The organism is Streptomyces sp. NPDC059989, assembly GCF_042736975.1.
In the GTDB taxonomy this organism is placed as follows: Bacteria; Actinomycetota; Actinomycetes; order Streptomycetales; family Streptomycetaceae; genus Streptomyces.
This window is the reverse complement of sequence record NZ_JBHWUO010000010.1, coordinates 1-57,671: the sequence shown is the minus strand read 5'-3', so window position 1 is coordinate 57,671 and position 57,671 is coordinate 1. Positions and strand designations below refer to the sequence as shown.

Sequence of the window (57,671 nt, the reverse complement as noted above, 5' to 3'; positions counted from 1 at the left end):
GGTCCAGGGCCGCGAAACCGCTGAGGCCGACCACCCCCCACTTGCTGTGGTCGGCCACGACGGCGACCCGCCGTGCCGAGGCGACCAGGGCCCGGTTGGTCTGGGCCTCCATGAGGTTCGGGGTGGTCAGCCCGGCCTCCTCCGCCACTCCGTGCGCGCCGAGGACGAGCAGGTCCACGTGGAGGGAACCGATCACCAGGTCGGCGAGCGGGCCGACCAGCGCGGCCGAGGGGGTGGGGGAGCCGCCGGTGAGCAGCAGGGTGGGGGCCCCGTCCCCGCCGTCGCGGCCGGCGGCCCGCACCAGCTCCGCCACCGGAAGGGAGTTGGTGACGATCGTGAGCCGCGGGACGCCGAGCAGCCGGGCGGCGACCGCGTGCGCGGTGGTGCCGCCCGAGATCGCGACCACGCTGCCCGGTTCCACCAGGGTGGCGGCCGTGTCCGCGATGGCGGCCTTGGCGTCCCCCTCCAGATCGGCCTTGGCGTCGAATCCGGGCTCGTGCCCGCTGGCCCCGGCCGGGGCCACGGCCCCGCCGTAGACCTTCTCCACGACGCCGCGCCGGGCGAGGGCATCCAGGTCCCGCCGGACGGTCATGTCCGAGACGCCGAGCTGATCGACCAGGTCGGCCACCCGTACCGCGCCGTCGCGCCGGACCGCGTCCAGGATGAGTGCGCGTCGCTGGTGGGCCAGTTGGGCAGCCTGCTCGGCCACGGGACACTCCCGGGGATCGGCGAATCCGGTCAGAAGGTCGCAACATAGCACGGCAGTATTGTTGAAGTCTGGGGGAAATCCCGCACGACTCTGGTGGATTATGTTTGAAGATGTTTACTCTTGGCGGGTGAAGAAGACCCTGGCGAAACTCGCGGACGGCCGCGAACTGATCTACTTCGACTCCGACGAAGGCGCCGTACGCGACACGCCGCCGGACCTGCGCCCGCTCGACCGCGTGAGCAGCCACCCGGATCTGCGGCGGGACGAGGCGACCGGCGACTGGATCACGATCGCCTCCCACCGGCAGGGCCGCACCTACCACCCGCCCGCCGGCGCATGCCCGCTCTGCCCCTCCCGGGACGGCCGGCTCAGTGAGATCCCGGCCGCCGACTACGAGGTGGCCGTCTTCGAGAACCGTTTCCCCTCCCTCGCGGGCGAAGCCGGACGCTGCGAGGTCGTGTGCTTCACCCCGGAGCACGAGGCCCGGTTCGCCGACCTCACCCAGGACGCCGCCCGCCTGGTCCTGGACGCGTGGACCGACCGCACCGCCGAGCTGTCCGCGCTCCCGGGCGTGGAGCAGGTGTACTGCTTCGAGAACCGGGGGGTCGAGATCGGCGTGACGCTCTCCCACCCGCACGGCCAGATCTACGCCTTCCCCTTCGTCACGCCGCGCGCCGCCAAGATGACCGCCGCCGCGGCCGCCCACCGCGCCGCCACCGGACGCAACCTCTTCGAGGACCTCCTGTCCGGCGCCCGCGCCGCCACCGAGCGGGTGGTGACGGCCGGGGAGCACTGGACCGCCTTCGTGCCCTACGCCGCCCGCTGGCCGTACGAGGTCCACCTCTACCCACACCGCCGCGTCCCCGACCTGACCCGCCTCACCGAGGCGGAGCGGGCCGAGTTCCCGGGCATCTACCTGGACCTGCTGCGCCGGTTCGACCGGCTCTTCCCCCTGCCGGGGCAGCCGGACCGGGCGGCTCCCGCTCCGTACGTCTCGGCCTGGCACCAGGCGCCCCGCACCCAGGGCGCGGAACTGGCCCTGCACCTGGAACTGTTCACGGTCCGCCGGACCCCGGACAAGCTCAAGTTCCTCGCCGGGACGGAGTCCGGTACGGAAGCATTCATCAACGACGTGGCCCCCGAGGCGGCCGCGCGGCGACTTCGGGAGGCCCTGGCGTGAGCCGGACCGTTCAGCGGGACGACGACAGCCGGGCCCACCGGGTCGCGGACACCTTCCGGCAGCTCTTCGGCGGCGCCCCCGACGGGGTGTGGGCGGCGCCCGGCCGGGTCAACCTGATCGGCGAACACACCGACTACAACGACGGTTTCGCCCTCCCGATGGCCCTGCCGCAGACCACCCTGCTCGCCGCCCGCACCCGCACGGACGGGCGGCTGCGACTGCACAGCGCGCACGGCGGCGGCGGGACCACCGAGCTGGCGGTCGCCGAACTGGCCCCCGGCGCCGTGCCGGGCTGGGCCGGCTACCCGGCCGGCGTGGTCTGGGCACTCGCCGAGGCGGGACACCCGGTCGGGGGTGCGGACCTCCACTTCGACAGCACGGTGCCCTCCGGCGCCGGCCTCTCCTCCTCCGCCGCGCTGGAGTGCGCGGTCGCCGTCGCCTACGACGAGCTGTACGGGCTGCGGCTGCCCGGACCCGAACTGGCCCGGATCGCCCAGCGCGCGGAGAACGCCTTCGTCGGCGTCCCCTGCGGGATCATGGACCAGATGGCCTCCGTCTGCTGCACCGCCGAGGCCGCCCTCCACCTCGACGCCCGTACCCCGGAAGACCACCGGCAGGTGCCCTTCGGCCTGGAGGGCCGGGGGCTGCGCCTGCTGGTGATCGACACCCGGGTCACCCACGACCTCGGCGACGGCGCGTACGCCGCCCTGCGCGCGGGCTGCGAACGCGCGGCCGCGCTGCTCGGCCTGCCCGCCCTGCGCGACCTGCCCGCCGCGGAACTCCCGAAGGCGCTGCCCGCCCTGCCGGGGGATCTCGTGCCGCTGGTCCGCCATGTGGTGACCGAGAACGCCCGGGTCGAGGAAGCCGTAGCCCGGCTGCGGGAGGGCGACGTCGCGGCCCTCGGCCCGATCCTCACCGCCGGCCACGCCTCGCTCCGCGACGACTACCGCGTCTCCTGCCCGGAGACCGACCTCGCCGTGACCGCCGCGCTGGACGCCGGGGCACTCGGCGCCCGGATGACGGGAGGCGGCTTCGGAGGCTCGGTCATCGCACTGGTGGAGGCCGGGCGGGAGAGCGCGGTGGGCGGGGCCGTCACGGCCGCCTTCGCCGCCGCCGGCCACCGCCCCCCGCACCTCCTGGAGGTCACCCCCGCCGCGGGCGCCCGCCGCCTCGGGCCGCCGGCCGGGACGCGGTAGCCGGGGGCTGCCGGCGCGGGGGAGCCGCGGCCCCTCCCCGCCGGCACTTCTGCCCCTCCAGCCCGGTCCTCCGCGACCGGGCCGTCCGCCTGGTGGAAGCCGGCGCCACGCATTACCGTCACCGCTCCACCGCTCCACCGCTCCACCGCCCCACCGCCCCACCGATCGAGACATCGACCCTCGGAGGACTCTGTGAGAAGACCCCTGCTGCCGGCATTACTCGCCGCGGCGCTACTGCTCGGAGCGCTGGGCGCCGCCCCGGCCGCCGCGTCCACGGCCGCGTCCACGACGTCCAGGACCCCGGTGACGGCCGGCGCGCCGGCCGACCTGTCCGACTCCTGGCGCCCGCCCCTCAGCACCCGGGGCCGCTACGTCGTCGATGCCGACGGCAACCGCTTCAAGCTCAAGTCCGCGAACTGGCACGGGGCCCAGGGATCGTGGAACGGCTCCGGCGACATCGGCAACCCGGCCAACCACCACGACGGCGAGAAGGCCGACCAGATGCCGCTCGGCCTGGACCGCGCGCCGATCGCGCAGATCCTCGCCGGATTCCACGACCTCGGCATCAACAGCATCCGGCTGCCGTTCTCGAACGAGATGCTGCACGACCAGCGCCCGGTTCCCGACGCCTCGGTCGCCGCCAACCCGCACCTGCGCGGCAAGACCCCGCTCCAGGTCTTCGACGCCGTCATCGCCGCCACCACCGCCGAGGGCTTCGCGGTGATCCTCAACAACCACACCAACACCTCGCGCTTCTGCTGCGGCCTGGACGGCAACGAACGCTGGAACACCAGCCAGACCACCGCACAGTGGGAGGCCGACTGGATCGGCCTCGCCCGCCGCTACAAGGACAACAAGCGCGTCGTCGGCGCCGACCTCTACAACGAGGTCCGCCGCACCGTCACCGACGACGCCAACTGGAACTGGGGCAACGACCACGACTGGTGGGCCGCCTCCCAGCGGCTCGGCGACCGCCTCCTCACCGAGGCCAACCCCGACCTGCTGGTCATCGTCGAAGGGATCAACTGGCAAGGCATCCCGGCCGACGGGCTGCCCCACGGGCGCCCCACGCTCGAACCGGTACGCACCCTCTCGCACACCCTCGTCGCCTCCAACAAGCTGGTGTACGCGGCGCACTTCTACGGCTACACCGGGCCGAACCACACCGGCGCGACCGGCATGGGCGAGACCCACGACCCGCGCTACCAGGAACTCTCCCGCGAAGAGCTGTTCGCGACCCTGCAGCGCCAGGCGTTCTACGTCACCTCCGAAACCGGCCGCCACTTCACGGCGCCCCTGTGGATCAGCGAGTTCGGCATCGGCAGCGACGAGACCAACCCGCAGGCACGCACCTGGTTCGGCAACCTCGTGGACCACCTGATCGCCAACGACACCGACTTCGCCTACTGGCCCCTGGTCGGCTGGGCCGGACACGGCACCTGGTCGATCCTCAACTTCGACGCGACGGGCCGCCGTTCCGGCATCCTGGACGGCGGCGACTGGCGCGCCGGCGACTGGAACCGGCTCGTCACCGCGCCGCAGAAGAGCGGGCAGGTCGCCGTGTCCGACACCTGGAACATGCTCAGCCTCGACCACGCCGACGCGGTCCAGTCGGCACGCGCACGCACCCTCGGGGACTGGGACGCGGGAGCCCGCAAGGCGGCGTGCCCCGACGGGCAGCGCCTCGCCGGCGTGGCCCACCGCGACGGGCGGGGGCTGTGCACCGATGCCGGGGCCCCAGGTCTGGCAGCCGCCGGCCAGGTGCCGGTGGTGGTCAACGACGAACGCCACGTACAGCAGGGCGACTGGGCGGGCGGCTACACCAAGTACCAGTGCGGGCCCGACCAGTTCATGACCGGCTACAGCGTGCGGGGCCAGGCGGTCTCCGCGGTCCTGTGCGCCAGGGCGGGCAGGACGCTCGGGACGGCCGGCCGCACCCTCTGGTTCGACCGCGGCGACAACCGGCCGGCCGGCGGCCCGGGAGGAGAGTTCGCGTACGGCGCCTACAAGGGGCAGTGCGGAACGGACGAGTACGCCGCGGGCATCGCCTTCACCGGAGCGTGGGCCAAGGGGAAGACCCCGGACGCCCTGCTCTGCCGCAAGCTGTGACGGCCGGCGCCCGGCGACGGCGGACCGGGCCGGTCCCCGGCGCGGGGCGCCCGACCCGTCGGCGATGATGGAGGAGTCAGCAGTCCTCACCACCTGAGGGGAGCGGTCCCGCAGATGCCCACTTCCGATTCCGGCCCGCGGCCGACGACGATCGCCGATGTCGCGCGGGTCGCCGGGGTGTCGCGAACGACGGTCTCGCACGCCCTCAACGGGATCGGCAAGGTCGACCCGCGGACCCGGGAGCGCATCAAGCAGGTCGCCGCCGAGCTCGGCTACCGGCCCAACCTGCGGGCCCAGCGGCTGCGGCGCGGGCAGGCCAAGGCCATCGCGCTCGCCTCGTCCATGCCGTTCGCGGTGGCCGGAGGGCCCTCCCGGCTGGGCTTCTACATGGAGGTCGCCGCCGCGGCCGCCGAGAGCGCCCTCGTCCACGACTACGCGCTGGTCCTCGTGCCGCCCGTGATGTCCGGATCGGCCCTGTACTCCGTGGACATCGACGGGGCCATCGTCGTGGAGCCCGACGTGGAGGACGCGGCCGTGGCCGCGCTGAAGGAACGGGGCCTGCCGTACGTGGCACTCGGCAGGCCCGTGTCGCCGGACGAGGACGCCTCGTACGTCGATCTGCGCGCCGGGCTCGTAGCCGAGCTGCTGCTCGCCCACCTCCACGAGCAGGGCGTCCGGCGGCCGGCCCTGTTCATCGGCTCCGGTTCCCGGCACTCCTCGGTCGACGCGCGTGCGGCCTTCGAGCGCGTCGCCGAGGCGCACGGCTGGGAGCCGATCGTCGCGACCGCCCCCGAGTCGGGCGGCGAACAGGCAGGCTACGAGGGGTGCGCCGCCGTGCTCGCCGAGCACCCGGAGATCGACGCGGTCTGCGCGCTGGTGGACGCCTTCGCGGTGGGCGCCGTACGGGCGATCCGGGACAGCGGGCGCTCCGTCCCGGACGACGTCATGGTCGTCACCCGCTACGACGGCCTGCGCGCCCGTACCTGCGAGCCGCCGCTGACCGCCGTCGACCTGCGCCTGGACCGGGCGGCGGCCGACGCGGTGGACCTGCTGCTGGGCCGGTTGCGCGGCGACTTCACCGACACCAGGGTGGTGACGGCTCCCGAGCCGCGGGTCATCGCCCGCGCCTCCTCGCTGCGGCGCGCCGCGACGCCGTGAACCCCGCCGCCGGGTCACGGGTCCGGCGGCGGGGCGGTACGGCAGGGACGCAGCCCCTGTTCGTACGGGTCAGAGCCCGATCATGAGGACCAGCCCGGAGACCAGGGCGAAGACCAGCACGCACAGGCGCATCCGCCGCGCGTCCAGCCGGTGGTGCACCAGGCGGCTCAGCCACGCCCCCACCGCGATCGCGGGCACCAGCGCGAGCGCCCACCCGAGGTCCGCGGGATTCCCCTTCCCCGTCGCGAACAGCAGCAGCAGCGAGGCGACTTCACCGACGAGGAAACACGCGGCAACGGTGGACCGCAGCTCGGCCGGCGGCCGGTGCTGGTAGACCAGCGCCAGCGGTGGTCCGCCCACCCCCGTCGCGGTCTCCGTCAGGCCGGTCACCACGCCCGCGCCCACGAAGGCGGCGCGGCCGGGCGTGAACGCGGGCGCGGCCAGGCTCGCGACGGCCGCCAGCACGGTGGCCAGGCCCACGAACAGGCCGAGGCGCTGGTCGGGGATCAGCCAGAGCAGCGCCAGACCGGCAGGCGTGGCGGCGAGCCGCGCCGCGGTGATCCAGCCCGCGCCGCGCACGTCGAGCGAGGCCCTCTCGCGCCAGGCGACGTACACGTTGAGCGGGACCATCGCCGCCAGGACGAACACCGGGAGCAGGCCGGGATCGAGGATGCCCGCCACCGGCGCGACGATCAGGGCGAAGCCGAGTCCGCTGCTGCCCTGCACGAACGCGGCGGCGGTCACCGTGACGGCGAGCACCACGAGTGTCAGCGTGCTCACCGTGCGGCGCTCCGTTCCCGTGCCCGGGTGGAGGTGGGGTGTACGCGCGTGATGTCGGCCCGCCCCACGGTGGCGCGGGCCAGGCCGGCCGCCTGCCGTACGAGAGCGGGGCCGTCCCAGTCGACCGGCCGTCCGCACCACAGGCGCATGCGCCCCTCGACGAACACGGCGGTGATCTGGTCGCGGTTGCCGCGCCGCACCAGCTCCCAGGGCAGGTCCCAGGACAGCGCGAGCTCCGGGTTGGTGACGTCGACGAGGAGGAAGTCGGCGGCCAGGCCCTCGGCGACCGTGCCGGTCCGCGCACCGAGGCCGACGGCGTCGGCGCCGCCCCGCGCTGCGTGCTCCAGCCAGGTCCAGCCGCCGCCGCAGGACGAGTCGCCGGTGGCCAGCCCGTACGCGATCCGCTGGGCGAACTCGGCCGCCTCGGCGAGCCGGAACCCGTCGCCCCTGGTGCCGTCCGTGCCGAGACCGAAGCGGACGCCGCGTTCGGCCATGGCGGTGGCGGGCGCGACGGCATTGCCCTTCCAGGCACTGGCGACGGGGTTGTAGGCGACCGCGGTCCCGGTGTCGGCGAGCAGGGTGAGCTCGCGCGGTGTGAGGAGGGTGGCGTGCGCGGCGAGCAGCTGGGGGCCGAGCGCGCCGATCGAGTGCAGGTGCTCCAGGGGGCGCAGCCCGTGGCGTACGAGGGAGCGTTCGACGCCGGCCAGGTGCTCGTTGACGTGGATCTGGACGACGGCTCCGGCCTCGGCGGCGAGGCGGGCCGTGCCCCGTAGCGTCTCCTCGGTGGCCGCCTCGGGGACGGAGACGGCGAGCGAGGGGTGGACCAGCGGGTCGCCCGCGTAGCGCGCGAGGTGCTTCTCGGCGTCGTCCAGGACGCCGGGATCGCCGTTCTCGACGTCGTTGCAGACCAGCCCCAGCACGCACCGGATTCCGGCGTCGCGCGTGGCGGACGCGACCACGTCGATGTCGACGCCGGCGCGGGTTCCGGCGTCGGCGACGGTGGTGAAACCGCCGCGCAGGGCTTCGAAGGCGGCCAACTTGGCGGCCACGTAGGCCGATTCCTCGTCCAGCGCGCCCTCCAGCGGCACCCATACCCTGCGGAAGATCTCCGAGGGCTCCCCGAAGGCGAGCGCGGAGCCGAAGCTCTGCGTGAGGTGGTGGTGGGAGTCGACGAAGCCGGGCATCAGCAGGTGGCCGGGCAGTCGTACGGGTTCGAGGTGCGGATGCGCGCGCACCAGCTCCGCGGCGGGTCCCACCGCGCGGAAGGAGCCGTCGGCGACGACGGCCGCGTGGCCGTCGGCGGGGCCTTCGGGCAGCAGGACGGCATCCGGCAGGAGGAGGAACGGCCCCGGGCCGTCGAGGAGTTCGCGGGTGAGCTGGTTCATCGGTCGCTTTCCGTACGGGCGGTGGCCGGGCGGGCCATGGTCAGGCGGGCGGCGATGCCCGGCCTGACGTGGTGGAAGAGGATGTTGAGCACCGCGGCCACGGTCGCGCCGACGGCGACGCCGCTTTCGAGGAGGATGCGGACGTTCGGCGGGAAGCCGCCGTACACGCCGGGAACGAGGATCGGCAGCAGGCCGAGCGCGAGGGCGACCGCGCAGATGAAGGTGCTCGTGTGCTTGTCCAGGTCGGACCGGCCCAGCATCTGCACGCCGAGCACGGTGATCACCGCGAAGACGACCATCGCGGTGCCGCCGACCACGGCGGAGGGGATGACGCTGATCGCCCGGGTCACGGGCGCGAGGAACCCTATGGCGACCAGGACGAGGCCGGCCGCGGCGGTCACGAAGCGGCTGCGCACGCCGGTGACGCGGACGATGCCGATGTTCTCGCCGCTGGTGACCATGAGCGGCAGCCCGAAGAACCCGCCGAAGAGCGAGGTGAGCGCGTCGCCCCGGACGGTTTTGGGGACGGCGGTGCGCGTGTCGATCTCCTTGCCGACGGCTTCGGCGTTGATGACGGTCTGGCCGGTCGCCTCCGCCATGGAGGCGAGGCTGTAGAGCATCAGCGGCAGCGCGGCGACCAGGTTGAACTGGGGCGAGCCGAACGGCATCAGCTGCGGCAGGGTGAGCAGCCCGCCGTCGGCGGCGCGGCCGAGCTCGATGGAGCCGAGGAGCGCGGCGAGAGCGGTGCCGGCGAGGAGTCCGAGCATGACGGCGAGCTGCCGCAGGATGCCGCTGAAGAGCAGGTAGAAGGCGACGGTGAAGCCGATGGTGGCCAGGCCGAGACCGAGGTTGGCGGGGTCGGCGAAGCCCGGCTGGCCGGGGCGGCCGGTGACGAGGACCGCGCCGACCTTCACCAGGTTGACGCCCACGATGACGATCATCGTGCCGATCACGAGGGTCGGGAAGAAGGCGAGGAGCCGGGAGAAGACGGGCAGTACGACGAAGGTGAAGCCGGCGGTGAGGAGCACCGCGCCGGTGGCCGTGGGCAGGCCGTGCTGTTCGGCGATGGCGAGGAACAGGATGAGGGGCGCGCCCCCCGGCAGCATCACGAACGGCAACCGCGGCCCGAACTTCCACGGGCCGAGCGACTGGATCAGGGAGCCGACTCCGGAGAGCACGAAGGCCGCGGAGAGCAGGTTGACGGTGAGAGCGGGATCGAGGCGGAGGGTCGCGCTCATCAGGAAGATCGCCGAGATGGGGGTGGCGGCCATGACGAGGACGTGCTGGATCCCGAAGAGCAGGATCCGGCCGAGGGGGCGGGATTCGTCGACGGGGTGGGGCGTGGCGGGCGCGGGCTCCTGCTGCTGCGCACCGGGCAGGGTCTGGCGGGGACTTGACACGTTCGAGCTCCGTTCGGGCGTTGCTGCACGCTCGGATTTCAGCCGCGGTCCGGCCCTGGACGGAGAGCCAAAGCGATGAGGCCAAATCGATTTGGCCGCCAGTATCCGAGGGCCACTGCCCAGCGTCAAGGGTTCGCGCCGACGGCTCGTCCGGGCTCGTCCCGCGCACGTGCGGGGTCGACCTCGGGCGCGCCCCGGGGGACGAGTCCCTCCCGGGGCGCGCGGTTCAGGCGGCGGCGGCCGGAGCGCGGGTCGGTCGGGCGCTCACGGCCGCGGGGATTCGAGCTCCGGAAGGACCAGCCGCAACGCGGCACCCGTCAGCGCCGGATGGGCCGAACGGAAGACCTCCACCTGCGCTTCCACCGCCGTTTCGGGCAGCGCGCGCAGGAGCTTGCGCACACGGTGGAGACCCCAACCGCGATCGGGACCCCGGGTGGTCCACCCGGCCTGGAACACCCTGCGGCCCCGTGCCTCGGCCGGCAGTCCCGGACCGTTGTCCTGCACCTCGACGAGCACCTCGGGGCTCTCCTGCGACACGGAGACCTGCACCAGTCCGGTGCCACGGCCCGCCAGGGCTTCCGCGGCGTTGTCCAGCACCTCGTACAGGACGGCACGCAGCACGGGCTCGGGCACCTCCACCCACACCGACGGCGGACAGCGGAGGTCCACGTGCAGGTCCGGATACTGCTCCCGGCACCGTGCGGTCAGTTCCGCCAGGACCGTCCCGAGGTCCGCCACCTGCGGTGTCGCCCGCTCGACCAGGTCCTCGGGGGAGTGGTCGAGGAGCTCCTCGACCGCCAGGGCCGACGGCTCCTCGGTGTCGGCGCCCCGCTGCTCCGCATCGACGCGCCCGGCGTAGGACGGCACCGGCGCGAAGCGGTTGCGGTGCCAGGCCGTCCAGGCATGGGGCACCGCGGGCACGGGAGCCGTGGCCGCCGCGGTGTCGTCGGCCGCTCCGCCGAGGGCGTCGGCCCGCTGCATCTCCTCCAGCAGGGCGCCCAATTCCGTCTCGGCCGACGGACGGAGCGCGCGGACGGCTCCGCACAGCGGTACGCGCAGGGCCTCGCCCTCCTCCGCCACCGCGGGCTCCGCATCCGCGGCCAGGAGTGCGGGGCCCCGGTCGCCGCCCGGTTGGGCGGGTACGAGCAGACCGCGTTCCACGAGCATGGCCGTTCCCTGCAGAACCTCGGTCTTGGCACCCGCCCAGCCCGAGGACATCTCGGCCCACTCCCCGAGGTCCGCCCGCGCGACGAGTCCGTCCTCCGTGTCGCAGAGGGCGAGGGCCGCCCACCACGCGGCCCGGGCCGCCGGATCACCGCAGAGGGCCAGCAGTTCGGACCGCAGCGCGTGCAGGAGCGCCGGGTCCTTCCGCCAGCCCCCGGTCTCCGCCGCCCAGAGATCGGTGTGGGCGGAGCGGTCGACCACGGTCTCGGCGTAGCGGAGCATCGCCCGCAGGAGCCCCGGATCCATACCTGTGCAGTGCTCCATCGCCTGCACGGTGGGGGTTCCGCCGCCCAGCGACAGGAAGGTGATCCACCGCAGGGTTCGCCAGGCCCCGTCGGGTTCCGTACCGAGCGTCCGTCCCAGCGCGGCGGGACTGTCTCCGACCAGGGCCTCCACGGGCCACTGGCGGGCCAGGAGGCCCAGGGCGCGGGCCCCTCGGTCGGCCTTCAGCACGGCGAGCCGGAGCAGGTCGCGCAGGCTGAGCACGGCGCCGGCCGCACGGTCGCTGTAGCCCGTGGTCAGCAGGTCCGGGCCGACGGCGACATGCGGGCCGTGCGCCGCCAGCTCGGCCGGTGGCGTGGTGGTTCCCGGGTCGGCGACGTAGAGGTCGATCCGGCCCGTGGGACGGAGCCCGGAGAGGGGCTCGTCGTCGAACAGTCCGTCGAAGAAGGTGAAGAAGCCGCCCTCGATGCGGTTCGCCACGGCGCCGTCCCCCGGTCCTCCCAGGAAGCGGCCGAGCGCGTCGGCGAAGCCCTCCGCCGCATCCGGCGACGTCTCCCGGTTCAGCCGGTCGAAGGCGGCGAGCAGCCGTTCGGCGTCCTCGTCGGCCGCCTTCCACGTGGCGAACTCCGGTGGCCTGCGCATCGTCGGGTTCAGGTGGTACGCCAGGAGCGTTTCGGGAGTCCACTCCCTGTCCCACTCCGGGAGCGGCGCCAACGCCTCCGGAATGGGGGCGCCGAGCGGCTCGCGGTTCAGCAGCGCCTGGGCGGCCACCAGTTCGCCCGCCCGCAGGAGCGCCCGTACCCGGGACGCGGCGACGTCTTCGCCCGCGTGGTGGTCATCCGTCCGCGCCGCGCCGCCGGCCACCGCCTGCTCCTGTTCGGCGACGATCCGTTCCAACCGGCCGGCGAACGCCTCGATCCGCTCGCCGATCTCCCCTTCGAGCGTGGACAGCGCCGCTTCCGCGGCCGCGCTCCGCGATCGCGAGCGCTCCATCAAGGACGCCATGTCCGGAGACTCGAAGGCGACTCCGGCGGCGTTCGCGCGCCTGGCCAGCTCCGACACGCGCTGGCGCACCGACACCGCGTCGGCCTCGCGGGCCTCCTCCAGCCTGCGGGACAGCAGTTCGGCCTGGTGCCCGTCCGCCGGCGTGTCGTCGGCGAGCAGCTGCTCCGCGGCATCGTGCTCCCCCTTCTCCAGCAGGGCGTCGAAGGCCGCGCGCGGCGACACGCCCCCGACGTGGACGAGCACCGCCTCGGCGAGCAGGTCGCCGTCCAGCTCGGCCGCGTCCTCCCGGGCCGCCGCGCCGTCGTCCCGGCTCTTGTGGTCATCGGATCGGCCGTGCTCCGCCAGGGCGACCAGGACGCCGGGGTACCGGACCCGGCCGGGCCAGGTCTCCAGCAGCGCACGTGGAATACCGGTCAACTGTCTTCCCTTCCGATCACCGGCAGCGAGGCAAGAGCGCTCAGGAGAGCCATCGCCGGATGGCGGGCCGGCTCTCCCAACCCGTCGGCCTCCTCCAGGAGGGTGTGCCACGAACGGTCGAGGAGCCGCGCGAACGCGCGTTGCTCCGTGGTGAGTGCCGGGAGCAGCGCGGCTGCGGAACCCGAGGCGTCCCTCTCCGCCTCGGCCGCGGACAGCTGCGCGAGACGCCGGGCCTCGGACGTCATTTCCGCCACCCGCTGCGCATAGGCCAAGTGGTTGCTCCACTCGACCTTCATGAGGCCCAGATCGGTGGCGAGCTGGTCCATGTGGACGCGTGCGTCGAGAGCCGTGCGGGGAAGCCCGGCGGCGGTCCGCACCCGGAACTCGACGGTGGCGTCGCTGCCGGCCATGGCCAGAACACCGGCGAAGAGTCCCTCGGGTTGCCGGAACATCGCCCGGTGCATCCGTGTCCCGTCGAGGAACTTGAAATGCTGGTCGGCCCGTTCGAAGTCCTTCACCTCGGCGACGATCCGGGCCCAGCCGTTGCGGACGTCCGCCGACCGGTTCTGCTGCTCGGCCCAGGCGTTGATGTCCTGGAGCGGCACCGGTGCCCTGGTGGTGCCGAAACAGGCCGCGGCCTGCCGGGCCAGCAGGAGCCAGGCGGGCGGTACGCCGTCGGCGGTCCCGTCCCCGGGACCGGCCAGCTCCTCGCAGACCGGCAGCCCGGTGTCACCGCCGTGCAGCAGCATTTCTGCGACGGCGCCCACCAGGGCGATCGTGCGGTGCTCGCGAGGGGCGCCGGCCAGTTCCAGCGCGCTGTAGTACAGCTGCTCGCCGAGCGGACCGTGCTCCACCGGCGCCGCGACGGCGGCCAGGTGCACCGGCAGGGTCTCCACGTCTCCGAGCCGTGCGGCCAGCAGGTAGGCCTCCATGAAGGCCCGGCGCTGCCATGCGTCGTGCAGGAGCCAGCGTGCCCACCGCTGTCGTTGCGGTACGGAGCCCGTGGAACCGTGGAGCAGACCCGCGGCGTCGGCGCGCAGTCGCTCGGGCGGTGCGTCGCCGGCCGCCAGGCGGTTGTCCAGCACCGCCCAGTCGTCGGCTTCGACGGGTACCGACGAGAGGGAGGGCAACGGAGGCAGGTACTCGTGGCGGCCGGCGGCGTCACCGCCGTCACCCGTGTCCCCGAACCAGTCGGGAATGCCCAGCTCCCTGGCGAACTCGGCCGTGAACGCGGTGTTCATGATGTGCAGGCCGAGCTCGGTGGGGGCGGGCCCCCGGGCGGGGTTGACCGGCCGATTGCCCAGCGGCCGGTAGCTGCCGACGATGGTCTCGTGGTCGGAGAGCACCGCTCGGGCCCGCGCCCTGGTGTTCCGCAGCGTGCGCTCCGCGCCGAGCCGGCGGTGCAGTTCGGCGTAGCCGCGGGGGGTCCTGCGCCCGTCCTTGAGCGGCGGGTGCTGGAGGTGGATCACGACGCCCTCGTCCCGGAGGCGCCACAGCCGCTGACCGAGCGCGTCCGTACACGTTTCGGTCTCCGCGGAGTCGTCGGTGAGGGCCAGCCGCTGGGTGGCGCCGTCGACGGCGTGCTGGACCAGATCGGCGTACATGCCGTCCCAGACCGCTCTCACCACCGGCCGGCCCCGGTACACCTCCTCCACCGCCTCCACGAGCCCGTGGAGCACCCGGCCCCAGTTCGCCGCCCACCTCGTTCGGTTTCCGACCTCGTCCTCGGCCCAGGCCTCGTCCAGCTCCGGGAGGGCGACGTCACGCGGTACCGGCCCGGCGTCCATCGGCGCGTAGGTGTCCCGGCGCCTGCCGAAGTCGGCGGGCAGCAGGGCGATGCTCTGCCCCGCCTCCCAGTACGGATAGGTACGCCTCGCCCAGCTCAGCAGGTCCGTCACACACGCCGGGGGCTCGTCGGTGCCCTCGACCGGCTTCACGAGCACACCGGCTCCGGTGTTCGTCGACAGCGGGCTGCTGGACCCCACGTACGCGTACAGGTCGTCGCAGACGACCGCGGACGCCGAGCAGCTGCTGCTGCGCTGCTCCAGCAGGACGTTCTCGGGAAAGCGGGACTGGAGGTCGAACAGTGCGGTGGCGACCTTGCCCTCCAGCTTGGCGGACGGGGTGTCGCCCCACAGGAAGACGAGCGTGACACCGCGCTTCGCCGCGAGCTCCAGCGAGGGCAGGATCCCGTGCAGGGCGTCGTAGGTGATGCGCGGCACCGCCAGGACGAGTTGGTGCGTCGCCTGCTCGACCAGCTCCTTCACCACCCACTCCACGCCCGCCCCGGTGGCGACCGGCTGCACCGAACACTGCCCGCGGCGCGCCTCGGCCAGCTGGTCCAAGACCTTGGTCGCCTTGCCGAGCAGTTCCTGGTGGCGGGCGGGCAGGACTTCGCCCGGGACGGTGTCCAAACCCTCGGCCAGCCGGTCCAGATCGACCAGCAGCGAGCGCAGGCTGTCGGGCGGGACCACCTTCAGTACCTCGCGGGACAACAGCTGCTGGACGAACCTGCTGTCCGGCCGGTTGCGCACCAGCTCGCTCACCCTGGCCTGGAAGAGCTGCAGGGCCCGCGTGCCCCAGCCCTGGGGCATCTGGACGGGGGCGGCCGTGACCAGCCCGGTCGCCGGATCCCGGTTCACCACGACCTCGACCGTGTTCCAGTGGACGGCCTCGGAAGGGTTCAGCATCGGGTTGGCGAACGACACGTTCAGCACCCGCTGGCGTACCGCGTTCTCCCTGCGGTCGGTGCGGACCGCCTCGCGGACCGCGCGCAGCAGCTCGGTCTGCGGGATGTCGGTCTCGGAGATCCCCCGCGCGAGAGGCATGGCGATGGCCCCGAGGGGGACCCGGTCCATGCCCTTGCGGTGCAGCAGGACGGCCGCCGTCACCGGATCGAACAGGAACTTCCGAGTTTTCACCTTGGACGCGACGGGCCGGTCCGCAGGGCGCTCGCCGAGACCCGACTGGGCCGCCTGCGTGTTCTCCAGGGTGTTCGTGGTGAAGTCGACGGCCAGGAACCCCCTGCTCCACAGACCGTGCACCACGTCCAGCATCAGCCGGTTCGGCAGGGAGAACAGCTCGCCGAGGTCCCGTATGGTGTCGCGTCCCGCGGCAACGGCCCGCAGCACCAGGTCCTCCAGGGTGGAGGCCCCCTCCTCCGCGCCGAGTTCCATCTGCAGGGTGACGACCCGGCAGGGGATCGCGACCAGGGCGGTCTCGGTCATGGGATGTCTCGCTTTCCTGCCGTGGCGTCGAAGAGGATCTGTCCCGTCGCGGCGTCCACGCCCCTTCCGGACTCGCGGAACGCCTTGATCACCGATTGCCAGGCTTTGCCGCCGTGGCGCTCGAAGTGGGGCAGGTTGCCGACGACCACGAGGAGCTGCTGCGCCCGGGACAGCATCACGTTGACCACGTCGTCCTGAGCGGCGTGCCCCACGTTCTGCCGCGAATCCGTACCGCGCTCCGAACTGCGGACCAGGGAGACGACCACCGTCTTCGCCTGCCCGCCCTGGAAGGAGTGGACGGTGTGCACGCGCCCCTTGAGGAACCCGCGTTCCAGCTGCCGGAGCTGCTTGCGGTACGGGGTCAGTACGGCCAGCTTCCTCGGGTCGCTCTGGGTGTCGAGCCCCAGCTTCCGGACCAGCTCCTCGACCAGGTCCACCTCTCCGGGGTTCGACCAGTACCCGATGTCCTCACACCCCGGGCGCTCGGAGGTGTCCAGCCAGACCAAGGGGGCGTCCCGCACGTATTCGGGCTTGGTGGCGGAGTGGAACTCCTCGGTCTCCGGGTCGGTTTCGAGGAAGGTGCCGCCCTTGCCGTCCGGATAGAAGGTCCGCGCGAAGGGCTTGGCGATGGAGGGGTGCATGCGGAACTGCGTGTCGAGGGTGTCCACCGGGAACGCGGGCTCGGCGCGCTGGGTCGCGAGCCGGTCCTCGAAGAACCGGCCGAACATCTGGATGAAGCGCAGGTAGCTCTCACGCGCCGCGTAGTGCAGCTTGATGCGCTCGTCCGGGTGTTGCGCCAGTCGGTCCAGGAACGTCTTGATGTCCTGGGCCCGGTGGGGGCCGAGCTGCAGGTGGTCACCCACGAGGGTCCACCGCACACCGAGGACCAGCGGCATGATGATCTCGGTCGGCCAGGCCTTGGCCGCCTCCTCGATGATCACCCAGTCGAAGACGTCGGACGGATCCCGTACCTCGTCGGTCAGCGTGCCCGCGATCGAGCACGTCGCCAGCACGATGTCGGCGCTCGCCCGGATGCGTTCGGTCAACTCGAACATGTTCGCCTGGGCGACATCGGCCCACCGCAGCATCACGGCCTTCTCCGACGGGTTGCGGGCCCCGCTCTGGCCGTCCGCGACCCGCTTCTGGATGCGCGCGACCAGATCCGCGGCGAGCGCCTCGGCGGTGAAGGGGCGCAACTCCTCCGGCAGGTCGTGGGCGTCCTTCCGGCGGGGCAGCTCCCTGAGCATCAGCACCGCTTGTTTGTCGATCGCCGGCCGGAGCAACTCCAGGCACTTCCCCGCCAACTGGTCCAGCGCGTCGTTCGACTGCGCGCTCACCAGCACCCGGGCGCCGTGCTCCGTCCTGAGGAACTCCCGCAAGGCGTGGGACACCACGGTGCTCTTTCCCGTGCCGGGCGGCCCCTGCAGGGCGTAGAAGGGATGGAGCCGCAGCATGTCCGCGATGACCCGGTCGGCCTTGCCCCGCAGACGCTTCTCGCCGGGCGGCGCCGGAATGGGCAGCGTCGTGTCCCGCCGGCCGTGCAACTCGATCGACGCGGGCGTGTGCAGGATGCGCGCCAGGCCCTTCTTCTGGCGCAGCGACCCCAATCCCCGTGCCTCCCGCCGCAGTTGGACCTCCGTGCCGTGATCCTCCTGCGGCCTGAGCCACCCCGTGGTGGGAATCTCCTTTCCCGGTGCCACCTCGACGACGATCGACGCCGCGTCGAGGCGCGCCCTCACCCGGACGTCGACCGTGTCGCCGCCGAAGTACGGGCTGGGCCGGTCGTGCACCACGGAGATCACCGCCTGGTCGCTCTCGGCGAGCAGCCCCCTCACGAAGTCGCCGAGGGCCGGCCGGCGCCGGTCATCGGCGCAGTAGGCGGTGAGCAGTTCGTCCCCGTGCAGCCACCTGCGTTCCCTGGCGCTGTCCTGCGTCAGTACGAGACGGCCGTCGTCCGCTTCGCTGAGCGTGTACGGATACTGGCGGGACCGGAGCAGCACGCCCTGGTAGTCCAGCATGAAGGAGACGGCCCGCAGCATCTCCTGGACATCGGCGCTCTGCGTGCTCTGCTCGGTGCTCCGGACGGTGTCGGTCAGCTCCTTCCACGACGGACGGTCCCTCTGCTCGTCGTCCAGCGGCTGCCCCAGCCGGAAGGGCACCAGGTCCACCTTGCCGATGCGCCGTTTCGGCTTGACCGTCAGGATCTCGGACGCGAAGCGTTTGTCCACGAGGTACTTGATGACCAGGGTGTCGTCGCGCGTCACCTTGCGGCGGCCCATCGCGTCGATGTCGAACAGGAACGCACAGAACCACACGGCCTGCTGACCGATGAGCACCCATTCCGCATCGCCGAGCGAGCGGGGATCACCGTCGACGAAGCCGACCGCCCCGCCGTGCCAGTGGACGAGCTCGGCCTCGCGCAGCTCCTCCCCCAGGAAGGCCTCGAGTTCCTGACAGCCCTGAGGGGTGTCGGGGCTGTGGTCCGTCCAGCCCCGGCTCATGTGGATCGTCACCACGGACTGGTCGGGCATGAAGGCCAGCAGTCGCGGCTTGCCGCCGCTCGGCGCCGGCTCCAGGGCCAGGCAGATCTGCGACCAGTCGCGCTGCAGGGCCGCCGAGGCCTCGAAGGACGAACTGCGCTGGGTGGGCGACGGGTCGATCATGCCGAGCAGCGCCTTGCGCAACGGCCGGGGAAGCTTGAAGGAGAGATCGAGGGTACGACGCATCGCGCCGTGCAGGCGCGCGAGGGCCTCGGGCAGGTCGTCGGCCTCCGCACGCTCGACCATGGCGCATTCGTCGGGCAGCAGGTCCAGCAGGGAACCGACGAACAGCTCCCACCCCAGGACGCCGAGGCCGAAGACGTCGGTGCTTCCGTGGTCCAGGTGGCGCAGCCGCACGTCGCAGAAGACGGAGGGGTGGTTCTCCGGCGCCAGATAGGCCAGGTGATGGGCCTTGGTGACACCGGGCGGAGGCGTGAGGAACAACGCCCTCAACGCCTCGTCGTACGTGGCCTTCCCGCTCGGGCCGTGGACCGACTGGAGCAGGTTGTTGAGCAGGGCACTGAGCTCGAACCGCGCCAGAGCCAGCGTCGTGCGCGCGGGATTGTCCGGCTTCGGGTTGACCCGGACGGCGGCCAGGGTCAGGTTCCGGTGCACGATCCGCGTTCCGTGCAGCTGGTTCAGTGCGTCCGCCAGGAGGCCGAACTGCTCGAAAGCCACCACGGGTTGCTGCACGGCCCACTCGTTCACCACGGACCGCCAGTCCGCGGCGAGCGGCTTCCCCTCGAGACGGGTCATGATGAAGGCGACCCGGAAGGTGGGGTCGAACCTGCCCTCCACGATCTCCGGCAGCGCCGGATGGCCGAGCATCTTCAGCCGCAGAAGGTTGCGCACCTCGTGGTCCCAGAGGTCTCCGCCCACCTGGTCGACGTGGAGGAACAGTGTTACTTCGCGTACGTCCGTGCCGTGGGCGAGGTTGCGCAGCACGAAGTGGATCAACCGGCCCTTGATCAGCTCCTGGTAGTCGCCCACGAGCCCATATCGACCGTGCCGTGGCTGTTTTCCCGTGAACAGGTCGTCCAACAGGTCCTTGATGCGCCTGGGTGGCAGTTCGTCATCCATGTGTCTCCTTGCTTCCTCCACCGTCGCCGGCCCGCGCGACGGAATCGAGCCTGAGCACCACCACACCGTCGTCGGTGGCGACGGCGAGCCGTCCCGACGAGATCGGTGTGAGCCGGACGCACGGCGACCCCAGGGGGATGCGCCGCACGGGCCGCCAGCCGGACGCGGGTTCCTCCCGCCAGACCACGACGGTGCCTTCGCGCCCGGCGGTCGCCCGCGTGCGGGCCGGTCGGGACAGGCCGGCCGGCCCGTCGAGCGCCACGCAGTCGACGACGGACCCCGCGTGCTGATCGACGGCCCCGTCAGGCAGGGGCGCCCGTTCCGCAGCGGCGTCGGCGGATCCGTCGGAGGGCGCCGGCAGCTCCAGCAGGGCGCCGTCCGCCGCGCGCAGGACCCGCACGGTCCTGGTTCCGGCGCACTCCTCGGTCACCACCAGCGTCTCCGTGCCGTCCGCCAGGACGTGCCGGCGCATGTCGTCGACCCAGGACGCGCGGACCACCGGGGCGCCTTCCGTACGCGCCGCGGCCGCGGGGTCCCAGAAGTGGACCCTGGAATCGCGCTCCGCCGCCGTTACCAGGATGCTTCCGCCCTCGGGCCCGCGCAGGACGCCGATCGCCTTGATCGGCCGGCTCCCGGTCGAGGTCTCCAGGAGCGCCGGATGCCCGGGGGCGGCGGTCGGGCCGACGATCCGCACCGTGCCCTGCCTGTCGCCGACCACCGGGACCCCGTCCTGCCCGGTGGCCGGCAGCGCGGCGAGGACGGGATCGGCACCGCTGCGCGCTTCGGGCACGCGTCCCTCCGTATCGGCGAGGATCGTGGGACGGTCGCCGCCGGTGTGTACACGCCATTGCGCGAGCCGGCCGTCCTCCGAGACGGTGACCAGCCGGTGCGGCCCCGTCGGTCCCGGGACGCCCACGAGTCCGGCCAATGCCGTGTGCGAGTGCGAGTCGTGGACGAGCACGGGCACCGCTCCGTCGACCTTCCACAGCGCCAGCACCCCGGACTGCTGGGCCGTCACGACGAGGGGAGCGCCGTCCGGTCCCGGTACGTGCACCAGCCCCACCACGTCGCGGGAGGACACCGCCTCGGCGGCCGACGACAGTGCTCCGTCCGGGCCGAGGAGCGCGAGATAGCCGGACTCGCCCCCGACGACGAACCGGCGGGACCCGTCGGGCAGTGCCGCGATGACCCGGACCATCTCGGTGCACGCCGCGCGCCGCGGTTCGGGACGGTCAGCTCCGGCGTCGGCGTCGGCGTCGGCGTCGGCGTCGGCGCCTGCGTCTGCGTCTGCGTCTGCGCCTGCGTCCGCGTAGCCGTCGGTGTCTGCGTCGGTGTCCCAGAGGTGAACCGTCCGGTCCTCGTGGGCGACGGCCAACAGGCCGGGCCCGACGCTCCCGACGCCGGCCTCCCGGCGCACCGGACCGAGCGCGGCGAGCGCGGTCACCGGGCTGTCGTACCCGCTCAGCAGCATGGTGGGGTGGTGGTCCCGCCACGGTTCCCACACCATCACCGACCCGTCGAGCGAGCCGGTCACCAGCCAAGGGGCATCGGCGCGCGCGACCAGTGCGGTGATCGCGGTGGGGGAGCCCCCGAGTTGCAGGTGCAGCGGCACCCGGCGCAACCGGCCCCAGGCCACCTCCCAGCCCGCGCCGGGACCCGCGGCGTGCAGCAGGCCCGCGGCCCGCAGCCCGCCGAGCTGGCGCAGCCCCGGCCGGTCGCCCGGCTCCGCTTCCTTGATCAGGTGGGCCGATGCGACCGTGCCCAGGATCTCGATGGGCAGATCGATGGGAGAGGTACCCGTACCCCGCCCCGGAGTGAGCGCCGGCGTGCTCAACGAGGCCGGCGGCAGCCGGTCCACGACACCGGGACGGGCGGCCAGCGCAGCCCAGCCGGAGGCGCCGCAGTCCGCCGCGTACTCGGCGAGCCGGGCGGCCAGATGAGGACTGAGCGGCTGCCCGGACCGGGCCTGCGCCGCCGCGAGTTCCAGCAGGGCGATGAGCATGGCGTGCCTGCGGTCCTGCATGCCGTCCGCGAGCAGCTGCTCGGCGTAGGTGCGGTGCGCCAGCCGGTACACGCTGCGCCGGTCCTCCCCGTCCAGCAGGACGTAGGCGGCGGCCCGGCTGAGGAAGAGCTCCAGCTGCTCGTCGTCGAAGGGACCGTCGGTTCCCGCGATCCCCGCGGCGGCGTGCGCCCAGATGCCGTCCGCCAGCGGCAGCCCGCGTCCGTGCGCGTAGGCCAGTGCCCGCAGGAGCGGCTCCGCCGTGGGGAGTCCGGCCGTGATCCGCTTCACGGCGGCCGCGAAGAGGCCGCTCTGGTCGCGGTCCAGCATCTCGGCGAGGGCGCTCCGGCCGTCGGGGCCGGGGGAGAGCACCGTCGGCCGCTGCTCGATCTCCTGGACCACCAGTGCTGCCTGGAGGAACTGCCAGGACCCCTCCCGCACGTGGGCTTCCACGGCGTCCGCCACGGTGCCGGTGACCGTCTCGTGCCAGGTGGCATCACCGGCGGGGTGTTCCCGCAGGATGTCGCGGACCTTGCCCCGCGCGTAGTCGCGGGCCGCCGCCGGATCCCGTTCGAGGACCAGGACGCGGGCGTGCCCGGATGCCGCGCCGAGCACCTCCGGCAGTTCGAGGTGCCCGCTCCCGTCCGCCGGCCGGTGCTCGCCCGGAGCGGTGGCGAACGGGGTCGGCCGGGTACCGATGAGCAGCCGTACCCCCGGAACCGTCGTCAGTTCCCGTAACAGGGCGGCGATACGGAAGGGGTCCCTGGCCTCGTCGAGGGCGTCGGCGACGATCAGCGCCCGCGTCGGCGTCGGCGCCGCCGGGATGTCGTCGGCGTCGGAGTCCCGGGTGAGCTCGGCCAGCCGCCGGCGTACGCGGTCGAGCGCCGCGTCGTCCCCGTCGAGGTCGTCCCGCCCGGGCCCCTCGGATATCGCGTCGAGCTTCTCGGCCAGCTGCCGGACGACATCGGCGGGCGTGTTCCCCGTCAGCGGCAGCACCGCGACGATCGGTGGGGGCGGCGGGTCTGCGGCCTGCGCCGCCTCGGCCGGACCCCTGCCCGGCCCGTCCGGGCCGCGCCGGGTCCACCGCTGCAGAGTCTCCCCCAGGAGCGCGGACTTGCCCGCGCCAGGTTCGCCGGTGACGGCGAGCACGGCTGCTCCGGCGGCATCGGCGCACCATGCGGCGATGGCCCGCAGATGCGCTGCTCGGCCGGTGAAATCGGAGACCACCTCAAGGAACCCCACCTTCTCCGGAACCGGCCGGCGCGGCCATGCCTCGGGCGCGTTGTCGTACCGGCTCTGCTGCCGCCACAGGTCGGCCACCGTGGTCGCCCCGGTGAGCGGCACCCGGTCGCGGAGGGCGAGACGGAGCTCGGCACCCGTCTCGTCGCCCACGAGCTCGGCGTAGCAGCGGTGGCTCTTGAAGTGGCCCTGCAGATCCCGGAGGGTGAAGTCGTCGTGGGAGGTCTTCGGGGTCAGGTACCTCTCCAGCAGATCGCGGAACGTGCCCAGGTAGCCCTGGGCCGCCGCCTTGCCCGTGGCGATCACCAGCAAGGAGCGCGTCCGTTCCTTCCCCGTGCCGTTGAACCTGCCGGCCACGTCCTGTGCGAAGTTTTCCGAGTTGCACGCCTCCAGCACGACCAGTGCCCAGTGGCTGTCGTCCTGCTCGCGCCTGAGCTGCTCGGCATGGACGTAGTGGGCGACCATGTCGGGGGTCACCCGGGCGTTGCCGCGCTCCTTGGACCCCGGCACCAGCAACACCGACCCCATCCTCACCGCCCGACCGTGACCGAACCACAACAGCGCGGTGGGGCGGGACGAGCCGTCGCCGCCGTGCTCGCCGGCCCAGTGCGCCAGCGACTCGTCGGCGTCGGTCAGGGACCGCACGGCGTCGCCGGCCAAGGGGGGAACGACGCTCTCCCCGCCCAGCCGCCGGAGCACGGCCGCGGTACGCTCGGCCTCGCCGACCGTGTCCGCGTCCGGGAAGCCGGTTATCGGCCCCACCGCAAGTGCGTGCACCGCGAACGTGTCCGCGACATCGGCCTTCGTTCCGTCGAATTCCGAGGTCATCGCGTCAGGCTTGCCGCTCCGCTGCCAAGACGAGTACGAGCCGTGTCACCGGCTCCTTGCCGCCGACGACCTCGAACTCGTACAGCCCCGGCTGGGTGGCGACACAGGTCGCCGCGAGCCTTCCGTCCTCGCCGGGCACCGGCTTCAGCTCCGGGTACAGGACGTCGCCGAGCCCGCTGACCTCCTTGGCGGTGCAGCTCAGCCCGAAGTCCCCGTCCCAGCCGGACACCTCGATGGTGAAGGGGGCGCCGGGCTCGACCCATTCCGGTGCGTCCAGATCGAACGTCCCGTCGCCGAGCATGGCCCCGAGCTCATCGGGGTGACGCAGGCCGCGCAGCATTCCGCACGCGTGGTCGATGACGGTGCGGCTGCGGGCGAGGGCGCCGTGCTCCTGGTAGACCGGCACCGGCCTCTCACCGGCACCCGGCAGATGCGCGGCGAACTGGTACACCGTGCCGTCGCCCTTGCGGTTCTCCCTGCGGGGCCGGCCGTCGGGGTGGAACAGCACGCGGTGGTCGCCGGGATCCCGATCGAGGATCGCCTCCATGCCCACGGCGGTGTCCCCCGCCATGTGATAGCTCTGCAGGGTGCGCTTGCCGAGGCCGACCACCATGCTGTGTTCGGGCAGGGTGATGCCCGCTCTGCCGTCCCGCCTGCGCAAGGAGTCCTCGACCAGATCGCGCCGGCCGCCCAGCGCCACCAGGTCGGCGGCGGTCGGCACCCGCGAGTCGGTGCCGAGGTCGAGCGCCCGGTAGGAGGGGAGCAGGTCGTACACGCCCGGCATCGTGCGTGCCGCGTCGCGCAGGACGGTTCGGGGCAGGGGGAGCGGTGCGCCCTTGCCGGAGTTGAGCATGACGGCCGCGTTCACCGATCCGGAGAAGGGGGTGCCGACGGTCATCACGGCCCGGATGTCGGGTCGGAGCCCGCCGCTGTGCACGAGTTCACGTACGAGGAGCCCGCCCATGGAGTGGGCGACGAAGACCAGCCGGGCCGGCCCGGCCTCGGGGTGCCGGTCGAGGTAGTGGCGGTGGGCGGCGTGTTGGCGCCAGGCTTCGAGGTGGCGCCGGGCCTGCCCGGCGAGCAAGCCTCCGTTGTGTTCGACCGAGAGCCGCCAGTCGTACGGGAACGGGAGGACCGCGCTGCGGTGTACGGCCGCGCGGCGCAACTCGCTGACGAGCTCGTTGTAGGGCTGCGCCGAGCCGAACCCCGGCATCCACTCGGCGACGTTCAGCACGCCGGTGGGCTCGATCCGCCCCGTACGCCCGGCGCGCTCCGCTTCGGTGAGGCCGAGCGCGCGGAGACGGCCCGCGTGCATGCGGGCGGTGTACTCGAAGAGGCGCCCGATTCCCCACAGTTGTTTGCCGCTCTCGACATCCTTGAGGGCGCTGCCCATGATGCCCGGCACGATGATCACGGCGTCGTGGAGACGCCGCTCGGGCGCCCGTAACCTGCTCATGCTCCACACCCTTCGAGCCCAGCCGCATGCTGCCCCCCTCGCGTCACTCCCGCGATGGCGGCCACGAGGCTAACACGGGGGATTGTGACGGACGCCACGCTTCGCACAGGCGGCAATGAGCCTCTTGGAGCACGGCAGTTCTCGGCCGCGCCCCCGTGCGCCCTGGTGCGTGGGGCGGCCTTCCGCTTCGAGGATCCGGGTGTCCCCGTTCGGGTGACGCCGCAGGCCGCCGGAGTCGGGCAGAGCCCCAGCTCGCATCGATTCTTCACCGCGTTCCGATACCAGCGGTGCGTGCTCCGTCCGCGTGACCACTCGGAATCATGCGGCGATGGTGTCGGCGGGCGTACGGACAGCCGGGCGGCGCCGGTCGGCGGACCGGTCGGCGGCCGGTCGGGTGGCAAGGGAAGGAAGACACTTGATGCGACGGGGTTTGCCGCCGGGCGCCGTGATCGGGCCGCCACGTGTTCCGGCCGGGCGGCCCGCAGGAGCAGCGCCGTGATCCCGGCGCAGCCCCGGCAGGCGGCCCGGGACGTGCAGGTCGTGGTCGTCGGGGCGGGGTTCTCCGGTCTCGGTGCCGCGGTCCGGCTGCGGCAGGCCGGGTTCCGCGACGTGGTCGTACTGGAGAAGGCGCCACAACTCGGCGGCACCTGGCGGGAGAACACCTACCCGGGCTGCGCCTGCGACGTGCCCTCGACGCTCTACAGCTACTCCTTCACCCCGGACACCGTCTGGAGCAGGGTCTTCGCCGGACAGCGGGAGATCCATGCCTACTTGCGGACCACGGCCGAACGCTTCGGACTCGGCGACGTGCTGCGCTGCGGAGTGGACGTGCGCGGCGCCCGTTGGGATCCGGCGGCCGCGCGCTGGCGGCTGGAGACCAGCGACGGGCCCTACAGCGCGGCGGTACTGGTCATGGCCACCGGGCCCTGGCACGTGCCGCGACGCCTCGACGTCCCCGGGATCGAGAACTTCGACGGGCCCGTGATCCACACCGCCCGGTGGGACCACGGCGTCGACCTCACCGGACGCCGGGTGACCGTGGTCGGCAGCGGCGCCTCCGCCGTCCAGGTCGTCCCGGCCATCGAGGCCCGGGCGGCGGCCGTACACCTCTTCCAGCGGACCGCCCCGTGGGTGCTGCCCAAGCCGGACCTGCCGGTACCCGCGGCGTTCAACCGGTGCCTGGACCGCTTACCCGGTGCCCGCAGCGCCTTGCGCGCCGGCCAGTACGCACTGCAGGAGGGCTTCGGCTACGCCTTCCGCCACCCGCCCGTCGCCCGCCTCCTGGAGGCCGGTGCCCGCGCACACCTGCGGCTCGCCGTCCGCGACCCGGAGCTGCGCCGGGCCCTCACGCCCGACTACCGGTTGGGCTGCAAGCGCCTGCTGACCTCCAGCACCTTCTACCCCGCGCTGGCCCGGCCGCACGTCCGCCTGCACCCCACGGCCGTGACCGCCGTACGCGGCAACGAGGTGGTCGGCGCCGACGGCACCACGGTCCGGACCGACGTCCTGATCGAGGCGACGGGCTTCCGCGTGGGGGAGCTGCCGTTGGCCGGGAGCCTGCACGGCACGGACGGGCGGACCCTCGACGAAGCCTGGGGCGGTGAACCCCAGGCGTATCTCGGCACCACCGTCAGCGGCTTTCCCAACCTCTTCCTGCTCCTGGGGCCGAACCTGCTCGGCGGCTCCACCTCCGCCATCACCGTCCTCGAAGCCCAACTGACCTACCTCACCGAGGCCTTGGCCCACCTGGACCGCAGCGGTCACCGAGCCATGCACGTCCGGCCGGCTGCGCAGGCCGCACACAACGCCGGGGTGCAGGAGGCGCTGGCGAACACGGTGTACAACGCGGGCGGCTGCACCAGCTACTACTTCAGCGCGGGAGGACGGAACACCTTCGCCTGGCCCTGGTCCACCGGGCGCCTCGTCCGCCGACTGAGCAGCTTCGACCCCGGCGCCTACTCCTCGGACGCCCCGGTCCGTCCCCTCTCCCTGCCCGCCCAGACAAGGCCCCAGCACGATGACGCCACCGCCACCGCCACCGCCCCCGTGACCGGAGAACAGCCATGACGCGACGCCCGAACGCGGGGAGCCGCTCCGTGCGTGTGCACGTGTTCGGACCACCCGGTAACGTCGATTACGTACGTTCCGCCCATACCGCCGCGGCATCGCCCGGAGGGCAGCCGTCGATCGGCAGAGGAACGGGATCACATGGCAGAGCACAGCTACCGCAACGGGACGGCAGTTGCCGGGGCCGGTCTGGCCCTCCTGGCAGCACTCGGCCCGACCTCGGCGGGCGCCGCCCAGCGGAATGCCGATACCGGTCCTGCCGCCGGGCCCGGTACGGCCGTCGCGTCACGCTTCGTGCCCGGTCCCTGCCCCAGACCGCCTGAGCCGATCGAAGCGCTGGCCACCGCCCGGTGCGGATTCCTGGAGGTCCCCGAGAACCGTGCCCGCCCCGGCGGCCGGACCATCCGGCTGGCCGTGGCGGTGATCCCGGCCACCTCGGCGAAGCCCGCCCAGGACCCCGTGGTGTTCATGGCGGGTGGCCCCGGTGGCGAGGTGTTCGATGACATCCCGTTCCTGGTCTCCTCCGGCCTGAACCGGGATCGCGAACTGATCGTCATGGCCCAGCGCGGCAATCTCTACGACAAGCCCAACCTCGCCTGCCCGGAGCTGGACCGCGTCTACGCCACGTCCGTCGGGCTCCCCTCCTACGCACCGCAGACGGAGCGGCTCACGCTCGACGCGGTGAAGCAGTGCCGGGCCCGCCTGACGGCCGACGGAACCGACCTGAGCGCCTACAACAGCACCGAGAACGCCGCCGACTTCGCCGACCTGCGCACGGCCCTCGGCATCAAGGAGTGGAACGTCTACGGCCACTCCTACGGCAGCAACCTGGCCCTGACCTACCTGCGCCTGCACCCCCAGGGGATCCGCGCGGTGGCCGTCGACTCCATCGCCCCTTCGCAGGACGTCTCCCTGCCCTTCGCCTGGGCCGGCGCCCGGGAGGGCCTCGAGAACCTGTACAAGGCCTGCGCGGCGGAGCCGGCCTGTAAGAGCCGCTTCCCGGACATCGAGCGCACGCTGAACGAGCAGGTGCGCAAGCTGGAAGCCCAGCCGCTGACGCTGGACGTCCGGCCGCCGCAGGGCGGAGACCCGGTGAAGGTCGTCCTCGACGGTGGCGCGCTGGTGAACCTGCTGGTGGCCAAGGCGATTCCGTTCGCCGAGGTCCCGGCGGCGATCGAGGAACTCGGCCGCGGCAACCCGCAGCGCTTCGCCCGGGCCCGCGCCGCCGGATCGGTCCCGAGCCTCGGTCAGTCCGCCCACGGCCTGACGAATTCGGTGGTGTGCGCCGAGTGGGTGCCGGACCACTCGGCGTCCGACGTGCTGAACGCGGGCCGCAAGGCGTTCCCCGACTGGCCGGACCAGGTCCTGGCCCAGGCGCCCCAACTGGCCTTCCAGGAGCAGGTGTGCCGTGTCTGGAACGTCCCGGACCGCACCGCCACGATGCGGGTGGCGCCCGTCAGCTCGGTGCCGACGCTGTTCATCAACGGGACGGGCGACATGAAGACCGGGGCGAGCTGGGCGCAGAAGACGGCCCGTGCGCTGCCCCGCTCGACCACCGTGCAGGTCCCCGGCATCGGGCACTGGGTGGTCCCGCAGTCGCCCTGCGCCCAGAAGGTGCTGGCATCCTTCCTCGCCCGTCCGACCGCGCCCGACACCGGCTGCGTCGCGGGCCTCAAGTGGGAACCGTTCACGATCACCCCGAAGTGACCGGGAGGGCACATGCCACGCCCACACGTACGACGGCTGCGCACCAGATCGGCCGCGGCGCCGACCGGAATCCTCATGGCCGCGGTCGTACTGGCCGGTGTCGCACACCCGCAGGCATACGCGACCGGCGACGACCGCGAGAAGCGCAGCGCGGACGTGCTCCAAAAGCTGGTGCCTTCTCCCGACGGCCCGGGCTGTGCGGCAGCCGTCGGCATACGCGGAAGCGTCGTCTGGGAGGCGGGGAGGGGGAAGGCCGATCTGACGACCGGGCGCGCCATCACCTCGAAGACGGTCTTCGACATGGCGTCCAACTCCAAGCAATTCACCGCGGACGCCGTCCTCTTGCTGGCCGGGCGGCACCAACTCGCGCTGGACGACCCCCTGTCCGACTTCCTCGACCATCCGCCCGCCTGGACGCGGGACGTCACGCTGGGCGACCTGATGCGTCACACCAGCGGCATCACCGACTACCAGGACCTGCTGGAGGCCAAGGGCATCGAGCTGACGGATCCGGCAGGCCAGAAGGAAGCGATCGCGGCCATCCTCGCCTCACAGCCGGAAGATCCGCCGGGCAAGCGCTTCTCGTACTCCAACTCCAACTACGTCCTCCTGGCGCATGTCGTCGAGAGGGTCACGGGCAAGCCGTTCCCGACCTTCCTGCAAGAGGAATTCTTCATCCCACTGCACCTGCGCATGACGTTGTCCCCGGCAGTGGACGTTCCCGGCAAGGCGAAGTCGTACGACGAGAAGGACGGCTCCTTCACTCCCAATTCCTCCCCCTGGAAGCAGTACGGTGACGGGTCCGTCCACACCACCCCCGGGGAATTCGTCCGCTGGGCCGACAATTACCGCACCGGTCGCATCGGTGGAACGGAACTGCTCACCGGGGTCACGGACGAAGCGGTGAGCGTGGGCGACGTCCTACGGCAGCGCGGGATAGAGGAAGGGCGGTACGGGGCCGGAATCCTCCTCCTCCCCGACAAGAGCCTGGTGCACCGCGGCGACTGGGAGGGATTCCACAGCACCTTCAAGGTGAGCCCGGACCGCAACACTGCCGTGACCGTCGCGTGCAACACGGATTCACCCGACAATTTCCGCGCGGCCAACCAATTGCTGGACATCTGGACCAAATGACGGGTGGCTGTCACCCGCCCTTCGGCGCCCGGGACAGCTGACCGGGCAAGCGAATCGTTGTAAGCTCCGGAGACCGCCCTTGACCTGCGGAAAGCAGGCAGGGAGCAGACATTCCGGGAGTTTCCACATGCTTCGTACCATGTTCAAGTCCAAGATCCACCGGGCCACCGTCACGCAGGCCGACCTGCACTACGTCGGGTCCGTGACCATCGACGCCGATCTGCTGGACGCCGCCGATCTGCTGCCCGGGGAGCTGGTCCACATCGTGGACATCACCAACGGGGCACGGCTGGAGACCTACGTCATCGAGGGGGAGCGGGGGTCGGGGGTCATCGGGATCAACGGGGCCGCCGCGCATCTGGTGCACCCCGGGGACCTGGTCATCCTCATCAGCTACGCGCAGGTCGAGGACGCCGAGGCGCGGGTGCTGAAGCCCCGCGTCGTGCACGTCGACGGGGACAATCGGATCGTCGAACTGGGCGCGGATCCCTCCGCCCCGGTGCCGGGTACGGATCAGGAGCGCAGCCCCCACGCGGTGGCTGTCTGAGGGGAGTCGGGGACCATGGCGATCGAGTTCACGGACGACCGCAAGGCCGGGCGGCTGCTGGCCGTCGAGGACGGGGCGGTGGTCGGGTTCATCGCGTACTTCGTGCTCGCCGCCGCGCCGCACGCGCTGGTGGCCGTGCACACCGTCGTCGAGCCGGGGCACGAAGGCCGGGGCATCGCCGGGGGGCTGGTGAAGACCTTCTACGGGATCGCGGCCGGCGAGGGCGTGCCCGTGGTTCCGCTCTGCCCGTACGCCGCGAGCTGGGCCGCCAAACATCCCGACCAGGCGCCCGAGGCGCCGGCCGAGGTCGTGGCCGCGGCGAAGGCGCAGCTCGACACCGACTCGGACCTGTGGTGAGCGGCGCGCGGCTGGTCCTGCTGCACACCTCACCCGCGCACGTTCCGGTCTTCGACGCGCTGAGGGACCGGTACCACCCGGGGGCCGTGCTGCGGCACCTGGTGGTTCCGGAGCTGCTGGAGCGGGCCCGCGTCGAAGGGCCGGAGGCGGTGGCTCCGGCCCTGCTGGAGGTGCTCGCCGGCGCGGGGGCCGGCCAGGCGCCCGTACTGGTCACCTGTTCGACGATCGGGGCGACCGCGGAGGCCCTGGCTCCGGAGCTCGGCGTCCCGGTGGTGCGCGTGGACCGGCCGATGGCGGCCGCCGCGGTGGCCGCCGGCGCGCGGATCGCCGTACTGGCCACCGTGGAGTCGACCCTCGCCCCGACCTGTGAGCTGCTGGCCGAGGAGGCCGGCGAGCGGCCGGTGACGATCCGCGGGCACCTGGTCGCCGGGGCCTGGGAGCGCTTCGCGGCGGGGGACGTCGCCGGGAACCTCGCCCTGGTGGCCGCTGCCGCCGACGCCGTCACCGACGCCGACGTCATCGTGCTGGCCCAGGCCTCCATGGCCGGCGCCGCGGATCTCGTCACGACCCGGATCCCGGTGCTGTCCAGCCCGGCCCCGGGCCTGGCCGCCGCCCTGGGGTAGGGGACGGGGCCAGGTGGGGGACTCGTAGGGGCATTCCCGTCGAAAGCGCGGGAAAATGGGTCGCATGGTGCGAAGAGTCGATGAGACGCAGCCGCCGGTACCCGAACCCGAGCCGTTCCCGGACCCCGGGCCGATCCCGCGCCCCGTGCCGCCCGTGCCCGGCCCCGTCCCGGAGCCGGACCCGGTGCCCGCGCCGCCAGGGCCCGCGCCCATCCCGCAGCCCGGGCCCTGGAGCTGATCGGAGCCGAACGGCTCAGTCCGTGCGGACCTCGGAGCGGTCGCCGCTCCAGAGGGTGTGGAACGAACCCTCGCGGTCGGTGCGCCGGTAGGTGTGCGCGCCGAAGAAGTCCCGCTGCCCCTGCGTGAGGGCCGCGGGCAGCCGCTCCGTGCGCAGCGCGTCGTAGTAGGCCAGCGAGGCCGCGAAGGCCGGCACCGGAATGCCCTGGCGCACCGCCGCCACCAGCACCGAGCGCCAGCCGTCCTGGGCGGCCCCGATCTCCTCGGCGAAGTGCGCGTCGGCCAGCAGGCTCGGCAGCCCCGGCTGCGCGTCGTACGCGGCCCGGATCCGGTCCAGGAACGCGGCCCGGATGATGCAGCCGCCGCGCCACAGCGAGGCCACCGCGCCCAGGTCCACGCCCCAGCCGTACTCCTCGCTGCCGGCCCGGATCTGGTGGAAGCCCTGCGTGTACGAGACGATCTTCGAGGCGTACAGCGCCTGCTCCACCTGGGCGGCGAACGCGTCCGCCTCCTCCGGGGAGAGCGGCACGGCCGAGGGTCCCGCGAGCCCGCGCGAAGCCGCCCGCAGGTCCCCGTGGCCCGACACCGCGCGGGCGAAGACGGCCTCGGCGATCCCCGACACCGGCACGCCGAGGTCCAGGGCGATCTGCACGGTCCAGCGCCCGGTGCCCTTCTGCTCGGCGGCGTCGGTCACGATGTCGACGTACGGGCGCCCGGTCGCGGCGTCCGTGTGCGCGAGCACCTCGGCCGTGATCTCGATCAGGTACGAGTCCAGACGCCCGCGGTTCCAGGCCCGGAAGGTCTCCGCGATCTTCGCGGGGGAGTAGCCGGCGACCTCGCGCAGCAGGTGGTAGGCCTCGGCGATGAGCTGCATGTCGGCGTACTCGATGCCGTTGTGCACCATCTTGACGAAGTGCCCGGCACCGTCGGGGCCCACGTGCGAGACGCACGGCGTGCCGTCCGCGGCCTTCGCCGAGATCTTCTCCAGCATCGGACCGAGCGACTCGTACGACTCGGCCGAGCCGCCCGGCATGATGCTCGGGCCGAGCAGCGCACCCTCCTCGCCGCCCGAGATGCCCGCGCCCACGAAGTGGATGCCCTGGTCGCGCAGTTCCTTCTCGCGGCGCCGGGTGTCCTCGAAGTGGGCGTTGCCGCCGTCGATGATGACGTCGCCCTCCTCCAGCAGCGGGGCGAACTCGCGGATCACGGCATCGGTCGGCTCCCCGGCCTTCACCATGATGATGAGGCGCCGGGGGCGCTCCAGCGCATCGACGAACTCCTTCGCCGACCCGGCCGCCACGAAGGTGCCCTCGTGCCCGAACTCCGACACGAGCGCCTCGGTCTTCGCGGCGGTGCGGTTGTGGACGGCCACGGTGAAACCGTTGCGGGCGAAGTTCCGGGCGAGGTTGCTGCCCATCACCGCGAGCCCGGTGACTCCGATCTGGGCTGTGCTGGTGCTCATGCGTGCGCTCCTGCGTGCTTCGGTGTGCGGGAACACCGACGCTACATCGAACGCCGCGCCCGCCGACCTCACCCTGGTCGAAGGAATGTCAAATTCCGCTGAAGAGCGCCCTGTTGCGCCCCTTGTCGTGTCCCGGCCGAGACGATTAGGTTGTGCGGTTCCTGATGTCTTCGATGGGGGCTCCCATGGGTGTACGGGGCCGGCACCGCCGGTATCAGCCGAGCAGCATCAACCGGGCCTCGCTCGCCGTCACCGCCGGCGGCGCCGGGATCGCGCTCCCGCTCATGGGAGCCGGAGCCGCCCACGCCGCCTCCGTGGACACCTGGAACAAGGTCGCCGCCTGCGAGTCGACGAACAACTGGCGCATCAACACCGGCAACGGCTACTACGGCGGGCTCCAGTTCAGCCAGAGCACCTGGCGGGCCTTCGGCGGCACCGCGTACGCCGCGCGCGCCGACCTGGCCACCAAGGACCAGCAGATCGCCGTCGCGGAGAAGGTCCTGAAGGGCCAGGGGCCACAGGCCTGGCCGAACTGCGGGAAGCAGGCCGGACTCAGCCGCAGCGCCCCGGCCCCCGCCGTCACGCCCGAAAGCAAGGGCCAGGGGCAGGGCGCGAAGGCCCCGGCGCAGCAGACGAAGGCCGCCGCCACCGGGCAGCAGGGCACCACGCCCCGCCCGACCGGGACTTCCGTCCTGCCGAACCCGTACGTGGTCGCGCCCGGCGACTCGCTCTCGGCGATAGCCACCGAACAGCACGTCGAGGGCGGCTGGCAGGCGCTGTACGAGACCAACCGGGCCACCGTGGGCGCCAATCCGAACCTGATCTTCCCCGGGCAGCGGCTCACCCTGCGCATCACCGCCGCACCACCCGCGCAGAACCCGGAGAAGCCGCCGCGGACGGCGGAACCGGTCAAGCCCGTGGAGCCGGCGGCGGAGAAGCCCGCCGACAAGCCGGCCGACGAGGCCGCGCCGAAACCGGCCGAGAAGCAGGCGGAGAAACCAGCCGAGAAGCCGGCCGAAAAGCCCGCCGAAAAGCCGGCGGCGCAGTCCGCCTCAGCGAAGGAGCAGCCGGCCGCGGGCGGATTCTCCGCCCCCGTCGACGCCGCCCTCGGCACCGCCTACCGCGTCTCCGGTTCCTCCTGGTCCAGCGGCTACCACACGGGCGTCGACTTCCCGGTGGCCACCGGGACCTCCGTCAAGTCCGTCGGACCCGGCTCGGTCGTCTCCGCCGGCTGGGCCGGTGCGTACGGCTACCAGGTCGTCATCCGGCACACCGACGGCCGCTACTCCCAGTACGCCCACCTGTCGGCGCTCGCCGTCAAGGCCGGCCAGCAGGTCTCCGGCGGCCAGCGGATCGGCCGCTCCGGTTCGACCGGCAACACCACCGGCCCGCACCTGCACTTCGAGATCCGCACGGGACCCGGTTACGGCTCCGACATCGACCCGCTCAAGTACCTCCGCGCCCACGGCGTCGGCATCTGACCCGCGCACGTGCGACGGCACGGCCATGAGCAGGACCAGGCCGGTCGCCGCCAGCACGGCGCTGGCCACCGCCGCCGCCGCGCCCGCCGTCCCGTACCGGAAGCCCTCGTCGAACAGCGAGATGCCGACCGCCGCCGCGACCACGGGGTTGACCACGGTCACCGTGGCCAGCGGCGCGGTCAGCCCCGCGCCCCGGTAGGCCGCCTGCGAGAGCAGCAGCCCGCCGGCCGCCAGCACCGCGATCGCGGCGAGGTCGGGCCACAGGGCGCCCAGTGCGCCCGGGCCGAAGCTCTCGGCCACCGACTTGGTGAACACCGAAGCCATGCCGAAGGCCGTACCGGCCGCGGCGGCCAGCAGCACGCTGCGCAGCACCGCCCGGTGCATCCGGTGCGCCGCCGCGAACAGCACCGCCACCCCGGCCGCGGTCAAGGCGAGCAGCAGGCTCCGCTCACCGCCCGCCAGGGACTGCGCCGCGCGCCCGTCCCCGCCGGTCAGGGCCAGCAGCCCGGCCAGGCCCGCCGTGGCCAGCACCGCGCCGCGCCAGGCCGCCGCGCCCGCGCGGCGGCCCACGAACACGGCCGCCATGGGCAGGGCGAAGACGATGGTGAGGGCGCCGAGCGGCTGGACCAGGCTGAGCGGCCCGTACGCGAGGGCCACCACGTGCAGCAGGGCCCCCAGGCCGTTCAGCCCGACCGCGACCCACCAGCCGGCCCGGCGCAGCGGAGCGTACGGCCGGTCCGGCGTGCTCGCCGCGACCCGTTCCTGGACGATCGCGCCGCCCGCGTACGCGACGGCGGACACGAGGCAGAGCAGGACCGACAGCGCCAGTGCACTCATAAGCTCCACAATGCCCGAGCGATCTACGCTATTCCTCCGCCCACAGGCGGTCACGGCTCATACTCCGGGCGTAGTACGGGAGTAGAGGACCGGCCAAACCCGACCGGGTGTGCGTGCGGTGACCGGACGCTCTCGGTCCGTGAGGACCGGGGCAGCGGGTTTGGACCCCGGGACGTGGGATCCGTACAGTTTCCCTTTTGGGGACCTCCGCAGCAGGCGGATGCGGACGAGTGAGCAAGGAACGGCAGCGGCCATGACGGTGACCGAAGACAGCCAGGAACACGGGCACGCCTACGGGCCGGGCATCGACCCCGAGCGGCTGGCCCTCTGTCTCAGCGTGCTCGACGAGCTGGACAAGCTCGACGTCGACCACCCCGACGCGATCACCGTACGCCGCGCCACCGCCGGCCTCTACCGCACGGTCAAGCAGCGCCGCCGCCAGGAGCGCCGCGCCGCCAAGACCGCCAACGACAAGGCCGTCACCGAGGCCACCGCGACCGGCTCCGCCGAACGGATCGACGACGAGACCGAAGGCATCCTGCCCTCCTCGGTCACGGAGGCCGGCCGGATCGCCGGAATACTCCAGCGCCCGCGCTCCTGCTACATCTGCAAGACGCGGTACGTCGAGGTCGACTACTTCTACCACCAGCTCTGCCAGGACTGCGCCGCCGAGAACCGCGCCAAGCGCGAGGCCCGCGCCGACCTCTCCGGCAAGCGCGCGCTGCTCACCGGCGGCCGGGCCAAGATCGGCATGTACATCGCGCTGCGGCTGCTGCGCGACGGCGCCCACACCACGATCACCACCCGCTTCCCCAAGGACGCCATCCGCCGCTTCAAGGCGATGGAGGACTCGGCGGACTGGATGCACCGCCTGGAGGTCGTCGGCATCGACCTGCGCGACCCGGCCCAGGCCGTGGCGCTCGCGGACCAGGTGGGCGAGGCCGGTCCGCTGGACATCCTGGTCAACAACGCGACGCAGACCGTGCGCCGCCTGCCCTCCGCGTACGCCGCGCTGGTCGAGGGCGAGGGCGCCCCGCTGCCGGCGGGCGAGCTCCCCGCCCACCACGTCATCGGCGCCTTCAACTCCGGCGCGGTCGACGGCCTGGCGGCGCTGCCCGTCGGAGTGAGCGGGCTGGAGGCGCAGAAGGTCGCCGACCTCGCCCTCGTCGCGGGCAACGCCAGCCTCGAACGGCACCTCGACGGCACCGCCATCGACGCGGGCGGCCTGCTGCCGGACGTCGTCGACACCAACACCTGGGTGCAGACCATCGACCAGATCTCCCCGGTGGAGCTGCTCGAGACCCAGCTGTGCAACTACACCTCGCCGTTCATCCTGATCAGCGCGCTCCGGCCGGCGATGGCCGAGGCCGCCCGGAAGGCGTCCAGCGGGCGTGCGTACGTGGTCAACGTCTCGGCGATGGAGGGCGTGTTCAGCCGCGGCTACAAGGGCGCGGGGCACCCGAACACCAATGCCGCCAAGGCCGCGATGAACATGGTGACGCGGACCAGCGGCCAGGAGATGTTCCAGACCGACCGCATCCTGATGACCTCGATCGACACCGGTTGGATCACCGACGAGCGCCCGCACTTCGACAAGCTGCGCCTCGCCGAGGAGGGCTTCCACGCCCCCCTCGACCTGGTCGACGGCGCCGCCCGCGTCTACGACCCGATCGTGCGCGGCGAGGCCGGCGAGGACCTGTTCGGCGTCTTCCTCAAGGACTACGCCCCCGCGAACTGGTAGGACGCCGGGCCCCCGGCCCCGGCCCCCCGGCTCCGGGCTCTACGGCCCCCGGTCCTACGGGATCCCCGCGATCGACCCCCTCGGCGAACCGAGGGGGTCGTTCCCGTTCCCGGAGCGGACGGCCCGGCAGGCCCCCGTCGCGATCAGTTCCAGCAGCGGCCGCCAGTCCTCCAGCACGCCCGCGTCCAGGCCTGCCGCCCCGGCCGCGTCGTGGGCCTGCCGCAGGGTCGCCGCCGCCTCGCCGTCGGGGCCGGCCGCCGCCAGGGCGTGGAGCCCGGCCTCGTCCGCGGCCCGCGCGTGCAGCCGTAGCAGCCGGGCCACCCGCTCACCCAGCAGCGGGCGCACCGCCTCCGCCGCGTCACCCGGACGGAGCAGCTCGCCGAGATCCTGCACCAGACCGGCGATTTGGAGCTCTTTATCGAAGGGTCGGGAGCGCCGCAACAGCGCCGCTGCCTGCAGTCCGCGGCCATCGCGGCATGCGTAGAGAAGATCCATCAGCTCCGAAACGCTTGAGATGTACGGCACTTCGGACCCCGGAATCCCGGACCTCGCCACCGCCGCTCCCTCCGTCGTCCCCGCGCGCATTCGGCGTCGAGCGGACCATGCTTGTCGCACCCGCGGGCCGACGACTTCCTGAACTCGCGGCGAAAAGAAGAGGGCGACGCGGTTTTTGCCTTTCTATCGAGCGGAGGTCCGCTCATATGTGTACTCTGGGGCATCAGACGGCCCCATCCGGGCCTCGCTCCACCAAGGCGCCACCGCGTCCGGAAACCCTTTCCTCCCTGCCCGGCGCGCGGTCCGCCTGCCGGGTTACGCGACACGAAGGAGTGCGCGGTGACTGAAAAGACGCAGCCCGAACCGACGTTGCTGGAGCGACCGGGATCGCGGTCCAAGCCGCGGACCGACGAGCTGGGCAGCCTCGAAGTCTGGGCCCGGTCCGCCCCGATCCGGCTCGCCGGGTACGAGGACGACCTGGCGGAGTCCCACATCCTGCCCGGGATCGACTAGCGGTACGGCGGCGCCGCGAGAGCGCGCCGGCGAAGCGATGCAAAGCGCCCCCTCGTGCCGACCGCACCGGGGGCGCCGCGCTGTCCGGCCGGCCCCGACCGCCCGGCCCGCACCGGGAGTTCCCGTACCGCGTACGCCCTGAGCGTCATCGCTGTCGGCGATCAAGGCTTCCGGTGCCGCGCCCGCCCGGGCAGGCTCACCTGCATGAAACTGCTGATGCTGGGTGGTACCGAATTCGTCGGACGCGCGATCACGGAGGACGCCCTCGCCCGGGGCTGGGAGGTGACCGTCTTCCACCGCGGCCACCACGCGCCCCCGCCGGGCACCTCGGCCCTGCACGGGGACCGCACCGCCCCCGGGGGCCTGGACGCCCTCGCCGAGGGGGAGTGGGACCTCGTCGTCGACACCTGGAGCGGCGCCCCCACCGCCGTGCGCGACAGCGCCCGCCTGCTGAGCGGCCGCGCCGGGCAGTACACCTACGTCTCCAGCCGCTCGGTGTACTCCTACCCCGCGCCGGCCGGTCTCGACGAGGACGGCCCCGTGGTCGAGGGCTCGCTCGACGCGGAGGCCACCGCCTACGCCGAGGACAAGCGGGGCGGTGAGCTCGCCGCCGTCGACGCCTTCGGCGAGCGCGCCCTGCTGGTGCGCGCCGGGCTGATCATCGGCCCGTACGAGAACGTCGGCCGGCTGCCCTGGTGGCTGAACCGCACCGCCCGCGGCGGCCCGCTGCTCGCCCCCGGCCCGCGCGACCTCCCCCTCCAGTACATCGACGTGCGCGACCTCGCGCGCTGGACCCTGGACGCCGCCGCGGCCGGGCTCGGCGGCCCCTACAACCTGGCCTCCCCGGTCGGGCACGCCACCATGGGCAGCTTCCTGGACGCCTGCGCCGCCGCCACCGGCGGCCGGGTCGAGCAGCGCTGGACCGACCCCGCGGTGATCGGGGAGGCCGGGATCGAGCCCTGGACCGAGCTGCCGATCTGGCTGCCCCCGGGCGAGCTGCACGACTACATGTTCGGCGGCGACGTCTCCAAGGCGCTGGCGACGGGTCTCGTCTGCCGGCCGATCGAGGAGACGGCCGCCGACACCTGGGCCTGGCTCGGTTCGATCGGCGGAGTCGCCCCGCACCGGTCCGATCGCCCGCAGAAGGGCATCTCGGCGGAGCGCGAGGCCGAGCTGCTGGGGCTCTGAACTACTCCGGCTCCGACCAGGCGGCCTCCGCGAGGCGGGTGGGCGGGAGGTACTCGCCCACCAGCCTGCGGTGCCACCACGCGCCCGTCTCGCGCAGCTCCCGCCAGGTGGTGAACCGGTAGCGGTACAGCCGGGCGCGGACGTAGCGGGGCGGGGCGTCCGGGAAGGGGTTGTGGCGGATCAGCCGCAGCGTGTCCCGGTCGCCCGCCAGCAGCCGCTCCACGAACGGGCCGAACCAGTCCCGCGCGTAGCCGGGAGAGAGCGCGGCGAACCACATCAGCCAGTCCAGCCGCAGGTGGTACGGGGCGAACTGGCGCGGGATCCTGCGCAGATCGCCCGGTTTGCCCTTGAATTCGTACTCCCGCCAGTCGCCGTCCTCGTGCGGCAGCCGGTCGGCGGTCCCCTCCACCACGACCTCGTCGCGGATCCGGCCCACCGTGCCGAACGCCCCGTAGGTGTTCACCAGGTGGAGCGAGTCGAAGGAGCGGTTCATCACCTGGCGCCGCGAGATCATGTTCCGCACCGGATGCCGGCTCAGCACCAGCACCAGCACGGTCACCGCGCAGACCAGGACCACGAACCACACCGGCGCCGACCGCGAGGCGGCGGCCGGGGGAGCGCCCGCGAGCCCGGTGAAGTCCACCGCCGACAGGGCCACCGTGATCGTCACCCAGTTCAGCCAGGCGAAGTTCCCCGACAGCACCAGCCACAGCTGCGTCGCCACGATGATCCCCGCGGCGTACGAGGCCACCGGCTGCGGGGTGAACAGCAGGACGGGCACGCCCAGTTGCGTCACGTGGTTGGCCGCGCACTCCACCCGGTGCAGGGGTTTGGGCAGATGGTGGAAGAACCAGCTCAGCGGCCCCGGCATCGGCTGCGTCTCGTGGTGGTAGTAGAGGCAGGTGAGCTTGCGCCAGCAGGAGTCCCCGCGGATCTTGATCAGCCCGGCCCCGAACTCCACCCGGAAGAGCACCCAGCGCAGCAGCCACAGGATCAGTACCGGCGGCCCGGCCCGAGCGTTGCCGAGGAAGACGGCCAGGAAGCCGACCTCCAGCAGCAGCGACTCCCAGCCGAAGGAGTACCAGGTCTGCCCCACGTTCACGATGGAGAGGTAGAGCAGCCACAGCACCGCCCACATGCCCATCGCCGCACCGAGCGGCACCTCGTCCCCGGCCCCGGCGGCGAGCGCGGCGGCGAGGGCCGCGCCGGCCCAGGCGCACCCGGCGAAGAGCCGGTCGGAGTAGTGCAGTTGGAACAGGCTCGGGGCGCGCCGGAAGGGCACGTACCGCACGTACCGCGGCACGGGCAGCATGCCCTTCGCCCCGATCAGGGCCCGGAACTGCAGGGCGGCCCCGATGAAGGCGAAGAGGTAGACACCGGCGAGGGCCCGCTGGAAGACCAGTCGGCCGAGCCAGTACCCGGGCGCCGTGAACCAGTCCATCGACTCCAGTATCGGACCGGTCAGGCGGCCGTGGCCAGCCTGCGCAGGTGGCGGCCCAGCCAGCGCGCGTAGCTCTGCTGGAGGAAGGGGACCACCGGGCCCGCGAGCCGGGTGTACCAGCTCGCCGGGCGGCTGAAGGCGGTCACCGTGAACCACACCGTGCCGTCCGGGTCCAGCTCCACGATGAAGGACTCCTCCCCGGATTCGGGGTGGCCCGTCAGGGTGCCGTACGCGAAACCGATGCGGCTGGGCTCGTACGCCGTCCAGATCACCCGGCACGGAGCAGTGATCCGCAGCGGGCCGAGGCCGATCCCCACCTCGACGCGGTCGCCGGCGCGGACGGCACCGGAATCGGCCCGTACGCGCATCCCCGAGGTGCGGTGGGCGTGGAAGGTGGTCACCGCGACCCCGGCGGCCTCGAAGGCCGCCCGGCCCCGGCCGATCCGGGTGCGGTGGTGCAGGTGGTGGTAGCCGGCGGGCAGCGGCCGGCGGGCCGTCGCACCCCGGTCGGGGTAGCTGAGGGCGTCGAGGCCGGCGCTGATGAGGCGGGTCATGGCGTGATCTCCTGTCGGGCTGCGGCGGCGGTACGGGCCGGGGTGCCGGCCGTGGTGCCGGCGGTGGCGCCGGCACCGGTGTCGGCGGTCAGTCGGCGCCAGGCCAGCACCGAGCACAGGGCGAATCCGAGGGCGTTGCCGAGGCCGTGGGTCGCGGCCATCCAGGTCAGGGTCGGGTGGACGATCCCGGTGGCCTCGCCGGCCGCCCACCACAGGGCGAGCAGCATGGTGGCCACCAGGACCGCGGCCGAGCCGGCGAGCAGCGCCCGGGTGGTGCGGTCGCGGCCCGCGGGCCGGATCTCGCGCCAGGTCGTGAGGGCCACCGCCCACATCCCGCCGGTCAGGACCACCGCCCCCACCAGCTCGGCCCAGTCGCCGACGAAGTAGCCGAGGAGCACGAGCAGGGTGCCCGCGGGGACGCTGTACGCGGCCCAGCGCGCTCCGGGTCCGGGCGCGGCGGCCCGGCACACCAGCCCGGCGACCAGGGCGGCGGTGAATCCGGCGAAGTGGAAGTGGGGCACGGTGAGCGCCAGGATGTCGAGGTCGAAGCCGAAGAGCCGGAACCCGGCGCGCTCGGCGACCAGCGCCGTCCCGGCGACCGACGGCGACACCAGTGCGGTGGCGACCGCGATGTCGGCGGGGCCGGGCGGTGTCCTGCGGGCCGGGCCGGGCTCGCGGCCCCGCAGCAGTGCGGCGGGGGCCCTCGCCGCGAGGGCCAGGCAGGCCGCCGCGTAGAGTGCGGCGAGCGTGGTGGCGAGTGCGCCGCGCGGCAGCCAGAGGCAGACCGCCCCGAGGGCGGCCGGCAGCGGCCAGAGGCGGGCGGCCCGGCGCAGGCCCGCCGGGTCGATCAGGCGCAGGCCGGCCGGAACGACCCAGAGCATGCCCAGGGTGACGATCACGTTCACCAGTACCGTCACGGCGGACTCCCCTCCCGGTCGCGGCCGAACGCTTTGAACGCGTTCAACTCACGGTCGTGACTCTACGGGCTTCCTTGAACATGTTCAAGAACTCTTCCGGTTGCGGCATGCGCGCGGATGCGGCAGACAAGAGGGAGCAACCGGGGCGAAAAGGGAGATCCACGTGCACGGACCGACACCTCCGACACCTCGTCAGGCGCCGCGCCGTCACGCACCGGCCGGCGCCGCCCTCTTCGCCGCCCTCGGCCTGTTCGCCGCGGCCTGCGGCAGCCCCGAGGAGAACCGGGGCACCGCCGGAGCGGAGAGCCAGGAGCTCTACCTGCAGCCGGTGGCCTCCGCCGGCCCCGACCCCTTCACCGCCTCCTCGGCCACCGCCGAGTCCGCCCCCGTGCAGCCCCCGCTGCCCAACCCGACCGGCCAGGGCATCCGTACCGTCAACGCGGCCACCCCCGGCCTCTACGGGGGCACCCAGCGGCTCGGCAGCTGCGACGTGGAACAGCAGGTCCGCTACCTGAGCACCGACCAGGCCAAGGCCCGCGCCTTCGCCGAGGCCTCCGACGTCGAAGAGGAGAAGATCCCCGAATTCCTGCGGGGCCTGACCCCCGTGGTGCTCCGCGCCGACACCCGCGTCACCAACCACGGATTCCGCGACGGCCGCGCCGACAGTTTCCAGTCCGTCCTGCAGGCCGGCACCGCCGTCCTCGTCGACGAACACGGGATGCCCCGGGTCCGCTGCGCGTGCGGCAACCCGCTGCTCTCCCCGCGCGCGCCCAAGGGCTCCCCGGTGCAGAAGGGCGAGGTGTGGAACGGCTACCAGCCCAACCAGGTCGTCGTCATCGAGCCCACCACCCAGGTGATCAACAACCTGGTGATCGTCAACATCGCCGACAACACCTGGATCGAACGCAAGCGGGGCGACGACGGCGCCCAGGACCGGACCCCGCGCGTGCCGCCCCTGTTCGACCCGGCCGACGGCATCCCCACCGGCCCCGTCACCCCGCCCGGAGCCACGCCCGGGGACCCGTGCCCGACCCCCGACAGCAACAGCCTGGCCCGCACCGCGCCGCCGACGCCCGCGCCCTCCGGCACCGGCCCGGGTACGGCCGCCAGCCCGGGTACGCCCGCCACCCCGGGCGCGGACGCCACGCCGGGCGCGGACGTCGCCCCGAGCGCCCCGGCCCCCGGGGCGACGGACTGCCCGCCGGGTGGGCAGACCACGCCGGCCCCGCCGGATGCCACCGGCTCGCCGCAGAGCCCGGGCCTGCCCCCGAACCGGACCACCCCGCCCCAGCAGCCGCCCTCGTCCGGCTTCCCCTCGGACCTCCCGTCGGACCTCCCCTCGGACCTGCAGTCCGACCTTCCCTCCGACTTCCCCTCGGACATCCCGTCCGACCTGCCGCCGCCGGCCGCGAGCGACCCCGGGATCCCCCTCGCGCCCGACGACCCGTACGGCCCCTCCGGCCCCAGCGATCCCAACAGTCCGTACGCCGTCCCGGACCAGCTCACCGACCCCTCGGACCCGGGCTACTCATTGGAGAGCGCCTGACCGGCCCGTGTGTCATGGTGGATCGGTGCCGACCGCCGTATCGCTGCCGGACGACTGGCCCGCGCACCCGGACCGGTCGCTCGCGCTGAACCGCATGGGCAGTTTCGACTGGGACCTGGTCACCGGTCTCATGCACATGGACTCAGCGGCCCTCGACGTGTTCGACACGACCCCCGAGGAGTACGACGGGCGGCCGGAATCCCTGTCCCCGCGGGTCCCGCCCGCCGAGGCCGCCCGGCTCGACGCCCTCGTCTCCAGCGCCCTCAAGAGCCGCGAGGACAGCTACGGCGCCTACTTCCGCATCCGCTGCCGGGACGGACGGCTGCGCTGGACCCACACCCAGGGCCGCGTCATGCGCGGCCCGGACGGGCGCCCGTACCGGATCATCGGCATCGTCCGCGACGCCACCGAGGAGCTCAGCCACTCGGCGGAGCGCCTCGGCCTCGACGAGGAACGGCGCCGCCAGACCTCGGTGGTCGAGAGCACGACCGCGGCCCTCGCGCACGCCCGGACCGTAAAGGACGTCATCGACGTCATCGGCGACGCCCACGGCCTGGAGCGGCTCGGCTCCATGGGCATGGTGATGGGCCTGGTCGAGGCCGGCCGGATCCACCTCGTGGCCGAGGGGCCGGCCGACAGTTTCGTACCCGGCACCCGGTACACCCGGATCGACGAGCAGTACCCGATGAGCGAGGTCGTCCGCTCGTTGCAACCGCGCTTCCTCGACTCCGCGAAGGAGTTCGCCGAGGGCTATCCCGATCTCTGGTCGAAGATCTCGTCCATGGAGATCTCGGCGGCCGCCTACCTGCCGCTGATCGCCCAGGCCCGCCCCATCGGCGCGATCGGCCTGCTCTACCAGGACAAGGACGGCTTCACCCAGGACGAGCGGAACCTGCTCGTCGCACTCGGCAGCAGCATCGCGCAGAGCCTCCAGCGGGCCATGCTGCTGGAGCAGGAGCACGACCTCGCGGAGGGCCTGCAGCAGGCCATGCTGCCGAGGCGGATCCCGTCCGTGCCGGGCGCGGAGATCGCCGTACGGTACCGCTCCGCCCGGATGGGCCAGGACATCGGCGGCGACTGGTACGACGTGATCCCACTGCCGGGAGGCCGGGTCGGCGCGGTCATCGGAGACGTCCAGGGCCACGACACGCACGCGGCGGCGGTCATGGGCCAGCTGCGGATCGTGCTGCGGGCCTACGCCGCCGAGGGCCACTCGCCGGGCACCGTCATGGCCCGCGCCTCCGTCTTCCTGCACGAGCTGGACACCGACCGCTTCGCGACCTGCACGTACGTGGAGGCCGACCTGGCGACGGGGGTGCTCCAACTGGTCCGGGCCGGCCACATCGACCCGCTGCTGCGCACCCGGGACGGGGACTGCCACCGGATCCCGGTGGCGGGCGGGATGCCGCTGGGCCTCTCCGCGGAGTTCGGCCGCCTCGAATACCCGGTCACCACGGTGGAACTGGACCCGGGGGAAACGGTCCTGCTGTGCACCGACGGCCTCGTGGAACAGCCCGGCGCCGACCTCGACGACGGGATACAGCTCCTCACCTCGCTGGTCCGCAGCGGACCGGCCGACCTCCAGCTCCTGGCGGACCGGCTCTGCGGGGTCGTCGACGAACGCGGCGGGGACGACGACATGGCACTGCTCCTGCTGCGCCGCCAGGTGCAGGCCGCGCCCCCCGGCGGCGGCCGGTTCCAGCAGCACGTGGCGCCGGGCGACCCGGAGGCCCTGGTGGCGGCCCGCCACATGATCGGGGCGGCGGTGCGCGCGTGGGGCGCGCGGGAACGGGCCGACGAGATCGAGCTGGTCGCCGACGAGCTGATCGTGAACGCCCTGATGCACACGGACGGCCCGGCGATCGTCACCCTGCGGGTCCTGTCCGGCCCCGAACGCCGCCTCCGCGTGGAGGTCGAGGACCGCTCCAGCGCGCTCCCGCGGCGGCGCGAGGCGGGCGAGTCGGGGGTCTCGGGGCGGGGCCTGATGCTGGTGGACCGGCTGGCGGACGTGTGGGGCGTGGAGCCGCGGGGGAGCGGCAAGTGCGTGTGGTGCGAGTTCGTGATGGCGTAGGAGGTGTCCTGCGGGCGCTCCACCGCACACCGCCGCCGCCTCCACGCACCCTGCGTATCCCTCTGTTACGTTGAGTGACATGCCGATGCTGCTGATCAAGGGCTCGTACCACGTCATCGGAGCCCGCCCCGACGGGGACACCGTCCACTTCGCCCCGGACGACATCGCCGCATGGAGCCTGGTCCCCGGGCCCCACAAGGTCGAACACAACGCGGCGGGCCGGGCCAAGCTGCGGCTGGACGCCGTCGACGCGCTGGAGACCCACTACTCCCGGACCGGCCCGGAGGTCCACCAGCCGCTCAGGTTCGCGCGCGAGGCCAGGGACGAGCTCCTCATGTGGCTCGGCTTCACCCACGTGCAGCGGCAGGAGAACGAGACGGTCACCGCCGCCGCCCCCCAGACCGTGCCCGGCTGGATCCTCACCCGCGGCGCGGGCCGGGACCACCGCTGCATCGCCCTGGCCGGCAAGGGCGCGCCTCCGGGCACCAGCGGGACGGAGATCATGGTCGACCCCGAGCTCCTGAAGACCACCGCCAACCACCACCTGCTCGCCGCCGGCCTGGCCTACCCGACCTACTACACCAACCTCTTCCCGGACCTGCGCGACGAGTTGACCGCCGCCGCCCACCGGGCACAGGCCCCCGCCAAGGGGCTGTGGACCAAGGACGTGACGACCAGCGGAGCGACCGTCACCGGCATCTCCTCACTCACGGAGGACGCCGGCGCGGTGATCCTCCCCAAGCTGTTCCGGCGGCTGGTGGACTACCTGAACCTCGGCGACCCGGACCTCTCCGGCTTCGAGGCCTTCCTGGCGCAGGCCCAGGACCGCTTCTGGATCCTGTCCACCGGACACCACACCACCGGCCTCGACGCGGTGGTCGAGGTCCTCGACAGCAAGGTGCGGATGACCCACCCGGCCGAAGACCTCGTCTTCGAGGAGACCTGAGCCCGGCCCGGACGAGGCCATGGCCGGCTCGCGCTTCGCCCGGGGCGGCGGCAGGCTGGACCCATGCCGGAGCTGCCCGAGGTCGAGGCCCTGCGGGAGTACCTCGACGAGCACCTCACCGGGCGGGTGGTCGAGCGCGTCCTCCCGCTCGCCGTGAGCGTGCTCAAGACGTACGACCCGCCGCTGACCGCCCTCGAAGGGCAGCCCGCCGGTGCCACCGCCCGCTACGGCAAGTTCCTGGCGGTGCCGGTCGGCGACCTCCACCTCGTCACCCACCTGGCCCGGGCCGGCTGGCTGCGCTGGCAGGACACCCTGCCGGCGCAGCCGCCGCGCCCCGGCAAGGGCCCGCTCGCCCTGCGCGTCGTACTCGAAGGCGGCGGCGGCTTCGACCTCACCGAGGCCGGGACCCAGAAGCGGCTCGCCGTCTACGTGGTCCACGACCCCCAGGAGGTCCCCGGCATCGCCCGCCTCGGCCCCGACCCGCTGGCCGAGGCCTTCGACCGGGACGCCTTCGCCGCGCTGCTCGTAGGGGAGCGGCGCCAGATCAAGGGCGTACTGCGCGACCAGAGCGTCATCGCCGGGATCGGCAACGCCTACAGCGACGAGATCCTGCACCGGGCCAAGGTCTCGCCCTTCAAACTGGCGGCCTCCTTCGACGAGGAGCAGACCACCCGGCTCCACGAGGCCGTCCGGGACACCCTGCGCGAGGCCGTCGAGCGGGCGCACGGGGTGGCCGCGGGGCAGCTCAAGGCCGAGAAGAAGAGCGGCCTGCGGGTGCACGGCCGGACCGGGGAGCCCTGCCCGGTGTGCGGGGACACCATCCGCTCGGTGTCCTTCGCCGACTCCTCCCTGGAGTACTGCCCCACCTGCCAGACCGGGGGCAAGCCGCTCGCCGACCGGCGGCTCTCACGCCTCCTCAAATAGCCGGGCGCTGCGTAGACTCCGGCACCATGGCCGAGGAGCAGCAGCAGTCGCCGCCCCGGCGCGAGGTCGTCACCGGAGTGCCCCGGGGCACCCGCCGCCGGCCGCCCGCGCACACCCCGGCACGCTCCGAGATCTCCGAGCAGACCACCCTGGGCGCCACCTACGTACGGGCCCTCATGCGCAGCCAGCTGCGCGCCGCACTGGGGGCGCTGGCCGCGCTCGCACTGCTGGTCGCGGCCCTGCCGCTGGTGTTGGTGCTGCCGCGCACCGGGTCGGGGCCGCTGGTGTGGGTGGCGCTCGGCGTGCTGGTGTATCCGGTGATGTGGCTGATCGCCCGGTGGTACGTCGCCCGGGCCGAGCGCAACGAGGCCGATTTCACGGGCCTGGTGATGGACCCGGCCGAGGCGCCGGGCCCGGGTCCCCGCCGCTCCGCCTAGCAGGACCTCTTCAGAACAGGTGCATCGCCAAGTGGCCGAGCGGCAGGCCGAGTTGCCAGGCCGGGGTCCACACCCGGGCATTCTCGTCCAGGCCCGGCGGGGTGTCGGCGTGGCCGTGCCGGCCCGGGTCGAGGTTGGTGGCGAACAGTTCGGTGTGGTCCAGCCAGCGCCACGCCGCCCGGGCCAGTTCCAGGTCCGGCTCGTCGGCGCGGCCGCGCTCGTGGGCCTCCTCGCCCAGCGCGAGGAACCGGGTGTGCACCCAGTCGCGCCAGGGGTGACCGTACGCCGTCAGCGAGAGCCACTCGTCGAGCTGGGAGACCACCCGGATCCCGGAGAGCTCCCCGGCCGCGTCCGAGAGGTAGATCGTCAGCGCGAGCGTGTCGCGTCCGGCCCGGAACTCCAGGGTGCTGACCGGGATCAGCCGGCCCGTGCGCAGCAGTTCGTCTGCGATGTACTCGGCGTAGAGCCAAGCCATGGGCACCGCGAGCCCGCCGTCACTGGTGCCGTTCATACCCTCGGGCTGCACCGTTCCACCTTCTCCCGCGCGTCGAGCGTCCCGTCGTCAGCCCCGAGCCTTCACCGAGCGGCTCGCGGAGCGGGGGATGTTTACTCAACTTGAACGGTCTGATGCCTCATTTCATGCGGTTCGTGTCCGATCCGCATGCATTCGAGGCGTTGTCCGACCCCTTCCCGCGTGCCGCGGGGCTCAGGCGCCGAGGCCGTACCCGTACCCCTGGAGGCCCTTCTTCAGGGCCCGGAGGGCATAGTACGTACGGGATTTGACGGTCCCGGCCGGGATCCCGAGTTCCGCGGCGGCCTCCGCGACCGAGCGGTCCTGGAAGTAGACCTGCATCAGCACCTCGCGGTGCTCCGGCCCCAAGGAGCCCACGGCCCGCCGCACGTCGATCGCCGTCACCGACCCGGCCACCGCGTCCTCGGGCGCGGGCGCCTGCTCCAGCGCCTCCGCGTCCACCTCCTGCGGCCGGGACAGACGGGCCCGCCGCGCGTCGATCGCGAGGCGCCGGGCCACCGTGAAGAGCCAGGGCCGCATGGACTCGTGCCCGCTCGACAGGACCTCCGGGTGCTGCCAGACCCGTACGAGGGTCTCCTGGACGAGGTCCTCCGCACGCTGGGCGTCCCCGGCGGTGAGCCCGAGCAGGAATCCGAACAGCGCCCGTCCGTGGTCGCGCTGGAGTTCGGCCAGCGCCTCGGGATCCGTACGCGTGAGGGTGGGGGAGAGCGGCACGAGGGGCTCCTTCCGGGTGCGTGGGGGTCCGTTACCGAGGGCGACACATCAACCCTGACCTGCACGGAGCCGCCCGGGAACCGTCCGGTCCTGGTGGTGCGCCCAAGCACCCGGGTCATCCGGTGGGCGGCCGGGCCGGGCGGTGAACGGTCGAACGGCGCGGCGAACGGCAGTGCTCCGGGCGGCGCTCCGGGCAACGGTCCGGACTGCCGCCGTCCGGGTGAGCCGGCGGCCCGCGGCCGGATCCGTTCCTTGACTTGCGGCGTCTCTTTCTATGGATTGCAGGTGATCGGATTGTCGTACTAACGAGAGCCGGGACAGATGACCAAGCGCACCCGACAGGCCGTTGCCCTCCTCTCCGTCCTCCTGCTGTCGGCGGCCGCCGGCTGCTCGGCCGCGGGGGACCCGGGAGCGGGACCGGGAGAGGCCCGCCTCGGCGGATCCGGCAAGCCGACCCCCTCCAGCGCCGCCGGCTCCCCGGCGGCCACCGGATTCACCCTCGTCGCGAGCGGCGACGTCCTTCCGCACACCTCGGTCATCCGGCGGGCCGCCGACGACGCGGGCGGCGACGGGTACGACTTCAGGCCAATGTTCTCCGCCGTCAAACCCCTGGTCTCCGCGGCCGACCTGGCCATCTGCCACATGGAGACCATCTACGGGGAGGAAGGCGGGCCCTTCTCCGGCTACCCCGCCTTCAAGTCCCCGCCGGAGGTGGCCGAAGGACTCAAGGACGCCGGATACGACGGCTGCTCCACGGCCTCGAACCACACCCTCGACGACGGCGCCGACGGGCTGCGCCGCACGCTCGACCGCTTCGACAAGGTCGGCCTGAAGCACGCAGGTTCGGCCCGTACGGCAGCCGAGGCGGCCACGGTGACCACGTACACGGCGGGCTCCGCCAAGGTCGCGCACCTCGCGTACACCTACGACACCAACGGCTACCCGCTGCCCGAGGGGCAGCCGTGGGCGGTCAACCTGATGAAGCAGGACAAGATCATCGCGGATGCGCGGGCCGCCCGGAAGGCGGGCGCGGACGTGGTCCTGGTCAGCGTGCACTGGGGCACGGAGTGGCAGACCGAGCCCGACGAGACGCAGCTGACGCTGGGCAGGGCACTGACCGCCGCACAGACCGGGGGACGCCCCGACATCGACATGATCCTGGGCACGCACGCGCACATCCCGCAGCCCTACGAGAAGGTCAACGGGACCTGGATCATCTACGGCATGGGCGACCAGGTGGCCGGCGAGATGTTCAACTACACGGGCGCGCGGGACATGCGCGGCAACTACGGCTCCATCGGCCGCTTCACCTTCGCCCCGCCGGCCGCGGCCGGGCAGCGCTGGCAGGTCACCAAGGCCGAGTTCGTCCCCCAGATGATGGACCTGTCCATCGGCCGGGTCGTCAACCTCCCCGACACCCTGGCGAAGAACCCCGGCCGGGACGACTACGAGAGCGCCCAGGACACCATCACCGAGGCCGTCCTCAGCCGCGGCGCCGCGAAGGACGGCCTCACCATGGCCAAGTAGCCGGGCCACAGGCAGGGCCTGCGCCCCGGCGCCCCCGGCCTCCCCTACGGCACCACCGTCACCGGCCAGCGGCCCGCCTTGACCAGGCGGATCGCCACCGAGCCCACGATGCGGTGGCCGGCCTTCTCGGAGGCGCCGACCACCACCGCGTCCGCCGTCAGTTCCTCCGCCGCGCTCACCAGGCCCGCGTAAGGGTCGCCGCGGAAGGTGTGGAACTGCCAGCGGACCTCGTAGATGCCCTTGAGGCGCTCCGCCGCCTCGCGGATCTCCGCCACCAGGCCCTCCGCGATCTCGCCGGTGGTGTCGGCCACCGGCGCGCCCAGCGAGGCGCCGGCCGGCATCACCGGCTGGACGTACACCATCGCCAGCAGCGCGTTCTGCCGCCGGGCCAGCCCTGCCGCGTAGGCCGCGGCCCGTAGCGAGGACTCCGACCCGTCGACGCCGGCCAGGATCACCTTCGGGCCGTCGGTACCGCGTTCGAATCCCGTGTTCGCGTGCTCCGTCACCCTCCCGAGCGTATCCGCCTCGGCGCGCGGACGGCCGGGGCCGTCCCTACAGTGCGAACCATGAGTGCCACCGTGGAGGAGACGCGCGGAACCCGGAACCGCTTCCTGAACCGGGTTCCCGACGGATTCGGCGCGTTCTTCGGAACGCTCGGCCTGCTGTGCGCTCTGCTGGCGCTGTCCCCGACGCTGCGCAGGCTGCTGCGGCACATCGTGCGCTTCCTGGACCTCATCGTCGTCCCGGTCAGCGCCAACCTCGCCTACGCCGTCTTCCTCTTCCTGCTCGCCGCCGCCCTCGGCACCCGCAAGAAGGTCGCCTGGTGGATCGTCGTCACCTATTTGGCCCTGCTGATCCTCGCCGACGTGCTGAGCATGGCCGAAGGCGACTACTGGGTGGGCGTCCCCTCCATGGCCATCGCGGTCGCCGCCCTGGTCCTGCTGATCGCCGCCCGCAGCGAGTTCTACGCCGCCTCACGGCCCGGGGCCCTCTGGCGGGCCATGATCGTGCTCGGCATCGGGCTGCTGGCCGCCGTCCTCGTCGGATGGGGGCTCGTCGCCCTCTTCCCCGGGACCCTGCCCAAGGGCCAGTGGCTGGACTGGGCCGCCAAGCAGGTCTTCGGCGGCCTCTTCTCCGCCCGGCAGTTCGACGGCCGCCCGCCCCGCCCCCTGTACTTCCTGCTCGGCCTCCTCGGCGCCGTCGCCCTGCTGAACGCCGCCGCCACGCTCTTCCGCTCCCAGCGCCTGACCGCCGCCCTGCACGGGGACGAGGAGCCCCGCATCCGGGCCCTCCTCGGCGCCTACGGGCGCAACGACTCCCTCGGCTACTTCGCCACCCGCCGCGACAAGGCCGTCGTCTTCGCCCCCAACGGCAAGGCCGCCGTCACCTACCGCGTCGAAGCCGGCGTCTGCCTCGCCAGCGGCGACCCGGTGGGAGACCCCGCCGCCTGGACCCCCGCCATCGACGCCTGGCTCACCGTCGCCCGCCGCTACGGCTGGCAGCCCGCCGTCATGGGCGCCTCCGAGGACGGCGCCACCGCCTACGCCCGCTCCGGACTCGGCGCCCTCCAACTCGGCGACGAGGCCATCCTGCACGTGGCCCACTTCGACCTCGACGGCCGCGACATGCGCGTCACCCGGCAGGCCGTCAACCGGGTCAAGCGCACCGGAGCCACCACCGTCATCCGCCGCCACTCCGCCCTCTCCGAGGACGAGATGCAGATGATCGTGGACCGGGCCGACACGTGGCGCGACACCGAGACCGAGCGCGGCTTCTCCATGGCCCTGGACCGGCTCGGCGACCCGGCCGACGGGGACTGCCTGCTGGTGGAGGCCTTCGACGCCCAGGGCGAGCTGATCGCCCTGCTCTCCTTCGTCCCCTGGGGCAAGGACGGCATCTCCCTCGACCTGATGCGCCGCGACCGTACCGCCCCCAACGGGGTCATGGAGTTCATGGTCGCCCAGCTCTGCGCCGCCTCCCCGGGCCTGGGCGTACGCCGGATCTCCCTCAACTTCGCCGTCTTCCGCTCCGCCTTCGAGGAGGGCGGCCGGATCGGCGCCGGCCCCGTCCTGAAGCTGTGGCGCAAGCTGCTGCTCTTCTTCTCCCGCTGGTGGCAGCTGGAGGCGCTGTACCGCTCGAACGTCAAGTACGGCCCCGAGTGGTACCCGCGGTTCCTCTGCTACCAGGACGCCGGCTCGCTCGCCCGGGTCAGCCTCGCCTCCGGCATCGCCGAGGGCTTCGTCTCCGTACCCAGCCTGCGCACCCTGTGGGGCAACGGCCACCCCAAGGGCCTCACCGCCCCCGCCACCACCGAGGGGCTGCCCTCCATCGACTCCCTGGGCCTGGACGCCGTGGGAGAGGAGTCCGAGGCCGCCGCCCGGGCCGAGCGGCTGCCCGAGCAGGTACGCGTACGGCACGACAAACTGGAGCGCATCCGGGCCGGCGGCACCGACCCGTACCCGGTCGGGATCCGGCAGCGCACCCACACCGTGGCCGGGCTGAAGGCGACGCACCCCGAGCACCCGGCCGGCGCCCGCTCCGGTGAGGAGGCCACCCTCGCCGGGCGCGTCATGCTCGTACGCGACCTCGGCGGCGTGCTCTTCGCCGTCCTGCGCGACTGGTCCGGGGACATACAGCTGATGCTCACCCGCGACGAGACCGGCCCCGACGCCATGGACTCCTTCACCTCCCAGGTCGACTTCGGCGACCACGTCGTCGCGAGCGGCGAGGTCGGCGCCAGCAAGAGCGGCGAGCTGTCCCTGGTCGTGCGGGACTGGCAGCTCACCGGCAAGTGCCTGCGCCCCCTCCCCGACAAGCGCAAGGGCCTCGCCGACCCGGAGGCCCGCGTCCGGCGCCGCTACCTCGACCTCGTCGCGAGCCCCGAGGCGCGCGACGTCGTACGGGCCCGCTCCAGCGCGGTGCAGGCCCTGCGCCAGGGGCTGCTGGACCGCGGCTACCTGGAGGTCGAGACCCCGATGCTCCAGCAGATCCACGGCGGCGCCAACGCCCGGCCGTTCCGCACCCACATCAACGCCTACGACCTCGACCTGTACCTGCGCATCGCGCCCGAGCTGTACCTGAAGCGGCTGTGCGTCGGCGGCATGGAGAAGGTCTTCGAGATGGGCCGCACCTTCCGCAACGAGGGCGTCTCCTACAAGCACAACCCCGAGTTCACGATGCTGGAGGCCTACCAGGCCTTCGCCGACTACGACGTGATGCTCGACCTCACCCGCGAGCTGATCCAGGGCGCGGCGACGGCCGCCTTCGGCTCGCCCATCGCGCACAAGGCGGGACCGGACGGCAAGCTCGCCGTCCACGACATCTCCGGTCCCTGGCCGGTCAAGACCATGTACGGGGCGATCAGCGAGGCCCTCGGGGAGGAGGTCGACGCCGACACCGAGGAGCACGTGCTGCGCCGGCTCTGCGACCGGGCCTCCGTCCCGCACTCCCCCGAGGACACCCGCGGCGACGTGGTCCTGGAGATGTACGAACGCCTCGTCGAGGAGCGGACCAAGCTGCCCACCTTCTACAAGGACTTCCCGACGGACGTCTCCCCGCTCACCCGGCAGCACCGCAAGGACCCCAGGCTCGCCGAGCGCTGGGACCTGGTCGCCTTCGGCACCGAACTGGGCACCGCCTACTCGGAGCTGACCGACCCGGTCGAGCAGCGGCGCCGGCTCACCGCGCAGTCCCTGCTCGCGGCGGGCGGCGACCCGGAGGCGATGGAACTCGACAACGACTTCCTGGACGCGCTGGAGTACGCGATGCCGCCGACGGGCGGGCTGGGCATCGGCGTGGACCGCCTCGTCATGTTCCTCACGGGCCTCACGATCCGCGAGACGCTGCCGTTCCCGCTGGTGCGACGCGGCTGAGCGGTTCCACGGCTGGTCCGAGCGGGTGAGCGGGACGGGGTCCGTCCGCGCCTCTCGACATCTCCGGCGATGTCGTTGATACGTAGTAATAATGAAAAATGACGAGCCGACAGTAGGGCGACGCGTGCTCCTGCGTACCGCCGTCTTCCTCGGAGTCGCGGCCGCCGCCGGACTGATCAACGCGGGCGACGGGGGCGGGCCGGCGGGCCGCCCCGGCGCGCCCGGTGCCCCCGGTGGCGCCCCCGGCCCGAACCCCGCGGCGGGACCGCCGGGCAGGCTCCACGAGTTGGCCGCCGAAAAGTCGTACCGGCTGCGGCCGATGACCGCCGAGGCCCCCGGCCGGCCGGCCGCAGCGAAGCCGGCCGTACGGACCCGCCCGATCCTGGAACTCCCGGCCGACGCGACCGCGGCCGGCTCCATGGTCCTCACCTTCGACGACGGCCCCGACCCCCGGTACACCCCGGGGATCCTCGACACCCTCGCCCGGTACGGGGTGCGCGCCATGTTCTTCGTCTGCGGGGAGATGGCCACCGAGAACCGCGACCTGCTGCGCCGGATGGTCGCCGAGGGCCACGTCATCGGCAACCACACCTGGACCCATCCGCTCATCCCCACGCTCAGCCGGCCCGGCCTCGCCTCCGAGATCGGCCGCACGAGCGACGTCGTACAGCAGACCGTGGGCGAGGCGCCGGTGTGGTTCCGGGCGCCGTACGGGGCCTGGAACCGGGCCGCCTTCGAGATCGGCGCGGAGCTGGGCATGGAGCCGCTCGCCTGGACCGTGGACACCCTGGACTGGAAGGAGCCGGGGACCACCACGATCGTCTCCCGGGTCCTGTCGGGCGCGGGGTCGGGCGTGATCGTGCTCTCGCACGACGCGGGCGGCAACCGGTCGCAGAGCGTCCAGGCGATCTCCTCCTACCTGCCCCAACTGCTCGCGCGGGGCTACCGGATGACCCTGCCGACGCTGCCGCCCCGCTGAACGCGGCGGGGCCGCGCGGGCGCTGCCGCCCCGCCGAGTACGGTCGCGCCGCGCGCTCCGGCGGGCCCCCGGCTCAGCGGGCCGCCACCATCCGGGCGAAGACGACCACGTTGCCCTCGTAGCCCCGGGCCTTCGAATAGCCGCCGCCGCACGTGATCACCCGGAGTTCCGGGTGCCCGGTGTCCCCGTACACCCGGGCTCCGGGGAAGGCGTCCTTGGAGAACACCTCCACGCCGTACACCTCGAACACCGCCGTGCGCCCGTCGTACCGCTCCACCTCGATGTGGTTGCCCGGCTTCACCGAGCCCAGGCCGTAGAAGACCGCCGGGCCCTGCGCGTTGTCCACGTGGCCCACGATCACCGCCGAGCCCCGCTGGCCCGGCGAGATGCCGTTGAGGTACCAGCCGGCCAGATTGCGGTCCTGCGGCGGCGGGGCGTCGATCCAGCCCTCCGCGTCCAGCCCGACCGTCATCACCGGCGCGTCCACGTTGATGTTGGGAATCCGGATGCGCTGCACCGACGAGTGCTCCAGCACGTCCATGTCCGCGGGCGGCGTGGGCGGATCCGCCGGCAGCTGATCGGCCGTCACGGCGACGCGCGAGGCCGCGGTGGGCTGGGGCGGCCCGCCGTCGATGTCCACACCGTTCCGCACCATCGCGAGGCCGCTGAGCATGACCAGGGCGAGCACGCCCCACGGTGAGCGTTTGCGTGACTTCCCGGTCTCGTCCTCGCCCATCGTTCTCCCTTCCCGACGCGGGGGTCCCGACCCGCGTTCCTGTCCCACCCCTGTACGCCCTACTTCACGCACGCTAAGGCTGCGTCGGCAGGACGGCGAGAGGGGAGGGGGCGAACGGGTGGCGGAGCCCCGAAGGGGCCGGAAGAGGTGCGCCCATCCAGGTAATCGTCACATAAATGCCTGACGGGTCGTGACCTGCGGATCCGTCAGCTACGCCGCCCGCGCTTCGGCGTGTCGCTCAACCGGGCGGCCCAAAGGCGGAAATGCGGAGCTTGCGGGCCGCCCCGAGGGTTCGACGTGGGAGGCGTTCTCGTCGATCATCCGGGGCCGACGCTCCGGGGCGCTTTCCGCTGGAGGTTCCACCATGCGTGTTTTCCGCGCTCTAACCGTGACGGCGGCAGCCTGCGCCGCGATCGGCCTCAGTGTCCCCTTCGCCTCCGCGAACACCCCGCTGGGTGGGGGCGGCGGACCCAGCAACATCTCGGTCAACCCGTACCGGGTGCACCAGGGATCCACGATGCAGGTGAGCGCGTCGGGCTGCGGACACGGCGGCAACGTCGCCTCGCCCGGCAACTTTCCGCCGGCCAACCTCTCCGCCGGGTCGATCGGTTTCGCCACCGTCCGGATCTTCAACCACGCCTCACCCGGCCACCACACGCTGTCGGTCAAGTGCAACGACAACAGCCTGGTCGCCACGCACCGCTTCGAGATCCTGCCCGGCAACCCCTCACAGGGCGGCATCGGCGGCTCCTTCGGCCCGTCCACCGCCGAGACCGCCATCGGCGCGAGCCTCGTCGGCGCGGCGGCCCTCGGCGCGGGCGCCCACGTGATGCGCCGCCGCCGTCCGATCCGCGGCCGCGCCTGACCGGCCGACCTCCCCGGTCAGGCATGGAAAACCGCCGGTCGCCCCGAGTCCTGGCCAGGACTCGGGG

At 72.9% G+C, this 57,671-nt stretch carries 41 protein-coding genes and 1 pseudogene (1 of these 42 running past the window's edge); 23 read left to right on the top strand and 19 right to left on the bottom strand.

The features are described 5' to 3' along the window. Window positions 1-709, bottom strand: partial view of a DeoR/GlpR family DNA-binding transcription regulator gene (locus tag ACFWBN_RS11350; protein ID WP_385174202.1) — the 5' portion only. Its footprint begins 101 nt before the window's first position; the window shows 709 of its 810 coding nt (coding positions 1-709); its start codon is at window positions 707-709; the stop codon falls past the left edge of the window. Between the two features lie 127 nt (window positions 710-836). Between ACFWBN_RS11350 and galT the strand changes: the two genes are divergently transcribed. From galT to ACFWBN_RS11330, 4 genes are all read left to right on the top strand, one after another. Next, entirely contained in the window at window positions 837-1,889 is a 1,053-nt protein-coding gene (galT, locus tag ACFWBN_RS11345; RefSeq protein WP_385174199.1) for a galactose-1-phosphate uridylyltransferase, read from the top strand. Beyond that, the gene (galK, locus tag ACFWBN_RS11340) at window positions 1,886-3,085 is read left to right on the top strand and encodes a galactokinase (protein WP_385174196.1); all 1,200 of its coding nucleotides are present in this window, start codon (window positions 1,886-1,888) and stop codon (window positions 3,083-3,085) included. Before galT ends, galK begins: the two co-directional genes overlap by 4 nt. A gap of 192 nt (window positions 3,086-3,277) precedes the next feature. Further along, a complete protein-coding gene (locus ACFWBN_RS11335) occupies window positions 3,278-5,194 on the top strand; it encodes a glycoside hydrolase family 5 protein (RefSeq protein ID WP_385174193.1) in 1,917 nt (638 codons plus the stop codon). A 114-nt stretch (window positions 5,195-5,308) separates the two neighbouring features. Then, window positions 5,309-6,352: a substrate-binding domain-containing protein gene (locus tag ACFWBN_RS11330; RefSeq protein ID WP_385174190.1), complete on the top strand. Its 1,044-nt coding sequence runs from the start codon at window positions 5,309-5,311 to the stop codon at window positions 6,350-6,352. Between the two features lie 69 nt (window positions 6,353-6,421). On the opposite strand, the gene ACFWBN_RS11325 is transcribed toward ACFWBN_RS11330, so the two are convergent. The 8 genes from ACFWBN_RS11325 to ACFWBN_RS11290 form a co-directional block, all read right to left on the bottom strand. After that, window positions 6,422-7,132, bottom strand: a complete 711-nt coding sequence (locus tag ACFWBN_RS11325) for a TSUP family transporter (protein ID WP_385174187.1) — start codon at window positions 7,130-7,132, stop codon at window positions 6,422-6,424. Next, the gene (locus ACFWBN_RS11320) at window positions 7,129-8,517 is read right to left on the bottom strand and encodes an amidohydrolase family protein (RefSeq protein WP_385174184.1); all 1,389 of its coding nucleotides are present in this window, start codon (window positions 8,515-8,517) and stop codon (window positions 7,129-7,131) included. The genes ACFWBN_RS11325 and ACFWBN_RS11320 overlap by 4 nt, the downstream gene beginning before the upstream one ends. After that, window positions 8,514-9,917, bottom strand: coding sequence for a uracil-xanthine permease family protein (locus ACFWBN_RS11315; protein ID WP_385174181.1), 1,404 nt, complete (start codon window positions 9,915-9,917; stop codon window positions 8,514-8,516). Before ACFWBN_RS11315 ends, ACFWBN_RS11320 begins: the two co-directional genes overlap by 4 nt. Window positions 9,918-10,181: 264 nt before the next feature. After that, window positions 10,182-12,785 (bottom strand): ATP-binding protein, encoded by a 2,604-nt coding sequence (locus ACFWBN_RS11310; protein WP_385174179.1) that lies wholly within the window; start codon window positions 12,783-12,785, stop codon window positions 10,182-10,184. After that, on the bottom strand, window positions 12,782-16,012 hold the full coding sequence (locus ACFWBN_RS11305; RefSeq protein ID WP_385174176.1) for a hypothetical protein: 3,231 nt from the start codon (window positions 16,010-16,012) through the stop codon (window positions 12,782-12,784). Before ACFWBN_RS11305 ends, ACFWBN_RS11310 begins: the two co-directional genes overlap by 4 nt. Further along, on the bottom strand, window positions 16,009-19,632 hold the full coding sequence (locus ACFWBN_RS11300; RefSeq protein ID WP_385174173.1) for an AAA domain-containing protein: 3,624 nt from the start codon (window positions 19,630-19,632) through the stop codon (window positions 16,009-16,011). The genes ACFWBN_RS11305 and ACFWBN_RS11300 overlap by 4 nt, the downstream gene beginning before the upstream one ends. Beyond that, window positions 19,625-23,698, bottom strand: coding sequence for a hypothetical protein (locus tag ACFWBN_RS11295; protein ID WP_385174170.1), 4,074 nt, complete (start codon window positions 23,696-23,698; stop codon window positions 19,625-19,627). Before ACFWBN_RS11295 ends, ACFWBN_RS11300 begins: the two co-directional genes overlap by 8 nt. A gap of 4 nt (window positions 23,699-23,702) precedes the next feature. Next, the gene (locus ACFWBN_RS11290) at window positions 23,703-25,154 is read right to left on the bottom strand and encodes an esterase/lipase family protein (protein ID WP_385174167.1); all 1,452 of its coding nucleotides are present in this window, start codon (window positions 25,152-25,154) and stop codon (window positions 23,703-23,705) included. 495 nt (window positions 25,155-25,649) lie between these two features. On the opposite strand from ACFWBN_RS11290, the gene ACFWBN_RS11285 reads away from it, so the two are divergent. The 6 genes from ACFWBN_RS11285 (at window position 25,650) to ACFWBN_RS11260 (ending at window position 31,589) form a co-directional block, all read left to right on the top strand. Next, window positions 25,650-27,221 carry a flavin-containing monooxygenase gene (locus tag ACFWBN_RS11285; RefSeq protein WP_385174164.1) on the top strand — a complete coding sequence of 524 codons (1,572 nt, stop codon included), beginning with the start codon at window positions 25,650-25,652 and terminating at the stop codon, window positions 27,219-27,221. A 141-nt stretch (window positions 27,222-27,362) separates the two neighbouring features. Beyond that, on the top strand, window positions 27,363-28,928 hold the full coding sequence (locus ACFWBN_RS11280) for an alpha/beta fold hydrolase (protein ID WP_385174161.1): 1,566 nt from the start codon (window positions 27,363-27,365) through the stop codon (window positions 28,926-28,928). A 12-nt stretch (window positions 28,929-28,940) separates the two neighbouring features. Continuing rightward, on the top strand, window positions 28,941-30,062 hold the full coding sequence (locus tag ACFWBN_RS11275; protein ID WP_385174158.1) for a serine hydrolase domain-containing protein: 1,122 nt from the start codon (window positions 28,941-28,943) through the stop codon (window positions 30,060-30,062). Window positions 30,063-30,189: 127 nt separating this feature from the next. Continuing rightward, complete coding sequence (panD, locus tag ACFWBN_RS11270) at window positions 30,190-30,609, top strand: aspartate 1-decarboxylase (protein ID WP_327418234.1); 420 nt, start codon at window positions 30,190-30,192, stop codon at window positions 30,607-30,609. 15 nt (window positions 30,610-30,624) lie between these two features. After that, the gene (locus ACFWBN_RS11265; protein WP_385174155.1) at window positions 30,625-30,966 is read left to right on the top strand and encodes a GNAT family N-acetyltransferase; all 342 of its coding nucleotides are present in this window, start codon (window positions 30,625-30,627) and stop codon (window positions 30,964-30,966) included. Beyond that, a complete protein-coding gene (locus ACFWBN_RS11260; protein ID WP_385174152.1) occupies window positions 30,963-31,589 on the top strand; it encodes an aspartate/glutamate racemase family protein in 627 nt (208 codons plus the stop codon). Before ACFWBN_RS11265 ends, ACFWBN_RS11260 begins: the two co-directional genes overlap by 4 nt. A 253-nt stretch (window positions 31,590-31,842) precedes the next feature. On the opposite strand, the gene gndA is transcribed toward ACFWBN_RS11260, so the two are convergent. After that, complete coding sequence (gene gndA / locus ACFWBN_RS11255; RefSeq protein ID WP_385174148.1) at window positions 31,843-33,288, bottom strand: NADP-dependent phosphogluconate dehydrogenase; 1,446 nt, start codon at window positions 33,286-33,288, stop codon at window positions 31,843-31,845. A gap of 185 nt (window positions 33,289-33,473) precedes the next feature. Between gndA and ACFWBN_RS11250 the strand changes: the two genes are divergently transcribed. Further along, window positions 33,474-34,769 (top strand): transglycosylase family protein, encoded by a 1,296-nt coding sequence (locus tag ACFWBN_RS11250; RefSeq protein ID WP_385174145.1) that lies wholly within the window; start codon window positions 33,474-33,476, stop codon window positions 34,767-34,769. Window positions 34,770-34,874: 105 nt separating this feature from the next. Here the strand turns inward: ACFWBN_RS11250 and ACFWBN_RS11245 are convergent. Then, window positions 34,875-35,606: pseudogene (locus ACFWBN_RS11245) on the bottom strand (DMT family transporter); the annotation flags it as partial. A gap of 253 nt (window positions 35,607-35,859) precedes the next feature. On the opposite strand from ACFWBN_RS11245, the gene ACFWBN_RS11240 reads away from it, so the two are divergent. Beyond that, the gene (locus ACFWBN_RS11240; RefSeq protein WP_385174142.1) at window positions 35,860-37,347 is read left to right on the top strand and encodes an SDR family NAD(P)-dependent oxidoreductase; all 1,488 of its coding nucleotides are present in this window, start codon (window positions 35,860-35,862) and stop codon (window positions 37,345-37,347) included. 54 nt (window positions 37,348-37,401) lie between these two features. On the opposite strand, the gene ACFWBN_RS11235 is transcribed toward ACFWBN_RS11240, so the two are convergent. Further along, window positions 37,402-37,842 carry a hypothetical protein gene (locus ACFWBN_RS11235; protein WP_385174139.1) on the bottom strand — a complete coding sequence of 147 codons (441 nt, stop codon included), beginning with the start codon at window positions 37,840-37,842 and terminating at the stop codon, window positions 37,402-37,404. Window positions 37,843-38,181: 339 nt separating this feature from the next. Between ACFWBN_RS11235 and ACFWBN_RS11230 the strand changes: the two genes are divergently transcribed. After that, on the top strand, window positions 38,182-38,355 hold the full coding sequence (locus tag ACFWBN_RS11230) for a hypothetical protein (protein ID WP_385174137.1): 174 nt from the start codon (window positions 38,182-38,184) through the stop codon (window positions 38,353-38,355). A gap of 204 nt (window positions 38,356-38,559) precedes the next feature. Continuing rightward, window positions 38,560-39,543, top strand: a complete 984-nt coding sequence (locus tag ACFWBN_RS11225) for an NAD-dependent epimerase/dehydratase family protein (protein WP_385174134.1) — start codon at window positions 38,560-38,562, stop codon at window positions 39,541-39,543. Window position 39,544: 1 nt separating this feature from the next. Here ACFWBN_RS11225 and ACFWBN_RS11220 read toward each other — a convergent pair whose 3' ends face one another. The 3 genes from ACFWBN_RS11220 to ACFWBN_RS11210 are packed head-to-tail and all read right to left on the bottom strand — an operon-like array spanning window position 39,545 to window position 42,455. Next, window positions 39,545-40,984, bottom strand: a complete 1,440-nt coding sequence (locus ACFWBN_RS11220) for a lipase maturation factor family protein (RefSeq protein WP_385174131.1) — start codon at window positions 40,982-40,984, stop codon at window positions 39,545-39,547. A 20-nt stretch (window positions 40,985-41,004) separates the two neighbouring features. Further along, window positions 41,005-41,538, bottom strand: coding sequence for a DUF1990 family protein (locus ACFWBN_RS11215; protein WP_385174128.1), 534 nt, complete (start codon window positions 41,536-41,538; stop codon window positions 41,005-41,007). Further along, entirely contained in the window at window positions 41,535-42,455 is a 921-nt protein-coding gene (locus ACFWBN_RS11210) for a YndJ family protein (RefSeq protein ID WP_385174125.1), read from the bottom strand. Before ACFWBN_RS11210 ends, ACFWBN_RS11215 begins: the two co-directional genes overlap by 4 nt. Before the next feature lie 163 nt (window positions 42,456-42,618). Between ACFWBN_RS11210 and ACFWBN_RS11205 the strand changes: the two genes are divergently transcribed. From ACFWBN_RS11205 to ACFWBN_RS11185, 5 genes are all read left to right on the top strand, one after another. Then, entirely contained in the window at window positions 42,619-44,001 is a 1,383-nt protein-coding gene (locus ACFWBN_RS11205; RefSeq protein WP_385174122.1) for a DUF6777 domain-containing protein, read from the top strand. 7 nt (window positions 44,002-44,008) lie between these two features. Continuing rightward, window positions 44,009-46,072 carry a SpoIIE family protein phosphatase gene (locus tag ACFWBN_RS11200; RefSeq protein ID WP_385174119.1) on the top strand — a complete coding sequence of 688 codons (2,064 nt, stop codon included), beginning with the start codon at window positions 44,009-44,011 and terminating at the stop codon, window positions 46,070-46,072. Window positions 46,073-46,151: 79 nt separating this feature from the next. Then, window positions 46,152-47,018: a nuclease gene (locus ACFWBN_RS11195; protein WP_385174116.1), complete on the top strand. Its 867-nt coding sequence runs from the start codon at window positions 46,152-46,154 to the stop codon at window positions 47,016-47,018. A gap of 63 nt (window positions 47,019-47,081) precedes the next feature. Next, the gene (locus tag ACFWBN_RS11190; protein ID WP_385174114.1) at window positions 47,082-47,942 is read left to right on the top strand and encodes an Fpg/Nei family DNA glycosylase; all 861 of its coding nucleotides are present in this window, start codon (window positions 47,082-47,084) and stop codon (window positions 47,940-47,942) included. 26 nt (window positions 47,943-47,968) lie between these two features. Further along, window positions 47,969-48,379, top strand: coding sequence for a hypothetical protein (locus tag ACFWBN_RS11185; protein ID WP_385174111.1), 411 nt, complete (start codon window positions 47,969-47,971; stop codon window positions 48,377-48,379). A gap of 10 nt (window positions 48,380-48,389) precedes the next feature. Here the strand turns inward: ACFWBN_RS11185 and ACFWBN_RS11180 are convergent, their stop codons facing one another. Both ACFWBN_RS11180 and ACFWBN_RS11175 read right to left on the bottom strand, forming a co-directional pair. After that, on the bottom strand, window positions 48,390-48,890 hold the full coding sequence (locus tag ACFWBN_RS11180; protein ID WP_385174582.1) for a hypothetical protein: 501 nt from the start codon (window positions 48,888-48,890) through the stop codon (window positions 48,390-48,392). Window positions 48,891-49,085: 195 nt separating this feature from the next. Then, window positions 49,086-49,625 carry a sigma-70 family RNA polymerase sigma factor gene (locus ACFWBN_RS11175; protein ID WP_385174108.1) on the bottom strand — a complete coding sequence of 180 codons (540 nt, stop codon included), beginning with the start codon at window positions 49,623-49,625 and terminating at the stop codon, window positions 49,086-49,088. A 321-nt stretch (window positions 49,626-49,946) separates the two neighbouring features. On the opposite strand from ACFWBN_RS11175, the gene ACFWBN_RS11170 reads away from it, so the two are divergent. After that, window positions 49,947-51,152 (top strand): CapA family protein, encoded by a 1,206-nt coding sequence (locus tag ACFWBN_RS11170; RefSeq protein ID WP_385174105.1) that lies wholly within the window; start codon window positions 49,947-49,949, stop codon window positions 51,150-51,152. Window positions 51,153-51,196: 44 nt separating this feature from the next. On the opposite strand, the gene ACFWBN_RS11165 is transcribed toward ACFWBN_RS11170, so the two are convergent. Then, window positions 51,197-51,658: a universal stress protein gene (locus ACFWBN_RS11165; protein ID WP_385174102.1), complete on the bottom strand. Its 462-nt coding sequence runs from the start codon at window positions 51,656-51,658 to the stop codon at window positions 51,197-51,199. A gap of 60 nt (window positions 51,659-51,718) precedes the next feature. Here ACFWBN_RS11165 and lysX point away from each other — a divergent pair, with 60 nt between their 5' ends. Together lysX and ACFWBN_RS11155 are read left to right on the top strand one after the other, a co-directional pair. Beyond that, a complete protein-coding gene (lysX, locus tag ACFWBN_RS11160) occupies window positions 51,719-55,024 on the top strand; it encodes a bifunctional lysylphosphatidylglycerol synthetase/lysine--tRNA ligase LysX (protein ID WP_385174100.1) in 3,306 nt (1,101 codons plus the stop codon). Between the two features lie 91 nt (window positions 55,025-55,115). Next, a complete protein-coding gene (locus ACFWBN_RS11155; protein ID WP_385174097.1) occupies window positions 55,116-56,003 on the top strand; it encodes a polysaccharide deacetylase family protein in 888 nt (295 codons plus the stop codon). Between the two features lie 73 nt (window positions 56,004-56,076). Here ACFWBN_RS11155 and ACFWBN_RS11150 read toward each other — a convergent pair whose 3' ends face one another. Next, on the bottom strand, window positions 56,077-56,739 hold the full coding sequence (locus tag ACFWBN_RS11150; RefSeq protein WP_385174094.1) for a class F sortase: 663 nt from the start codon (window positions 56,737-56,739) through the stop codon (window positions 56,077-56,079). A 364-nt stretch (window positions 56,740-57,103) separates the two neighbouring features. Here ACFWBN_RS11150 and ACFWBN_RS11145 point away from each other — a divergent pair, with 364 nt between their 5' ends. Next, complete coding sequence (locus ACFWBN_RS11145) at window positions 57,104-57,604, top strand: hypothetical protein (RefSeq protein ID WP_385174092.1); 501 nt, start codon at window positions 57,104-57,106, stop codon at window positions 57,602-57,604. The last annotated feature ends 67 nt before the right edge of the window (window positions 57,605-57,671 follow it).

Bases quoted from the DNA above. Each gene is read 5' to 3' on its own strand.
- ACFWBN_RS11330 (WP_385174190.1), top strand. From the start codon at position 5,309: ATGCCCACTTCCGATTCCGGCCCGCGGCCGACGACGATCGCCGATGTC.
- ACFWBN_RS11320 (WP_385174184.1), bottom strand. From the start codon at position 8,517: ATGAACCAGCTCACCCGCGAACTCCTCGACGGCCCGGGGCCGTTCCTC.
- ACFWBN_RS11305 (WP_385174176.1), bottom strand. From the start codon at position 16,012: ATGACCGAGACCGCCCTGGTCGCGATCCCCTGCCGGGTCGTCACCCTG.
- ACFWBN_RS11300 (WP_385174173.1), bottom strand. From the start codon at position 19,632: ATGGATGACGAACTGCCACCCAGGCGCATCAAGGACCTGTTGGACGAC.
- ACFWBN_RS11295 (WP_385174170.1), bottom strand. From the start codon at position 23,698: ATGACCTCGGAATTCGACGGAACGAAGGCCGATGTCGCGGACACGTTC.
- ACFWBN_RS11290 (WP_385174167.1), bottom strand. From the start codon at position 25,154: ATGAGCAGGTTACGGGCGCCCGAGCGGCGTCTCCACGACGCCGTGATC.
- ACFWBN_RS11280 (WP_385174161.1), top strand. From the start codon at position 27,363: ATGGCAGAGCACAGCTACCGCAACGGGACGGCAGTTGCCGGGGCCGGT.
- ACFWBN_RS11275 (WP_385174158.1), top strand. From the start codon at position 28,941: ATGCCACGCCCACACGTACGACGGCTGCGCACCAGATCGGCCGCGGCG.
- panD (WP_327418234.1), top strand. From the start codon at position 30,190: ATGCTTCGTACCATGTTCAAGTCCAAGATCCACCGGGCCACCGTCACG.
- ACFWBN_RS11265 (WP_385174155.1), top strand. From the start codon at position 30,625: ATGGCGATCGAGTTCACGGACGACCGCAAGGCCGGGCGGCTGCTGGCC.
- gndA (WP_385174148.1), bottom strand. From the start codon at position 33,288: ATGAGCACCAGCACAGCCCAGATCGGAGTCACCGGGCTCGCGGTGATG.
- ACFWBN_RS11250 (WP_385174145.1), top strand. From the start codon at position 33,474: ATGGGTGTACGGGGCCGGCACCGCCGGTATCAGCCGAGCAGCATCAAC.
- ACFWBN_RS11240 (WP_385174142.1), top strand. From the start codon at position 35,860: ATGACGGTGACCGAAGACAGCCAGGAACACGGGCACGCCTACGGGCCG.
- ACFWBN_RS11235 (WP_385174139.1), bottom strand. From the start codon at position 37,842: ATGGATCTTCTCTACGCATGCCGCGATGGCCGCGGACTGCAGGCAGCG.
- ACFWBN_RS11225 (WP_385174134.1), top strand. From the start codon at position 38,560: ATGAAACTGCTGATGCTGGGTGGTACCGAATTCGTCGGACGCGCGATC.
- ACFWBN_RS11220 (WP_385174131.1), bottom strand. From the start codon at position 40,984: ATGGACTGGTTCACGGCGCCCGGGTACTGGCTCGGCCGACTGGTCTTC.
- ACFWBN_RS11215 (WP_385174128.1), bottom strand. From the start codon at position 41,538: ATGACCCGCCTCATCAGCGCCGGCCTCGACGCCCTCAGCTACCCCGAC.
- ACFWBN_RS11195 (WP_385174116.1), top strand. From the start codon at position 46,152: ATGCCGATGCTGCTGATCAAGGGCTCGTACCACGTCATCGGAGCCCGC.
- ACFWBN_RS11190 (WP_385174114.1), top strand. From the start codon at position 47,082: ATGCCGGAGCTGCCCGAGGTCGAGGCCCTGCGGGAGTACCTCGACGAG.
- ACFWBN_RS11185 (WP_385174111.1), top strand. From the start codon at position 47,969: ATGGCCGAGGAGCAGCAGCAGTCGCCGCCCCGGCGCGAGGTCGTCACC.
- ACFWBN_RS11180 (WP_385174582.1), bottom strand. From the start codon at position 48,890: ATGAACGGCACCAGTGACGGCGGGCTCGCGGTGCCCATGGCTTGGCTC.
- ACFWBN_RS11170 (WP_385174105.1), top strand. From the start codon at position 49,947: ATGACCAAGCGCACCCGACAGGCCGTTGCCCTCCTCTCCGTCCTCCTG.
- lysX (WP_385174100.1), top strand. From the start codon at position 51,719: ATGAGTGCCACCGTGGAGGAGACGCGCGGAACCCGGAACCGCTTCCTG.
- ACFWBN_RS11155 (WP_385174097.1), top strand. From the start codon at position 55,116: ATGAAAAATGACGAGCCGACAGTAGGGCGACGCGTGCTCCTGCGTACC.
- ACFWBN_RS11150 (WP_385174094.1), bottom strand. From the start codon at position 56,739: ATGGGCGAGGACGAGACCGGGAAGTCACGCAAACGCTCACCGTGGGGC.
- ACFWBN_RS11145 (WP_385174092.1), top strand. From the start codon at position 57,104: ATGCGTGTTTTCCGCGCTCTAACCGTGACGGCGGCAGCCTGCGCCGCG.